Here is a 57671-nt window from a genome sequence, read left to right as displayed (position 1 = left end):
CAAGGTTGAAAATGTTGGAAAGTTACAAAGTTGAAATGTTGTTTAATAACTTCAACTTATAATACAAAATAGCATTTAGCAATTTTTTAAACAAAAGCGCCATGAGTATAAAAACTTATGGCGCTTTTGTTTGTTTAATTATTTACATTTAGGTGCATAATTTAACAACATTATTTGATTGGTTTTTACAAGAAATTAATCCAATATTCGTTTACAACTACAGTGTTTAATCATATTGCTTAGAAAAATATAAAACAATGAGTTTATTGGTCCAAAAAGTAAATCATCCAGAAGATTTAGAGAAAGTATTTGCTATTCGTAAAGTTGTTTTTGTAGAGGAGCAGGCCTGTCCGCCCGAGTTGGAATGGGAACATGAAGATGAATCTGTCCATTTTTTAGCAACCATTTCTGGCAAACCCTGTGGTGCGTGCCGTTGGCGTAAAACAGAAGATGGCTACAAGATGGAGCGTTTTGCTGTGCTGAAAGAATTTCGCGGTCAAGGCGTTGGTAGGGCATTAATCGCCGAGGCTTTATCTGATATACCGGAAGATGCTCATTATATTTACCTTAACTCGCAATTAAATGCCGTTAGCTTATATGCTAAATTTGGCTTTAATGTAGTGGGCGAGCAGTTCGAAGAAGCTGGCATTCAACACTATAAAATGGTTAAGAAAATTTAGCTTTTACGGCGCTATTTTACAAAATTTGTTATGTAGCGCTTGTCGAAATACTTAAGAGATTTTCAACAAGCGCTACATAACTATTTAGCTGTGCAAAAAGGCTATTAAATTTAATTAATGGCTTGGGCCATCTGCATTAACGCGTTTTATTTGTGCACCCAAAGCACGTAAACGTGTATCAATATCTTGGTAACCACGTTCTATTTGCTCAATGTTGTAAATGGTCGATTTGCCTTCGGCAGATAGCGCTGCAATTAACAATGAAACGCCAGCTCTAATATCGGGCGAAGTCATGCTAATTCCACGTAACTTATATTTCTTATCAATTCCGTTTACAGTTGCACGATGTGGATCGCAAAGTATAATTTGTGCACCCATATCAATTAGTTTATCCACAAAGAACAAACGGCTTTCAAACATCTTTTGATGAATTAACAAATTGCCTTTTGCTTGGGTAGCCACAACTAAAACAATACTTAACAAATCGGGTGTAAAGCCAGGCCATGGAGAATCAGAAATGGTTAAAATTGATCCATCGATAAAAGTATCAATTTCATAATGTTTTTGAGCAGGAATATAAATATCGTCGCCTCGGCGTTCTAATTTTATCCCCAGTTTTTTAAAAACTTCAGGAATTACGCCAAGTTCGTCATAACAAACATCTTTAATCGTAATTTCAGATTCTGTCATGGCAGCTAAGCCAATAAATGATCCAATTTCAATCATATCGGGCAACATTCTATGTGCTGTACCGCCTAAAACTTTAACGCCTTCTATCGTTAATAAATTAGAGCCAATACCAGAAATTTTTGCACCCATACGGTTCAACATCTTACAAAGCTGTTGTAAATAAGGTTCGCAAGCGGCGTTGTAAATTGTAGTAATCCCTTTGGCTAAAACAGCAGCCATAACAATATTTGCTGTTCCCGTAACCGATGCTTCATCTAATAAAATATATGCACCTTTCAAATCGGTAGCATCTACATTAAAAAATGCCTTTTTACTGTCATAAACAAACTTTGCACCAAGTTTCTCAAACCCAATAAAGTGCGTATCTAATCTTCTACGGCCAATTTTATCGCCACCTGGTTTTGGTATTGCTGCTTTACCGAAACGCGCTAACAAGGGCCCAACAATCATAATCGAGCCACGTAAACCACCACCTTTTGCTTTAAAAGTATCAGATTCGAAAAAGGTTAAATCTATGTTTTTAGCTTCAAAAGAATAAGTGTCTTTATTTATTCTTTCTACAATAACACCTAAATCGCCAAGCAATTCAATAAGCTTATTTACATCCTTAATATCAGGAATATTGCTAATTGTTATTTTTTGATCGGTAAGTAAAACAGCCGATAAAATTTGCAAAGCTTCGTTTTTTGCGCCCTGAGGGGTTATTTCGCCTTTTAATTTTATGCCACCTGTTATTTCAAATGCATTCATATATGTTAGTATTTAATCCCAAAGGGGATGCCTTTGGCATATTGAGTAATTAGATTGGGTATTGCTGTTTTAACTTTATGCCTTTTACCTTTAACCTTTAATATTTCGGTTTATTGTTGTTATTACTTCTACCACGATTATTACTGTTGCTATTGTTGTTGTTTTGGCGATTTTTTCCGTTGTTGTTGTTTGTATTGCTTCTACCGCGATTGTTGTTGTTATTTTGACGTGGATTTTGTGCTCTAAACTCAACTTTAGCTAAATTTACACCTTCATCAAGAGATAGCAAACCGCCAGACAGATATTTTAAATCTTTAATAATGGTATCATCGCTTACATTGTCTTTATTCCAAGTAACGTACGACATTTTCATGAAGTTAGCAATGCTTTGCACCATCGCCTTTTTCTGCTCTTGATTTTCTTCAAGCATGGCTTTTTCGATAAGCGTTTCAACCGTTTTACCGTAATGTTTATACGTTATTCTTTGTTGTGGATAGGCTAGAGGCTGTGGTTTAACATAGGCATTCTCAATCAAAGGTTTTGGGTACGGACTGTCAACATCTATCTGATAACCAGAAATGATGTGTAAATGGTCCCAAAGTTTATGCTTAAAATCAGCAACATCTCTTAAGTGTGGTTGCAAAAACCCCATAAGGTCTATCACTGCTTGTGCATATTTATTACGTTCTTCTATGGTTGGTAATTCGCAAATATACTTTACCATATTTTGAACATTGCGGCCATATTCTGATAAAATTAAATGGCTACGCGTAGTATTATAATCAAAATTCATTGTGTACAGATAAATTAATGGATAAATCACCTGGCGATACGAATTATGAAATAACCAGAGGAGATTAGGTTATGAATTCATCGAAATGTCTATTGCCAGCTTTCGTTTTGTATCCAAAGGTAATAAAGAAAACGCTAATCTTACAATAAAATTGAAGATTAGCGTGTATTAAATATTTATCGAAATGATCTTAAACGCATTTACGAAATTAGATACGATGAGAAATAGCTATTTCAAGGCAAACGCTTTTAAAATTCTCTTATTTTGGTGTGTTGTTGAATTTTTGGCTAAAGCCTGTTTCAAATTCTATTTAATCCCTTGGCTGAAGCAAAGGGCTATAAGTTTTTTTTATTACGATCGGTTTTAAGGCCGAATTTATGTTAAAAATATTGGTGGCTTTAGCCAAAATATTTGAAAACGTTCGCCCTGACAACTATTTACTGTATTTAATTTTTATTACATTGAATGAATAAGGCTTTAACGTGTAATTTAAATTTTTCCCTTTAAGACTTTTTGTTGTTTCAACAGGGCTAACCGCCTTTGGTTTTTCCATCGAATTTGATTCAATTAAATTTCCATTCGCAATTTCTTGAATTTGAGCTGTTTTTTTAAATTTCTTATTTCCAGCAATTTCAAAATCTGCCTGTTGAGTTTTGTTTGAACTGTTTACAATTTTAATAATCAGTTCTTTTTTAGTTTCATCCAATACGGAAGAAGCATATAGTCCATCCTGACCAACAATTTTCTCGTTGTTTAATGTTATTGGCGTTACATCTGTTCCTTTATTTATCGAAAATAATTTTTGAACGTAAAAATCTGGCGAGCCATAGATATTCAAATTATCTACCCAAATTAAATCTGGTGACCATTGAAAAGCATTAATATGTGCAAATAAAGGCGCGTAAGATGCCATTTCAACCACATCTGCATTTCTTTCCAAGCCCGTCATAAAAGCTGCGGCTGCTAAAGCACTTTGCCAATTGTTTCTTTTAACGCCCGAAGCTTCTGCACCAGAATGTACGGCATATTCACCTGCAAAAACTTTTGAGCCAGTCCGTGGATAATTGTCATATCTGCCTGCATTTTTCAAAAACCATTCTGCAGAACGATAATAATGTTCGTCAATAAATGCAGGATCAATTGCTCTAAGTTCTTTGTTCAAATAATCAAATTGTCGTCCGTCAGCATCCGTTCCCGCACTGCTTATAACTTTAATATTTGGATATTTTTTACCGATTGCAGCTGTAAACATTTTTAGGCGTTCTACATACTGTGGGCCGAAGTTTTCATTACCAATGCCCAACATTTTTAAGTTGAATGGTTTTGGATGCCCCATTTCTGCACGTTTTTTACCCCAAGTTGTTTCTACAGCTCCATTGGCAAATTCTATTAAATCTAACGCATCTTGTACGTAAGGGCCTAATTCGCTAAGCGAAACTACTTCCGCTGTATTGTACTGGCATGCCATACCCGCATTCAAAATAGGAAGTGGTTCTGCACCAATATCTTCAGACAGTTGAAAATATTCGAAAAATCCTAAACCAAATGTTTGAAAATAATCGGGTGTTTGGCGATTTGGAACTTCGAGATTCCAGCGGTTTAATAGCAGTTTCCTGTCTTCTATTGGGCCGATTGTGTTTTTCCATTGGTAACGATTTGCCATGTCCCTTCCTTCAACAATACATCCACCGGGAAAGCGAATAAAACCAGGCTTCATATCCTCTAAAGTTTTAACCATATCGGCACGCAATCCATTTGGTCTATTTTTCCAAGTATCGCCCGGAAATAAAGAAATCATATCTAAATCTATTTGTCCGCTGCCTTTAAATACGATCGACAGTTTACCTTTCATCGAAGTTTCGGTGGCAACAAAACTTAATTTTTCTTTCAGCCAATCTTTTGATGATGGTTTGGGTGTAAAATCTGTTTTGCCAATTTCTTTACCAGCTTCATCAAGTAAGCTGATTACCATCGTTATGCCTGGCTGTTGGAGTCTGTATGATAAAGAAAAGTCGTAACGTAAACCTTTTTTTATGCCCATTCCTCTGAAACCTTTATTAATCAATTGAACATCATCATTTTCTTTTGTTATTTGTAAATAACGCGGATTTGAAGGGTTTTTCTCATATTGATTTAGAACGAGGATTTCTCCGTCTTTTTGTTTTTTAGTATTTACATCCCAACCCATTAATGGCTCTGGAAATTCAAATGATCTATTTTTTACCAATTCGGCATAAATGCCTCCATCAGCTCCAAAATTTATATCTTCAAAAAAAACGCCCCACATGTTTGGTTGAACTTTGGCAAGTGTTTTATCTGCATTAATTTTGATGATTTTTGTGGTTTGAGCAGTTACTGTAAAAACAGAAAACAGCAAAATTAATGAAGTAGTAATATAACCTATCGGTGAAATTTTTACATTTAAATTTAATGTCATAATAGAGATTTTTGATTTTTATGATCTCAAACATAATAATTTATAATTAAATAAACGTTAATTTAACGATTAATTTTTATTTCATAAATAACATTAAAATAATTGGAATTTTAGGTTAATAAAATGATTAATCTCAGTTCGATAGTTGAATGATTGGAATAGATTTACTTTTTTATACAGCGCTGTGGTTAAGGGAAACGATTTTAGGTATTTTGGCTAAAGCCAATAATATTCTCACAATAGTAGAGCCAATAGAAACCCGATAGCTATAGTTAAGGGAAACGATTTTAGTTATTTTGGCTAAAGCCAACAATATTCTCAATTAAATATTCGTTGGTTAAAACCGAGGGCGATAGTAAATTTGACAGGAAGCTGTCTCAAAAGCGGTTAAGTAAAAGCTAATTCAACTTTAAAAAGAGAATATCATTATTTAGATTGCAGGATTACTCTTACTGATTCATTTTTTACTCTAACTTTTATCCACTTTTCTAAGCGTACTTTTTCTTTTGATAACATCTTTTTTTGTACTTCTGCCGTAAACAAAGTTATCGTATCTTTTTTAGTGCTATCCAACCTGTTTACAATCACATTATTAAGACTAAAAGTATTAATCAACGGGAATAAAATATTTAATTCTGAAGAAACATCGGGCAGAACGCGTTGGAGTTTATTGGGTTTTAGCGAATCAATTTTTACGGTATCTCTTTTAAAAACGTCTTCCATTATACTGGCTTTGATTTGAGAGAAATCAATTTCCTGTTTGGCATTTAATCCTTGTCTAATCTTAAGTTTTGTTCCTAAAAGCTTGTAGTTTTTCAGTTTTTTTTCTATCCTTTTTATGGTGCTATCTGTAAGCTCAACGCCAATAAGTAATAGATCAATTTCTTTCAATTCTGAGCTGTATTTGAAGTTTTTATTTATAACTTGAGTATTTTGGAAAGCGAAATTCTCTTTCACGAATTTTTGTGCGTTATTTTCAAAAATACTTTTTTCTACTATGCCGTAAGCCAAGTAAATGCTTGGTATAATGGTAATTAAAACCAAGATGAGTATATATTTAGAAACTCTTTTCTCTGTGTTACGATCTGCAAAACGCTTCTTATTAAAATTTAAAAACCTAACGATTAAATAGGTAGATATGCATATAAAAAGACTATTTATAAAGTATAGATAAATTGCACCCAAGAAAAAATACCAATTACCCATTGCAATTCCATAGCCAGCTGTACAAAGCGGTGGCATTAAGGCGGTGGCAATGGCAACACCAGGGATTACATTGCCTTTTTCTCTGCTTGTAACGGCAATAATGCCTGCAAGTCCGCCAGCAAATGCAATAAAAACATCCCAAATTGATGGCGTTGTTCTGGCAAGTAACTCGCTTTGCGCATCGTGTAAAGGCGTAATGTAGAAGTATAAAGTAGATGTTGCAATACCAATAATGGTGGCAACGAGTAAATTTCGTCCACCTTTTTTTACCAATTCGAAATCGTTGGTTCCAATTCCTAAACCTATACCCATAATCGGGCCCATTAGGGGAGAGATAAGCATTGCACCAATTACTACAGCTGTAGAATTTACATTTAGGCCGATGGAAGCAATTATGATTGCAAATATGAGGATCCAGAGTTTATCTCTAACAAATACCGAATTGTTTAAAATAGAGGATACAACTTCTATCTCATCTGATTTAACTAAATGTAGGCTAAACCGCCTGCGCAAAAATATTGTTAATGGCTCTAATAAACCTCTCTTTTTAATAATCATCTACCTTTCATTAAATGCAACTGTTCTTAAAACATAAATACAGCCAATACAAATATGATAATTTATAAGCAATAGCATTATAAAATATCAATGTACAATTTTTGAGGAGTAATAAATAGCGAAATTTAAGGTCTAATTATCTCAACTTGCAAATTATTTAGGTTTTCATCAATTTGGAGTTGACAAGATAAGCGGAAACCATCTTCGAGTATGCCATGTTTTTTTAATGTAGTTTGTTCGTTTCTGTCGAAAGTTGTGAGTGGATGATGTTGATTTTTAATTTGTACCAAACAGGTGGCGCATTTTCCCATACCTAAACAATCTCCAAAATCATCTGGCGAAATTCTATCGAAAATTAAGGCCATTAAACTTCGATATTCATTAGGAAAGGTTTCCACCTCGTGTAAAAAGCCTTCATAATCTATTTTAATTTTAACGACGTCTGTTCTTTTCATTTTTTTTATCCAAAATTGATTGGGGAATCAACGTTCAAAATTTTTAATTTGCTAACGCGATTTATACCTTGTGTTTGGGTCATAAATTCTGCACAAGCGAAGCCAAATTTTACGACAAAAAAAATATAATGGGGTGTAATGCCTCACTCAAATATAGTTTTTAGCCTTATCGCATAATTAGCCTTTTCCATCGTAGGATGAGTTTACTTCGGAAGGAAACACGTTTAGCCTTCAAAACAATTTTTAAAACCATTTAATTATACAATTACTCGTGATGAGCCACCTCGCATCGCTTTGAGTTTACTTAGAAACATAAGCGCCATAGTTTCTGCTCTTTTTTTAGTATTAACCGCCATTTCGCCTTCAAAATTTTCATCAATAGTGGCATAGAAGAGCGAAATCCAGCGTTCAAAATGTTCTTCGCTGATGGGTAACGGTGCATGTTTGGCAAAAGGGTTTCCAACAAAACCAGCCACACCAAATAATACTGCATTCCAAAAACTGTACATCTTTTCTAAATGTGGTGTCCAATCAAGTATTACATTATTAAAAATTTCGCCAATTAAATCATCTTTTTGCACTTTACCGTAAAATTGATTTACAAATAGCATAATATCATCCAGCCCTTCAATATCTTTCTTTCTCGCCATATTATTTAATTGTTATTTTGTAAAAAGTTCTACAGCTGATGAGGTAAAGAAAAAGTACGCACTCCACGCCACGAATAGTATTAACAATATAAATATCCAAAATGGGATACTTTGTGGCGTTTCGCTACCTTCTATCAAGAAATTTTTCGAATCTCCTTTTCCGTAGGCGTTAACCATTAGTGGTATTATACCATCTACAACTGCATTTTCTTTTATGCCTTCGATAGATATGGCTGGACCATTACGCACCTCGAACGGCACATGCCTAACACCTTCTTTCCCGGTAGGATCTTTACTCACAATTTTAAGCGTATGCTTACCATCAATCAGTTTTGTGGTATCTAATTCGAAATTTACAGGTGCAACAAGTTCTGCAATAGGTTGGGTATCTTCATCAATAAAGATGTATATTTTACTTCGAGCTTCCATTTTAATCTATATTAAGAATAAATTGCTTAATGTGGTTTTGTCTTTTTTCGCCTGGATTAATTAACCATTTAATTGAGAAGAAGAGGGTAATAATTACGATTAAAACAGTTATCCCAATAATAATATAGTCGGTAAAACCATCTGGTCCACCACCGTGCGTAAGTCCTTGAAATAGTTTAGGCTGCTGTTTTTCGCAAGCCGGACAACCGAATGCAGAAATGATAAAAAAGCACATCGAAATGGTTGTTGCTATAAATACTTTAATTTTCATAATTTCTTATTTAGCTTTTACTTTAACTTTTTCCATTAATTTTTTAACCTCATCAACCGTTACTTTTTTAGCACTATTGCCCCAACTTGTACGTTCATGGTTCATAATTGCAGAAATTTCTTCGGCTTTTAATCGGTTATTTGTACCAATTGGAGGCATTGCAGGATAGCCCTCTTTCTCTCTTCCGGTGTAGCCATTCATGATGATGTTAACAAGTAATTCTGGATCTTCGGCAGTTACTACTTTGCTACCTTTTAGCGGCGGAAATGCACCTTTTAAACCTTCGCCATTTTGTTGGTGGCAACTTTGGCAGTTATTTGTGTATAACATTCCGCCGTTAAGTTCTTTGGTTGCACCCGGTTTAGCATCACTTTCTTCGCCAACTTTACCGTAAAGAAAAGCAGGTTGAGGAGATGCACTTGGCAACTTAGTTTGTTTTAACGACTGTAAATAGGCCAATAATTCTAGCGCCTCTGCTTTCGCGATTACTTTTCCTTTTCTACCACCTAAATACTCTTCGGGGATATTTACTACTACATCGCCCGGTTGGGCTTTATCTTTTATCTCAAACATCCATGGATAAGCAGGCATAATGGATTCTTTGATCAAAATACGTGGATTAAATAAATGTGGCAATTGCCATTCTTTACTAGGTTGGCGTGTACCAATACTGGTTAAATCTGGTCCTGTACGTTCGGTACCCATTAACGTTGCCGTATTTCGCCAAAAATCGGTACGGTGTATATCTGCATAATCCGCAGCAATGCTCGGGCGCTCGCCCCAAACTTTATCCATATCTACATTTCTTACCTGCTGGGTATGGCAACCCACGCAACCATTTGCAATAAAAACACCTTTTCCTTTAATTGCCATATCGCTAAGCGGTACTGCCATTGGTAAGGGTGCATTGTTGCTTTGATTGTTAAGTGCAGGGATTATACAAACCAAAAGTGTTAATCCTGCGAAAAGCAGAAAGGCAGTAATAAATAATTTGGTGTGGTTATTAAAAAATTCCATGTTAATTTAATTGAAATTATAAACTGTTTTCTGAATGTGCAGTGTTTTCATTAAGCTTTTGTATAGCAACTTCACTTGCATTAATAGTTGTAGTACCGGTAAGCATTTTATAAAAATTATAGGCAAAAAAGATGTGAGATAACCACATTAAACTTCCGCCAATTGCTCTCCATAGCCAATAAGGCGCCATAAATACAACGGTATCAATAAAAGGTTTTTTATCAACCCACATCATTCCTCTAAGTGTGCTGCCGTACATTAATGGTACCGTATAAATCAACAAACCAATCAGGGCGAGCCAAAAATGTGCGCCAACGGTAATTTGCGGTGCTTCCTTTCCGGTTAACCTCGGTACTACCGCATAAATTCCTGCCCAAAGGAAAAAACAAATAATGCCATACATGGTTAAATGGGAGTGGGCAACCGTAAAATCGGTAAAGTGCCAAATTAAATTGGTCGATCTAAAAGCTTCTGCTGTGCCTTGTAAAGAGCCAGTAAAATAAAATATAATCCCGATTATAAAAAATGGCAACGTATAACTTGATGGGATTTTGTACCAAGAACCTTTAAAGGTGAGCAAGAAATTTGTTGTACCTGCTGCAACCGGAATTACCATACCCATACTGCCCACAATAGCTGTAGTTTGCAACCACCAAGGTATAGAACTGAATACGAAATGGTGCGTACCAATTACGGTGTAGAATAAAATCTGCGTCCAAAAGGCTAAAATGCCTAAACTGTAGGAATAAATAGGTTTGTTAAGTTGTTGAGGTAAGAAATAATAAACCACACCCAACATAAACAACATAAACCACATTCCTACGCCTTGGTGCATGTAATAACCTTGTATAATGGTTTCGCCCAATCCATCCTGCCAAGTTGGAATATAAGCCACAAAAGAAATTACAATGGCAAAAATTACCGATGCTACGATATACCAATTGGAAATGTAAATTTCTTTGGTTGTTCTTTGCGCAATGGTGCCGATAAAGTTAATTAACGTAAGTATTAAGCCAATACCGAACATTAGCATAACTGGCCAAATGTATTCTCGGTATTCGCCACCACCATTATTAATGCCAGACATTAAACAGATTGTACCGAGCACTACGGTAATATTAATAAGGATGAGCGTATACCATCCCATTTTTATACTTTTAAGCGGTGCGTTGCTTACGCGAGGAACCACGTAATAGCCTAAACCCAACATCCCTAAAGATGCCCAACCCCAAAATACGGCATTGGTGTGTACTGGCCTTAACCTACCGAAACTTAAAAAGCTTAATTGATCTACATCTGGCGCAACGAACTTAATGCCCAAATATTCGCCAACTGTTGTTCCAAAAATGAGCCAAAAGGCTGCTGTGCCGATAAACCATAAAATAAGTTTTGCAAGGGCAGGATCAATCGGCGGACGTTTTATTGCTCGCTTTTTTAACGAAACAACTGGTAAATCTGCCTCAATATCCACTTGTTGTAACAAACCTTTGGTATCTTCTGCAGTAATATTGCCAGATAATTCACGGTGACTTAACTTGTAATCTAATGCTTCCTGTCTTTTCTTTAATGATTTTTTAAGTTCATCTTTATCTTCATTGTCAATGATATCGATAAGCTCATCAGCGTCTTCCGAGGCTTGCTTAAGTTGATATTGTTTAAACAGATTATTGGTTTTGCTAATCATTAACCAAATGCCAACAATTACTGGGATAAGGAGCAACACTAATGTTATAATTATGCCACCTTCTGTCCATATTCCTCCTGTTGATGCTGTTGTTTGAGAAAAACTCTGTTCACCAGAAAACATCAGAAATAGAAAAGCTGTTAACCCCAAAATACCAGTTTTATTGATTTTAGATTTTTCCTCGTCTTTATTACCAAGATAATTTAGGAAAACCTCTATTTGGTTGGAATTAAGGGTGTTAATATATTCCTTTAAATCTGGATGATTTTTTTTAAGGGCTGTTTGCCTCGCTAGCTTCTGTGTGTTCATTATTTTTCGATAAAGTGATAAAGCAATAACTAACACGGATAAGATGACCAAAAATGCAACAATGAGCAACAGCGAAGTTATGCCTGATGGCGCAACGAGTAGGTGCGATTGGGGTGCCATAAATAAATAAGCGTTTACCATAATGTATATTTATTTCTTTTTAAATTTTTATTATTCCGACTGCTAATAGTCGTTATTTTTGATGATGAGGTTTATATTGGTGTTTATTTAAGCGAAATTTAGCACTTTTAACTAACCAAAAACATTCTTAATTCAACTATCGTTAAATATAATAAAATGATGATATTGAATTAAGAAGTGTATCATATTTGTTTTTACTTCTATTTTATTGATGATCTATTTCTTTAAACTGGTAATGCCAAGGTTTAAATTTTCGTTAAAATTTTCGATTGACGTTTCTTCCAGCATTTTTGTTATTTTTTCTCTAATTATTTTAAAATCGTTGTGCAGCGGACAAGGATTTATTTCGGAGCAATAACTTAGGCCTAAACCACAGCCAGTAAATATTTTTCTACCATCAATGGCTTTAACTACATCTGCCAAAGGCCGTTTTAAGTTTGCCTCATCCATGTAAAAACCACCATTTGGCCCCTTTGCCGATTTTACAATATCTTGTTTGCTAAGGCTTTGCAGTATTTTGGCTAAAAAATGTTCTGGAGAGTCGATGCCTAACGAGATTTCTTTAATTCCAACTTTTTTTCCATCTGAAGTTCGGTGCGCGATGAAGAACACCGACCGCATTGCGTACTCACATGTTTTTGAAAAAATTCCCATTGTTGCACAAAGTTAAAACATAGTTATCAATAATAAAAGATAAAAATATCTTTTATTATTTAAGCAATTGTTTTTGGTTGATTATTTGGGTTTTAACTTATATTTTTATTGTTTATTTCTGGTTTTAAAAATTGTGACTGTTAGGAGTAATTTCTCAGATTTTTGGAGGAAAGCAATGTGATAGGCGGGTAATGAAAATTTGTTTTTCGGGAGATGAGTTAAGAGTACTTTTACAAAAGTTTGTTAATTACCAAACTGCATATCTAAATCTTCCATCTTCGGCATCAATTGATAATAACAGTAAATAGATTAAGAGTAAATACCACAGAGAAATTAGAATAACTGCTTTGCTTTTTCCAAGCCGGTGAAATAAAAAATTATACATAGATTTTAGTTTTTGATGAAAAACAAAATTTTATAAGTTTCCAATGCATTACTTAAAGTCTCTTCTCTGATGATTACAAAACTGAGCATAACGAAATTTAGAGTTATAAAAATTCCAATTCCCGCTTGAATTTTAGGAAAATGGTTTAATTTTTTTTGAAAATTGGTTCCTTCGTATTGATGCCAAATATTGATTGCTATGGCATGTAAAATTCCCCAAATAATATATCGAATTGAAATTTCGTGCCAAAGACCTAAAATTAACATGGTGATAATGACACTTACTTTACCATTTCGGGTTATGCTTAAGAACGGATAAAAAATATAGTCTCGGCACCATTCTGAAAGGGAAATATGCCATCGTTTCCAAAAATCTGCAATATTTTTAGCTAAAAATGGATAGTTGAAATTTTCAATAATGTTAAACCCAAATAACAAAGACAAACCAATAGCAACATCAGAATAACCGGCAAATTGGACGTACGAATTTGCAGCGAATTTAAACATTTGAAGATATTGCGCAAACCATAAATGATCATGAACTAAAGAGTTTGAAAAACTATCTAACTTTATGCTTAATAAATAATTACCTATCAACGAGATTTTCACGAATCCATACAATATTCGTTCAAGTCCGCTCGAAAATAACGTACTGTTCCATCTTCGTTTCTGTAAATCTTTAAGAAAAGGCTGGAAACGATTAATTGGTCCTACAAAAAATGTAGGCAAGAAGAATAAATAGCTCAAATAATCTATAAAATGATGTTTTGGAAGTTTCTTTTTATAGCTTTCTATTGCGTAATGGATTTGACGGAACGAATAATAAGATAACCCAAAAGGTAAAATCCTATTTCCTAAAAGTTTAAAATGATGACCATATTCTAATTTAAAGAACAAAAAAATTGATGCTAATGAAACAATTATTGTTAATACAACTGTTGTAGAAGTAGGGTATCGCTTTAAAACAAAATAACTGCAAATACTTGTTGTTGATAAAATTACCAATGAAACAGGAGAAATTAACCCAATAAAAACTGCTGTAGCAACAATGATTGCCGCAACTTGCCCTTTACCTGGAAGTAACCAAGCTAAAAAAAGTATTGGAATACTTAAACTGATTATGTTGACCAATAATTCCATTACTTAATCTCTTTAATAATTTTTTCTTTAAGCCAATTTGTATATATCCTGCGGCCTTTTTCATTCATGTGTCCGCCATCTTTGAAATCTTTATAATATAACGGTTGCCCTGTGTATGGCCAATAATCCATATCGAATTTTCGTTTGTAGAGGTTCAAAATTCCTTTCAATTCTGTACTAAATTCTTTTGTGTAAATTTCATCTTCTACTTTTTTAGGTCTTGGTAGGTCGAGAATTACCACTTTTATACCAGCATTTCGAAGTTCTTTTAAATCATTAAAGGCAAATTCGATATCACTAATTTTCTTAGCTGTTCTAATTGCTGGTGTATAATTAATCGTATCATAACTTTTTGAAAAGACATCCGATTTTAAGTTGAATTTGTTATATTTTTTTTTGTAAATATTTAAGTAATTTAAAATGGAGTAGATTCTTAATTTGTTATGATAAGAGTAATCCGTTAAATTGCTAAGTAAATAATTAAATTCATCTTTTTTGAATATATCGACTGCAACCAATTCTGATTGAATGCAAATTAAATCTGGGTGAATTTCCTTCAGGATTTTAAGCAGTTTATCTTTTTTAACAAATTCAACATAAGGGTTTCCAATTTTCCATATTTTTGTGAGTTTAATTAAATGATTCGTTTTTGTAGATAGCGAAACAGTATTTTGACCTCTGACTCCTATTCCATAACTAACTAAAGATGAACCGATTACAGCTATTTTTTTTGATTCTATTGTAGAGTCAGGTTGTTTTAAATCATTTATTGATTCATATATTTCATTATTTGGTAATATCAAAGACTGGCTACCTATTTTTTTACCGAAAAAAGAAACGATAGACTGAATCCCAATAAAAATAAAAATAATATATACCCAAATTTTCAATGGGGTTTCAATTTTTCTCATTGATTACTTTGAATTTATCTTTTTTAGCAATACTCTCTTTGCTTCAGCTAAACTATTTATAGTTATCATCTCGGCTGTGGAAAATGTTACATTGAATCTTTTTTCCAAATCGGTTATAAAAACAAGGTGTCCCATAGAGTCCCAACCTTCTAAAGTATTTGAATTATCTGAAATCAAAATCTCTGTAATACTTACACCAAATGATTCTGAAGCAACTTTTATTATAGTTTCATCAAAAGAATTAATATGGCTGTCTGAATTTTCTTGTTTTTGATCGTTGATCAAGTCTTTAACTTCGTTGATTTGTATTTTCCCTGAAAGTCCTTTTGGCAGCTCTTCAAAAATGAAAAAATCTTTAGGAATTTGATTTTGTTCTAATAAAGGTCTTAAAAAACTTATTAATGTTAATTTATCCAGTGCACTAGTGGGCTTAACCACATAGGCACAAACTAATTTTTCGCCAAAAGTTTCATCATCAATACCAACACAAATACTTTCTAAAATATCAGGATGTGTGTTTACCATTTCGGTAACTTGTTCTGGATAAATATTTACACCTCCTGAATTAACCGTATTTTTGCTTCTTCCTGTAATGTTATAAAAACCTTCCTCATCTTTAAATGCAATATCTCCGGTGTTTAGCCAACTGTTTTTAAGTACTTTTTCGGTTGCTTCTAAGTCGTTAAAATAACCAGCAAACAAATGTTTCCCTTTTAAATGCAAATTGCCTAGTTCATTAATACATGCTTCATTGCCATCTTCTTTAATTATCTTTGCTTCACAATCAACAGGTATCCCTTCAGTGCCTAACTTTCTAGTTTCTTTAGTAATTCCAGCAAACATAGAGCCTGCAACGGTCTCTGTTAATCCATAAACATTTAAAATTTTGGTGTTAAATTTCGCTTCAAAATCAAACCAAAGCTTGCGTTCTAATTTTGAAGCACAGGATATTATAAATTTAAAATCATCTGTTTGAAAACTATCTTCATAACCTTCAGAAAATTTATCCATGAAGGACAGCAGTGTAGGAACGGCTACAAAATGAGAAATTCTATATTTATAAATACTATTGAAAAGCATATCAATTTTTGATAAATCGAAACTAAACGGGCGTATCCAACTTGCTTTATTGTAAGCAGTTAATAGCGGACCTTGTATGCAACCATCGGCGTGGTATAGCATTAATATATTGAGCAATCTACTATCTTTGTTCAAGCCATAAACTTTAGTCAGTGTATTTAAGTGAACAAAAAGATTTTCGTGCGTTATCATTACGCCCTTCGGTTCAGAAGTGGTACCAGACGTAAATATGATATAGGCCAGGTCCGTATTATTTACAGGCTTTAAATCCTTTAAATTATTATTTATTGTCTCAATTATTGCTGGAAAATTAGCTTCTTCTATTTCGGGAGAATCCTTTTTATTCCCCAATAATTTTTTAAAGAGCGATCCCTTTTTTTGCTTTGATTTTTTAATTTTTAATTGATAAAGAGGAGATTTTTGATTGTTATGTCTTTCCGAGAACAACTCTTCATCCATTATTAATCCTTTAGGTTCCGCCTTAAGAATAATAGCCATACCTCTTTGCACAGGTACATCTGGATCTAAAAAAACTGTAACTAAACCATAGCGTAAAAAGGCTAAGAAAAATAGAGAAGTATAATAATCATCTTTGGTTGATAGTATAATTCTGTCTCCTTTTATTAAGCCATTTTTTTCAAACAGAACAAACAATTTATTAATATCTGCCGTTAATTCTCCATAACTGATTTTTTTGCCATCAATTTCGCTGAAGATGCGCTTTGAAAGCGAATTATTGGATAATTCATCTAAAAGATGATTTATGTTATTTGAGTCCATTAATTAGTTGTTTTTTTGATAATTTACCATTCTCGGTATAAGGAAGTTCTGATAAAAACTGTATTTGACTTGGGATATTTTTTTTGCCTAAATTTTTCAAAATTAGAGCGCTAATTTCATTTTTTAACGCTGAAGTAGTTAATAAAAAATCCTTTTTTAACACTAGGAATGCAGCAATTTTTTCAGAATCATCCCTAATATACGAACATACAAAAGCATCTGATATAAATTCTATTTTGCTAATAAATCGTTGTATTTCATCAAGATAAATAAACTCTTCTCTAGCTGTTTTTATCACTTCTTCTTTTCTTCCCAAAAGTTGAAGGTTACCGTTTTCCGTGTACTTCGCAATATCTTTTGAGTAAAACCAATTGTTTTTAATGGTGTTTTGGGTTAGTTCTTGCTGTTTGTAATAACCGAGCATTAGGTTCTCACTAAAAATTCTTAACTCTCCTTGTTCTCCTTTTTTAACTAAGCTTCCGAAATCATCTACAATTTGTGCAATACATCCAACAGGTTTTCCAATTGTTTCTTCTTCTAAATAATTATCTGTTGCGCGTTGAGAAATACAAATTCCGGTAGTCTCAGTTAACCCATAGTAGTTCAATATTGACAAATTGTAGGCTTCTTTGATGTCATTTCGGAGCGAGTTTGTTAAATTGTTTCCTGTACACATTAAACGCTTAATACTGTCTAAATTTCCCCTAATTTTATCTTTATATTTTACCAATTGTCTAAGAAAAGCAGGATTACTACCCAGAATTGTAGCTTTGCTTTCATCAATAGAATCCGTAGTAGCAAACAAATTATTGGTATTGTTTTCTTTAGGGATAATTATGCTAGCACCTATATGAAGAGGAGCTATAGCTGCATTTCTTAAACCACTCATGCTTTCTAATCCTCCAAGAACAAAAAAGCGGTCTTCAATTTTCCAATGAAAAGTATCCGTTATTAATTGTCCACTTCTAAACAAATTACCGTGGGATAGGCAAACTCCTTTTGGTATTCCGGTGGAGCCAGATGTAAATAATAAAACTGCAATATCCTCGGTTAGTATAGTCTTTGTTTGAAAAGAATCTGTATTTAATCGATCAAAATTCAACCAATCAGAAAAATATTTTTCATCAAATTCTTGTTCTTCTGCGTCAAAGAGAATCGTTTTAATATTTTTAATAATTGATTTGTTTTCTTGGAAATAAGATTGGCTACTGAAAAAGATCTTTGCTTCAGTAAGTTCAATAATATATGTTACATTATCTGCTGGTAAATGTGTTCCTATGGGAACAATAATTATTCCCATACGTAGGCAGGCCCATGTTAAAAGAACGGATTCAGTGTTTATTCTACTGCAAATTATAATTTTATCACCAGGTTTTAAATCGCTATTATTGAGCGCTGTGATGATATTGTTTGTGATTTCGTTACAGTCCTCATAGGTAAATTCACTTTCATCTTGTAAAGAGATTATGGCCGTTCTTTTGGAAAAATTTGCTAATGCTTTTTGCCATAAATCTTGAATATTTTGTTCGCATTTTGGAATTAAATATTCTTGAGACATAATATGATATTGCAAGCGAATACCGTTATATGAAATAGGAAGCACTTGCAACAATCCTAAATTTTCTAGCTTTTCTAATTCAGACAAGAGACTGTTTTGCGATACATTTAACTTACTGCAAATCTCATTTATTGTGTATCCAAGCTTTGATAGATAGATGGTTTTAGTCGCTAAATCAGATAATTGATAATTATCAAGTAGTTTAATTCGTTCAACATAGATAGGATGTCTTTCAAACAAATGTCCAACTGCACCTTCGAATTGATTATAATCTATTGTAACTGTTTGCTGATTTAAATCAATATTAAGCAATAGATTTACTAGAATTCTTGCTTCCCCAACATTTCTAACATCGTTTATGGAGAAAGAAGACAGCGCTTGGTTAGACCATGATTTAGGTAATAGTGCTACCAATGCATTATAATCTAAAGTGCTTGGTTCTGACTTTAAAACAAATTCAGTTGATTTATTAATGTCATTCTCTACAAACAAATTTGGTTCTGAAAAAACATAACCGTCCCAGTTCGAAACCTTTGATAACCGACTAAAAACAGCCTCGTAATCGCTACCATGAATTTGTTTACAACCTCTTTCGAAAAAAGGCTCAGGTTCAGCGTTTGATAAATGCACATGTGGAAATAAAATGGCTCCGTTATCGCTAACTACTCTCGTTAATTCTTCTAATAATAAGGACTGATCAAAACGATGAAAAGCATCAATGCCAATAGAAAATGCAATACTATTATCTTTAAAAGGCAACGGAGCATTCAAATCACAGAAAATAATATTTAGGTTTTTAATGTCTTTCATCCAATAATGAAATCCCTTATAGCCTAATATATCCTTATTGCCTTCCCATGTGGTTACAATTTGTTGTTCAGGAAATATGCCTAAAAGAAGTGTGGTTAGCCAACCGCTTCTATCCCATAAGTTTAAAATAACATCATCTTTTTTAACATCACCCTGAAGCTTTTTTAAAAAAGGATATACCGCTTTTATGGCCTCATTAAACGGATGAAAACATGCATAAATATCGTGATTTGGGCGACGTATTTTTTGTTTTAAAAAAAGCTCATACTGATTTTTATTTTCTAAAATAGTTGTTATTGCATTTTTCTTCGCTTCTATTTCCCGATCTAAGAGTAAGTCTTTTTCATTAAAAAAATAAAGGTTATCAATAGTAGGTACTAAACGAATTGAATTCGTTTTTAAATAATCATTGTAGTTCTTCTTCATCAAGATTTTATTAACTTCAAATTTGTTATGAAATCAATAAGAAATCAAAGATAATATCCTTTTAGTTAAAGATTGCAAACCTTCGCCACTTTTTAAGTTTTCTTTTATTCCAATCGAGATGAATTTTTCTAATTTTTCCTGATAGTTAAAAAAAATAATGCGATTGGGAAGTTGATTTAAGTTTTTATTTCCTAAATGCTAAGATTGAAAATTATTTTATTTTATTTTTTAAAAGTTTATACATTGTGGGAATAAATTAATGACTGTGCTCAATTGCAACTATGAAAAGAATAATTTTAACATTTACATTAGGAGTACTAGTTTTAACTGCAAACGGACAAACGAGGGAACAATTAACTGAGCAAGCGAAAATATATTCAGCATCAGGAGATAATGTTAACGGTGAAAAGGTGTTAAAGCTAATTATAGGTTTGGATTCGAATTACGTAAGCAATTATTGGTATTGGTCTAATTTAGGGGTTTTTCAAATAAATTTAGGAAAACAACCGGAAGCATTAAATTCTTTTAATACAGCAATAAAACTAAATCCAAAATTTGTATTGGCCTACACAAATAGGGCAAAATTATATAGGAGTTTGAACGAAAGAGAAAAAGCCTTAAAGGATTATAATACCGCACTTGAAATAGATCCTTATAATCAACCTGCGCTGAATGATTTAGGTTTAATGTGCGTAAACTCAAAGGATTTTGCAACTGCAAGGTCGTACTTTGAAAAGTTGCTTTCAAGATTTCCAGATGATTACTTAGTTGCTTCTAACCTAGCGAACGTAAAGAAATCACAAGGTGACTATTTAGGCGCTTTAGCAGAATTTAGTAAATTGATTGAAGATCATCCAAATGATGCATCACTTTATAATAATAGGGCAGACTTGTTTTTGAAAACTAAAAAATATGATAAAGCAATGATAGATGTAAATAAATCGTTAGAGATATCTCCTGAATATGTTGTAGCCTTAATTACTAAAGGAGAAATTTATTACGAAAATGGAGATTTTGAAAATGCTTGTAAATATTTTAATCTTGGTCTTAGTAAAGGCTTTCAAAGAGATAGGATAGAAGGTTATTTGAGTAAATGTAAATAAAAATGCTTTTCATAACAGCGAAGGATTTTTGAAGGTCTTTAAAATCAGAAAAGTATCGAGTTTCAAAAATAGGCTATTTTATCGCTATCTAACATCGACTCTAAATTGGCTAGTTTTGTGTTAATAAAAATGTTTTTAGAAGAATTTAGGTTAACGATAAAGCCCACGTGTAAATTAAACCATTTAATTTTATGAATTAGAGTTAATTACGCAAGGTCTAACTTATAAAACATAAACCTCCAAATCTTAATTCTTTAAAACCAATACTAAAATAACACAACCCTTAATTGTACCTTAGCCACAAATACAACCACGTTAACAATGAGTGAAGAATATAAAAAGATATTAGAAGCCCAACTTTGGAATATAGCCAATACACTAAGAGGTAAAATGAATGCCGACGAGTTTCGGGATTACATTTTGGGGTTTATCTTCTATAAGTATCTGAGTGAGAAGATGGATATCTTCGCTAATGAGATATTAAAACAAGACAATATTAAGTTTAGGGATATAACGGCTAAAACCGTAGATGGCAACGAATTTATTGAAGCCATTAAAGAAGAAGCCCTGGAGAAATTAGGTTACTTTTTAAAGCCTGAAGAATTGTTTAGCGAGGTTGCTAAACGTGGAATGGGCGATAACGAAGATGATGTAGAGAAATTTGACGAAAGCAAAACCAACTTCATTCTGGAGGATCTACAAAAGATCCTAATCAATATCCAGTTGAGTACAATGGGTACGGATAGCGAGGAAGATTTTGATAACCTCTTTGAGGACATGGAATTGAACAGCTCCAAATTAGGTAAAACACCCGAAGCAAGAAATGCCATTATTGCAAAGGTGCTCACACACCTTGATAAAATTGATTTCAAGCTGGAGCATACCGAATTAGATGTTTTGGGCGATGCTTACGAGTACCTTATAGGACAGTTTGCAAGTGGTGCAGGAAAAAAAGCAGGTGAATTTTATACACCGCAAGAGGTATCTAAAATACTTGCCAAAATAGTAACCACAGGTAAAAGCAAACTCAAATCTGTTTACGACCCTACTTGTGGCTCGGGTTCTTTGTTGCTTCGCGTTGCCAAAGAGGTTGAAGACGTAAGCGACTTTTATGGACAAGAAATGAACCGTACTACCTACAATCTTGCACGAATGAATATGATTTTGCACGGTGTGCATTACCGCAAGTTTGATATTAAACAAGATGATACATTAGAGCATCCACAGCATATTGATAAGCAGTTTGAAGCCATTGTAGCGAACCCCCCATTTTCGGCTCAGTGGAGTGCAAATCCTTTATTTACAAGCGATGACCGTTTTAGTCAATATGGTAAACTTGCACCAAGTAGCAAGGCTGACTTTGCTTTTGTGCAACACATGATCTATCATTTAGCAGATAATGGAACGATGGCAATTGTATTGCCTCATGGTGCATTGTTTAGAGGTGGTGCAGAGCAACACATCCGTAGGTATTTAATAGAGAACAAAAATTTTTTAGATGCTGTAATTGGCTTGCCTGCTAATATATTTTATGGTACAAGCATTCCAACTTGCATTTTGGTGTTTAAAAAATGTAGGGAACACCCTGATGACATTTTGTTTATAGATGCAAGCGCACACTTTGATAAAGTGAAAACTCAAAATGTATTAAGAGAACAGCATATTAACTTAATTATTGATACCTACCGGAACAGAACAGAAACATTAAAGTATAGTAAAAAAGCGACCCTTGTGGAGATAGCTACAAACGATTATAACCTTAATATACCAAGGTATGTAGATACGTTTGAAGCAGAAGAAAACATAGACATTGAAGTGATTGCAAATGAAATTAAGGCACTCGATGAAAGCATCACGGCAACTGATAAAACAATAGCAGACTTTTGTGCTGAATTAAATATCTCTACACCTTTTTAAGAATGGAAAAGCAAATGAACATACCACAGTTGCGATTTCCTGAATTTGAAGGGCAGTGGGAAAAAAAAAAGTTGGGAAAGATCCTGAAAATTGGAAGTGGTAGAGATTATAAGCATTTATCTAGTGGGGACGTTCCTGTTTTTGGTACTGGGGGATTAATGACTATGGTTGACCAATATTTATATGAAGGAGAGACTGTTTGCATTGGTAGAAAAGGTACAATTGACAAACCGATGTATTTCATTGGTAAAATCTGGACTGTTGACACGTTGTTTTATACTCATTCTTTTATAGACGCAATACCTAAATTTGTATACGCTTTATTTCAAAGAGTCAACTGGAAACAGCATAATGAAGCAGGTGGAGTTCCAAGTCTATCAAAAAGTACTATTGAACAAATAGTATTAAATCTCCCAACCGTATCCGAACAAACTAAAATCGCCAGCTTCCTCACAGCGGTAGATGAAAAAATACAATCCCTAAAAAAGAAAAAAAGCCTTTTAGAAGATTATAAAAAGGGAATAAGTCAAAAACTATTTTCGCAAGAGCTGAGGTTCAAAGATGAGGAGGGAAAAGATTTTCCAGATTGGGAAGTAAAGAAGTTAGGGGAGCTGGGAGAAACCTATGGTGGCTTATCCGGTAAAACTAAGGATGATTTTGGGAAAGGAAAACCTTACGTGCAGTACAAGCAAATTTTTGACGATAGTAAGATTGATATTTCTAGGTTTGAGTTAGTAGATATTAGTGTAAAGGAGAAGCAAAATAAAGCGAAATTTGGTGATGTCTTTTTTACTGTATCCTCTGAGACGCCAAATGAAATAGGAATGAGTTCTGTGCTTTTGGATTACATTGATGAATTGTATTTGAATAGTTTTTGCTTTGGGTATAGAGCAAACTCGCTAGAGATATTAAGTCCATATTTCTCTAAATATCTTTTTAGGAGCGAGATTTTCAGAAATGAAATAATTAAGTTGGCGCAAGGAAGCACAAGATATAATATGTCGAAGCTTCAATTGATGAAAATAGCAATCAACTTACCCTATCTTCCTGAGCAGACCAAAATAGCCAACTTCCTATCAGCTGTAGACGATAAAATAAAATATACCGATGTTCAGATTAAAAAAATGGAGGTTTGGAAAAAGGGCTTGTTACAAAAAATGTTCGTGTAAATATGGCTAAGCAATCCGAACAAATAGAGAAAGATAATTTTAAAATGATTATTCAATTCAAAAAAAAATATACATTTGTACCAACAGTACCTGTGATGCTTCTCGTTAGATCAGCCCATGGGTCTTTCTTTTTAGACAATAATTTTAATAACGATAATACACCTCCCATGCCTCTCTATGAAGCACACTTGGGGGGTTTTCTCTTTTTATAGGCGTTATGAGTAAAATTTACAACAAAAAGCCACTTAGCTTTGATGATCAAATTGCTAAGCTAAAAAGTAGAGGTTTATTAATAGAAGACAATTCCAAAGCGCTATCTTATTTACATGAAATAAGTTATTACAGGCTAAGTGCCTATTTTTTGCCTTAAATTTGAAAGCAATAAGAAATAATGGCTAAGCAATCAGAACAAATATTAGAAGAGCAACTCATCATCCAGTTACAAAAACTGGGTTATAAGCATGTCGCTATAAATAGCGAAGGAGATATGTTGCTCAACCTAAAAGCTCAGTTGGAGAAACACAATCTTTCAGCATTAACCAAAACAGGCAGTGAGCAGTTTACACAAACTGAATTTGAAAGGGTTTTAAATTTACTGAGCAAGGGTTCAGTGTTTGAAAAGGGTAAAACGTTAAGACAAAAACAGCACATCGTTAGAGATAATGGAGACAACCTTTATTTTGAATTCTTAAACATTGAGCACTGGTGCCAAAATCAATATCAAGTTACCAACCAAGTCAGCCAAGAAGGAAAATATAAAAATCGTTATGATGTAACCATACTGATTAATGGTTTGCCACTGGTTCAGATAGAACTCAAACGGAGAGGTTTAGAACTTAAAGAAGCGTTCAATCAGATTAACCGCTATCACAGGCATTCCTTTGGTGCAAATTCTGCCCTGTTCCAGTACGTCCAAATCTTCATTATCAGTAATGGCGTAAACACTAAATATTACGCCAACAACAAAAACCAAAGTTTCAAGCAGACTTTCTATTGGACAGATGTAGAAAATAAAAGATTGTCTAACATCTTAAATGGTTTTACCGATTCGTTTTTAGAGCCTTGCCATTTGAGCAAAATGATATGTAAGTACATTGTGTTGAATGAAGCCTATAAAACACCGATGTTGCTTCGTCCTTATCAATTTTATGCAGTTGAAGCACTAATAGAAAGAGTTAAGAACTCCAGTAAAAACGGCTATATATGGCATACCACAGGCTCTGGTAAAACCTTAACAAGTTTTAAAGCCAGTCAAATTTTAATGGCTTTACCCCAGGTACATAAAGTTGTTTTTGTGGTAGATAGAAAAGATCTGGATTATCAAACCACTAAAGAATTCAATAGTTTTCAAGAGGGATGTATTGATGGAACTGACAATACGCAAAATTTGGTTAAGCAGTTTATAGGCACTTATGTAGATAAGAAAGGCGAAGCTAAAAACTCTAAACTTATTGTAACTACAATTCAAAAGCTAAATACAGCAATTACCAAGTTGAAGTACGAGGCTAAAATGGCTGAACTGAAAGATAAACGTATCATTTTCATTTTTGATGAATGCCACCGCAGTCAGTTTGGAGACACCCACAAACGCATCAATCAGTTTTTTAACCACGCACAGCTATTTGGTTTCACAGGGACACCAATTTTTGCAGATAATGCTTCCAAAAATGAACATGGTAAACGTACTACTAAAGATTTATTTGAAGACTGTTTACATAAATATGTAATTACCGATGCCATAAAAGATGAAAACGTATTAAAGTTTTCAGTTGAGTATGTGGGCAGATACAAGCACAAAGACGGAAGAGAAACCAATATCGATATTGAGGTAGAAGACATCGACACAAAAGAGTTGATGGAAGATGGAACCCGTTTAGAAAAGATAACAGATTACATCATTGCGCATCACAATCGCAAAACCCACAGCCGAGAATTTACGGCAATGTTCTGCATTAACAATGTAGCTACGCTGATTAAGTACGTTGATCTATTTAAAAAGAAAAAAGCTGAGGGACTGCACAACTTGAACATTGCCACCATATTTAGTTATGGCGTAAATGAAAATGATGCAGATGCAAACGGCTATCTAAATTTCGAAGAAGATTTTGACAACGTAGATTTAAACATGGTTGCAGAACCGCCTGCCGACTATAAAATAAATGTGCACAGCCGAGATAAGTTGGAAGAGTTTATAGGTGATTATAACAAGCTGTTTGGCGATAATTTTACCACAAAAGACAGCCAAAGCTTTTACAACTACTATAACGACATCTCTAAGAAGGTAAAAGACCGCAAAATTGATATTTTGTTAGTTGTAAATATGTTTTTAACAGGATTTGACAGCCCTACATTAAACACAATGTACGTTGATAAAAACCTAAAACATCACGGCTTAATACAAGCCTATAGTAGAACGAATAGGATACTAAATGAACAGAAGAGTCAAGGGAATATTGTAGCCTTTAGAAACCTTAAAAACCGCACAGACGAAGCGATAACTTTGTTTAGCAACAAGGAAGCCATTGAGGTGATCATCATGAAACCTTATGAAGATTATACTGCAAAGTTTGATGAAGCTTTTGATCACTTAATCAGTTTAACGCCAACTGTAGATAGCGTAAATGAGTTAGAAACAGAGGATGATGAACTGGCGTTTGTCCAGGCGTTTAGGGATTTAATGAGAATAAAAAATGTACTCAGTGCATTCTCTGACTTCAAGTGGGCTGATTTAGAAATGACCGAACAGCTATTTGAAGATTACAAAAGTAAATACCTTGACCTCTATGATAAAGTAAAAGGCGAACACCAAAAAGAGAAGGTTTCAATTTTAGAGGATGTTGATTTTGAACTGGAGTTAATCCACCGCGATGAAATAAATGTTGCGTACATCATTCAGCTTTTAATAAAACTAAAATCTAAAAATCAAAAAGACACTACAAAGGCAGAGCAAGAAATCTTCAACCTGTTAGGTACAGAAACAACGCTACGTAGCAAGCGAGAGCTGATTGAGAAATTCATTTCGGAGAACTTACCTGTAATCGATGATACAGACAATATTCAACCAGAGTTTGATAAGTATTGGAATCAGGAACAGCAAAAGGAATTTACCAAGCTGGTAGGGGAAGAAAATCTATCAGCAGAAAAGACAGAGAAGCTGATTGAAAACTACTTGTTTGCCGAGCGACAACCTTTGAGAGATGAAGTGTTAGAACTGATTGAAGGAGAGAAACCTAGTTTATTACAGCGTAAAAAACTAGGCGATAGGATATTAAAACGAATTATGGATTTTGTAGAAACGTTTATTAATGGAATGGCAGGATAGGTTATTAACTAAAAAAATTATTTTCACGAATTAGTCGTCACAAAAATGAGTTACACGTACACAGATATCAATGAAGATGCGGTTTATGCACTAAAAAAAGACAACCTAGGCAATTTTTATACGGAATATATTCCTATAGAGAAAGCATTGTTGAACGAGATAGATGTTGAGAGTTTTTATCAAACCTTAGATGACAAAACATATGGAGAACTTAATGCAAGAGATAGAGTTGAAAAACAACAGCAATCTATTATAGAGTTTTATTCTAAAATATCTCTTAATTATAGTTATTTATACCGAAATAGGAGTTATTGTCTATATCTAAGTAGCCAATATGGAGGTTTCTTTAATATTACAGTAAACACTCAAATAACACTTTATCAAAATCACACTAATTATAATTTCCCCATATTAGTAGAATTACCCCGAGATGCTAATGGGGCAAGCAGGGTTTATGGTGCTAAAAATTTTAAAAACTACACAGAAACTTTTTTACAGTCGTATTTTCTCCAAACGACCTATGAGAAATTTATACATGAAGCTGAAATAAAGGTTATTTCCCATAGGTTTAACGGATGGAAGAACTTTTGGTACACTCTTGATGATACTTTATCTGTGGAAATAGCGACCAATTTTGGGTTTGGTTCAGCATCATACTTTACTGTAACGCTCATTTTTAAAGGTATCAAAATAATACCTTATTCGCGACTAGTAATATACAGAAACGCTGATTTTTTGCAAATTCTACGGAATACTCGAGAGTACGCCTGTGAAAATGAAAGTTGGGCTTTGGCATTGGATTTTATCAGAGACGCTTCTAATGGCTTCCAAGAGGGCGGTAATGACGAATTTATTAAAAAATACGTGATTAATGAATGTGAAAATCTGGTAAACTCTTTAGAAAGGTGTCTATATGATAACATGATTGAAGAGTCAGATAATTTATTTGGATATTTTATCTCATTCAAACCAGAAAAGCTTCATGAGATTCACCTTGAAGGGTTTTTACAAATGGTTGTAAAAGCAGAAAAAATTTCAGGTGCCACTAACTTCATCGATAGTATTTATAGTTGGTGTGATTTTGTGCCCACGCAAGAATATATTGACCGTATCGACAATTGCTGTTTAGTGGTATATCCCGAGCTATTAGAGTGCATCGATGAAATCAATATTTTTTTAAGCCTTAAGCAAATCGAATTAGAAAACTCATGTAAAAAAAGAGACCAAATAAAGGTAGAAGTTGATGACTTGCTTGAAAAAACAAATTTTTATCAAAACACGCTACCTTCGATTAGAATAGAGATTTACAATAATTATGTAGAAGCTAAAAAACTACATACTATTAGTAATGAAGATTTAGACAACTTGGCTCTTAAAGAAATAAAGCAGAGGTATCCAAAACTTACTGGTATAGAAGAGAAATTCGAGAAGATGTTGATTAAACTTGAAGAATCTCGCGAGAAATGTGATAATTTAAATCAAAACTTATCTACTCATCAAGATTATCTGAGCAGTATGACTCTCAGTAAACAGTCAATTGAAAATTATCTCAAAATATACGGTTAGAAGTTATTTTGGCTTTTGAGCAATTATCGTTTCACTAAAGGGGGGTTAAACCCCAGTTGGTAAAACAATAAACTCTATAAATATTGGCGTAGATTGCCCGTATAGCTGTTAGTTAGCTATGAATCGAACTGTTTTAACTTTTAAAACATAAAGGTTGATCTACCTCTAAAATCTGGTAGTTAACTAATATCCAAAAAATAAACCTACCCCTTAATAGTAAGAAATAGATTGAAATCTGGATATTGAAAAGAGTGAGAGAGTAGAGTATCTATCAATCATTACACAAATTTAACCTTGTCCACCCAATACGCTTAAAGGAACTACGGCATAAACGCTCACGTAGCCCTCACACACCCTATTTATTCCGTTCCTCCTTTGCTTAATTGGTTTGAAAGGTGGATTGAGTACCATAATTAATAAATACTATGGTACAGATAGAAAACAGTTTAAAAGTATGTGAGGTACAGGTAACCTACACACCAGACTACAAAATTAGTGAGCGCCCTAAGATTAAAATAGAGTGTAAGCTCTATTTTCAAATGAGTACCTTTAAAAAATAGTAGCAGTTGCCTACTTACCTAAAAGTGAGCTTTAAAGTCTGTAAACAGTGGTTTTCGCATAAAAAAACCCCAACTTTCGTTGAGGTTTTTTTGTGGGCCCACCTGGGCTCGAACCAGGGACCAAAAGATTATGAGTCTTCTACTCTAACCAGCTGAGCTATAGGCCCGGCAAAATCGTTTGATTTTGAGTTGCAATGTTACAAATTTGTGTTCAAATTCGGAAAATTTTTTAACGAAAAGTATCAAAAATTTTTTAATGACGCTTCAAATCACTGTTTATCAGTTTGTTTAAAACAGACTAAAAATTTAAAATCATCTTTTTCACAGCATTATTGTAACTTAAACGCTTTTAAAACCGATATTAAAGCTAAAAATAATCCAATAAAATGATGAAATGGTTATCATTGTAAACCGAAATGTTTACAGTTGTAAACTGTTTAATTATCTTAAACAGACTTTAAGCTGTAAAACTAATTTGAATTAATAATGTTGTTAGCTCAGATAAAAGCAATTTGTACTGATGAAATATTCCGAGATTCAAAATGAAGCCAAACAATACGTAAGCAATTATTTTGAAACCCATAAAGATGTTAGGTTGGCGTATCATAATGCGCAACACACTGCTGAAGTTATCCGGGCAACCGAGCAAATTGCAAATCATTATCAGTTAAATGAGCGCGATTATTTTATTGTTGTTTTGGCGGCTACTTTTCATGATGTGGGTTATTTTGAAGATGCAAAAAACCACGAGCAAAAAGGTGCCGAAATTGCTGATGTTTATTTGAAAAATAAAGGGATTCCACAAGATATTAGAACGGAAATCTCCAATACGATTTTAAGCACCAAAATACCTCAAAATCCAGCCAATCTGTTGGAAAATATTTTATGCGATGCCGATTTATTTCATTTAGGAACAGAAGAATTTCGTGATAGAGCAAAATTAATGCACAAAGAGGTTGAACTTATTTGTGAGCGGAATATTAGCAAAAGCGACTGGCGTAAAAAAGATTTAGACTTTTTAGAAAAACATCATTACCATACCGATTATTGTCAGTTGTTGCTGAACGACCAAAAACAAAAGAATTTAGATAAGATAAAAAGCAAATTAAAAGTAGAAGAGCCTCAAATAAAACCCGAGGCTGTAGTTATAGAATTAAAACCAGTAGAACCAGAAACGAAAAACGAGAAAAAAAACAAGCGAGAGCGGCCCGAGAAGGGAATAGAAACCATGTTTAGGATTACATCTGCCAACAATCAGCGGTTAAGCGATATGGCCGATAATAAAGCTCACATTCTCATTACCGTTAACTCAATCATTTTATCGTTAATTGTAAGTTTACTGCTCCGCAGACTCGAAAACAACAGTTTTTTGATGGTGCCAACTTTTATGTTACTCATTGTAAGTCTGGCTTGTGTAGTGGTATCTATTTTATCTACGCGTCCATCCATTCCTTCGGGTGTTTTTAACGATGAAGATTTAAAAAACAAGCGTGTTAACTTATTATTCTTCGGTAATTTTTACAAAATGCCACTCGATAATTATGCCAATGGTATGCGCCAGGTTATGGGCGATAAAGAGTTTTTATATGGTACTTTAATTAGAGATGTGTATTCTCAGGGCGTCGTGCTCGGTCGGAAATATAAGCTGATTAGGTTGGCCTACAATATTTTTATGTTCGGTATTGTTTTATCTGTGCTGTCGTTTATGGTAGCTTATTTGTGGTTTGGGAAAGATTAGTAAAATGACAGAAATTGGTGGTAAGCAAACGTATTTTAACCGCGACATAAGTTGGTTATATTTTAACGATCGGGTATTGGCAGAAGCAGAGCGAGAAAATGTTCCAGTTTTGGAAAGAATAAAATTCTTATCTATTTTCTCTTCAAATTTGGATGAGTTTTATCGCGTTAGGATGCCAGTTTTATTGGCTTTAGAAAAGCTGAGTAATAAAGTGGGCAATGCGATTGAGGTTCATGAAGATTTATTACTATCTGCATCTAATTTAATTACCAAACAGCAAATTAGATATGGAAAAACACTAACGCAGTGTATCATTCCGGTTTTAAAAGCAAATAAAATTCATTTAGTTTATAATGAAGCTTTTCCTCAACAAATTTTAAAAACTGCCGAGCATTACTTTTTAACGCAAATCCTTGCATTTCTTCAACCCATAAAGCTAAATGCAACAAGTAATTTCTTCCCAAATAATAACGAATTATATTTTTTAATTACCATTAAAACCGGGGCGGATGAAATCATCTACGTTTTAAATATTCCTTCAGCTACGCTAAAAAGATTTTTTAAAATAAAGGTTGATGAAATTACGTTCGTCGCTTTTTTGGACGATATTGTACGAAATAATTTACATCATGTATTTCCCTGCCAAGTAATTACGGGCTGTTACAGTTTTAAAGTTACACGCGATGCAGAGATTGATTTAAAAGACGAATATCCAGGAAGTTTATCAGATCAAATTGAAGCGCAATTGCAAAAACGCGATTTTGGTTTCGCTACCCGTTTTCTTCATCAACCGGGCATACCCGAAAATACTTTAAAGCGAGTAAAGAAAATTTTCAGCCTAAAAAAAGCGGGTATAGTGGAAGGTGGAAATTATCATAATTTAAAAGACTTTTTCGATTTTCCCATTCACGACGAAGTTTTAAGTTTTCAGCCTTGGCCAAAAATTAATCGGTTAAAAGAGGCTGAAGGTACTATTTATGAAAATATACAGCATCAAGATTTAATTGTACACACGCCATACCAAGCCTACGATAGCGTTTTAAGGTTCTTTAATGAGGCTGCAATAGATGCAAACACCAAAGAGATTTACGTAACACTTTACCGCGTAGCGAGCGATTCTAAAATTGTAAATGCACTAATCAGCGCCGCTAAAAATGGTAAAAAGGTTTTTGTTTTGGTGGAGCTAAAAGCCAGGTTTGATGAGGCCAACAACATTAAATGGGCGAAAAAAATGACTGCTGCAGGCGTAGAAATTGTTCACAGCGTTACCGCACTTAAAGTGCACGCCAAAATTGCGTTGGTTAAAAGAGAAATTAATGGTCGGATGCATTATTCGGGGCTTTTAGCAACCGGTAATTTTAACGAAACAACAGCTTCTTTTTACACCGATCATATTTTATTTACCACCCATGCTGGTTTATTGAGAGAGGTTGAATTGTTGTTCATCTTCTTAGCTAAAAGAACCAAACCAACGTCAAAAAATTTAATTCAATTTCAGCATTTATTGGTGGCGCAGTTTAATCTGCAAGATCGGTTTTTGGCGCTTATACAACGAGAAATCGAGTTCGCCAAAGCTGGTAAAGAGGCTTCGATAACGATTAAATTAAATAATTTAGAAGAGAAAGTCCTTATTGATAAACTTTATGAAGCTTCGCAGGCGGGCGTAAAAATTACGTTGCTGGTTAGAAGTATTTGTTGCTTAATCCCGCAGGTTGTAGGGCAAAGCGAAAATATTAAAGTAATTAGAATTGTTGATCGATATTTAGAGCATGGCCGCATTTTTGCATTTAATAATTTGGGCAAGGTAGATGTGTTTTTAGGATCGGCCGATTGGATGAACAGAAATATTTACCGTAGGATAGAAGTGTGTTTTCCAATTTACGATGCCAAAATTAAACTTGAAATATTGGATATTTTAAATTTGTCGGTAACAGATAATGTGCAGGCCGTTTTTATCGATGAACATTTAAACAATATTCCTGTTGTTAATAGTAGTTTGCCAAATCAATCTCAATTAAGTATTTATAAGTTGTTAAGTAAAATGTAGTTCTATGTTAAATCACACAAATAATAGCGCTTTAAAATTAATAGTTGCCTTCGGTATTTTTACAGCAATTTCTTGCGTTGAAGCTAAAACCGAAGCAACTTTGCCGGGCTACGATTTATCAAAGCCTATAAAATATAATATGCCTCAACGGTTGTTCGAAATTTCGGGTATCGCATTTGTTAACGGCGACCCATCCAAAGTTTACGCCATACAAGATGAAGAGGGTTACTTGTTCAGTTTAGGGTTAAAAGATAAAGAAGCAAAGCTTTCTAAATTTGCTGGCAAAGGCGATTACGAAGATTTGAGCATTTCCAATAACCAAGTAATCATCTTAAAAAGCAATGGCGAACTGCATACCATGCCACTAAGCGGTACCAATGGCGATGAGGCAACGAATGTTCAGGCGTTTAAAGGCTTGGTGCCAAAAGCTGAGTATGAGGGTTTATATGCCGATGAACAAGCGAATACTATTTATGTGCTTAATAAGCAAAGTAAGGCGAGTAAAGACACACCTATTTTTAAACTAAAATTGGCTGCGGATGGCGTTTTAACACCTGCAGGAGAATCGTTAATTGCCCACAGCGATATTGTTAAATTTACGGGCGATAAAAAATTCAAATTCCACCCATCTGCGTTGGCAAAAAATAAGGCAACTAACGAGTGGTTTATATTATCATCGGTAAATAAAATGATCGTGGTAACGGATGAAAATTTTAAAATCAAGGCCGTTTATCCGTTAAAAGGCGGTTATTTTAATCAGCCCGAAGGGATTGCTTTTGATAAAGATCAAAATCTATACATTTCAAATGAAGGTGGAACCCTACAAGCAGGTAATATTTTAATGTTTAAACACCTACAGAAATAATTGCGCTACAATAGTATCAAATAAAAAAAAATGCTCAAAAAAATTACGTTTATAGTTGCTTTTATTTTAACTCACATTGTTGTTTCCGCACAAACCGACAGCATAAAATATAGGGTAATTTTAATCGGCGATGCCGGAGAAATGAACACCTTGCAAATGCAGGATTTAAAAAATGCCGCCCAACAGGTTATTCCGAATAAAACTGCCGTGTTTTTTTTGGGCGATAACATATATCCAACTGGTATGGGTTTGTCTGGTACTGCGAGCGAAGCGGAAGGGCAGAAAATTTTACAATCTCAGTTTCAACCCATGCGGGCGATGGGCGCTTCGGTATATTTTATCCCCGGTAACCACGATTGGGACAAATCTGGCCCTGATGGATTAGCGAAAATTAAAGCACAAGGTGATTATTTACGTGCGCAAAACGATCCGCTTTTAAAAATGATTCCAGAAGATGGTTGCCCTGATCCGGTTGCCATTAAATTAACCGATAAACTTACCGTAGTTGCTTATGATAGCGAATGGTGGCTATTTCCGTATAATAAAAATAATCCGATAGCCGATTGCGACTGCCATACCAAAGACGAAATAGTGGTAAAGATGAAAGATTTGCTCGACCAAAATTTGGGTAAAACGATCCTTGTCGCATCACACCATCCAATGCAGAGTTACGGTTCGCACGGTGGTTATTTTACTTGGAAAAATCATTTGTTTCCACTTTTATCACTAAAAGATAATTTATACATTCCTTTACCCGGCATCGGTTCATTATATCCCCTGCTTAGGAGTAGCTTGCTTAGTCCCGAAGATTTGAATCATCCTGCTTACAAAGATTTGATTAAGTCTGTTAACAGTGTTTTTGGTGCTTACCCTAATGCTGCTTTTGTTTCGGGGCACGAGCATGGTTTGCAACTTATTCAAAGTAAGCAACTGCAAATTGTAAGCGGTTCGGGCTCAAAAGCATCGCCCAATAAGTTTGGAAAAAATACCTTATTTCACGAAGAGAAACAAGGTTATGTTATTGCAGATCAGCTTTTAAACAACGATATGCGATATACATACTATATCTATGCAGATAGCGGCGCAAAAAAGGTTTACACCTACATAAAACCTTTTGTAAAGCTTACTCAAAAGGATATCACACCAATTAAACCCATCATTGGCGACAGCATTACCATTAAAATTAATACCGCTTATGACAGTGTGGGCAAGTTTCATCGTTTCTTATTTGGAGAGAATTACCGAAAAGATTATGCGTTAGCAACTAAGGTTCCTGTTTTGCGGATGTCGCAGTTTAAAGGTGGTTTAACAGCAACCAAACTTGGCGGTGGCAATCAGTCAAAATCGTTAAGATTGGTAGATAAGGATGGCAAGGAGTGGGTGTTGAGATCTGTTTTAAAATACCCCGAAGTTTTATTGCCTGCACAATTGCGAGAAACCTTTGCCAAAGATATTATTAGAGACAATGTATCTGCACAGCACCCTTTTTCTGCCTTGGTGGTGCCAGAACTGGCGAAGGCTGCGGGTGTGCCACACAGTAATCCAATTATCGGTTATGTATCTGCTGATCCAGGTTTGGGCGATTTTTCGTCTGTTTTTGCCAATACGTTGTGTTTGCTGGAGGAGAGAGAGCCTACTGGCGAATCGGACAATACCGCCAAAATGATGAAAAAATTGGTCGATGATAATGATAATACTTACGATGGGCCTTTGCAGGTAAAAGCGAGGGCGTTGGATGTTTTAATTGGCGATTGGGATAGACACGACGACCAATGGCGTTGGAAAGAAGAGAAGACAGATAAAGGTTCCAAATATTCGGCTGTTCCCAGAGATCGAGATCAGGTTTTTTATCGTTCGCAAGGTTTAGTACAACGATTTGCCCAGTCTTCTACATTACTGCCGATGATGCAAGGTTACGAACGAAATGTTGAAGATATTAATTGGTTTTTGTGGGAAGGAAGGGAGATAAATACAAAATACTTTTCGGAAATTGATGAAAAACAATGGGATAGTATTGTAGCCGAATTTTGTGCGTCGATAACTGATGAAGTGATGGAGAAAGCATTGCTAAAACTTCCGACAGTGCAGTATGCGTTACGTCATGATCAGTTTTTGGATCAAATGAAAAAAAGGCGCGCCACCTTGCCTAAAATGATGAATGATTATTACCATTTTTTTAATAAAATAGTTGATGTTGAAATGTCTGATAAAAATGAATCAATTCATATTAATGATACACAAGATGGTGGGTTGGCGATAAAAATCAATAAAATATCCAAAGAAGGGGAGCTTAAGAAAGTAATTTATAAACGAATTTTTGATCCTTTAGTAACGAAAGAGATTAGAGTTTACATGCATAATGGAAATGATAGCTTAATTTTAAATAACAAAACATCTAACATAAAATTGAGAATTATTGGAGGCAAAGGTAAAAAGGTTTATAATGTGGCTAATGCCGAAAATAGGGTAATCGTTTATGCGAAAGGGTATAAGGCTCAATTTAATGGAGATGCGGTAAATAAATTATCCACTCGTTTATCAAACGATACGGCAAATGTTGGTTACGCCCCGAAAGATATTTACAAAAGATCATCGTTAAATTTAAACGCTGGTTTTAATACAGACGATGGCTTGCTGGCGGGTTTAACGTATCGGATAACTAATCCAGGATTTCGAAAACATCCGTATGGAAATTCTCAAACAGTTTCTTTTTTACATTCGTTCGCTACCACAGCCTTTAAATTTCATTATACTGGCGAGTGGTTAAAAGCTTTGGGTAAAGGTGATTTGATTGTTAAGGCAGATGCCTACGCGCCAGACAATACACAAAACTTTTTTGGTTATGGAAACGAATCAAAATTCGACGAGCATGGCGACGACATTACTTATTACAGGGCACGTTTTAATATTTACCAAATAACACCACTAATTCGCTACCGCAGACCAAAATCATCGTTTAGTTTTGGTCCAACATTTCAATATTATAAGTTTGATAAGAGCGATAATTTTGGCAGATTTATAAACAATAGCAATGAATTACATTCGTACGATAGTTTAACTATTACAAATGATAAGATTTTTGCAGGTGCTGTTGTAAATTTTTCAAACAATACGCGAGATAATGATTTGTTACCTACGTTAGGTAGTTTCGTTAATTTTAAACTGATTTTGAATAAAGGTTTAAATAAATATGCTAACGATTATGCACAGCTAAATGCCGATATCGCCATCTATAAAAACCTGGATGGGCGCGCAAATTTAATTTTGGCCGATCGATTTGGCGGTGGCATTACCATCGGGAAGCCTGCTTTTTACCAAGCCCAATTTTTGGGCGGTCAAGGTAATCTTTTAGGGTTTAGGCAATTTCGCTTCGCGGGGCAAAATAGTTTTTATAATAATTTAGAATTGCGCTATAAATTGGGCGATTTTGTGAGTTACGTTTTGCCTGGCCAAGTTGGATTATTAGGCTTTTATGATGTTGGTCGTGTTTGGGCAAGCAATGAACAGTCTGATCGTTGGCACCAAGGTATTGGCGGAGGTGTATATTTTGCGCCCGCTTCGTTAGCCGTATTGCAGTTTGTTATGGGCCACTCTAGCGATGGATGGTATCCTTATGTTTCAATTGGGTTTAGATTTTAAAAGTTTATCCTTTTCACATTTATCAGCAATAAGCAACGCATAAATTGCCAATTTTTAAGGCGATTTTTCCTGAATAAATATTGACAAGTGCAGCGTAATAATTATATATTTTTGCAGAAAAACATTACAATGAATACCAAGGTAATTCGGCTGAACGATAAAGAGAGTGTTCATTGCCAAATTGATTCTAGTTTGTCTTTTAGGCCTTTAGTGGCGCATTTAAAAGGAAGATTAAAAACTGAACAATCTTTAAAATCAGAATTTTATAGGTTTTTATTAGACAAGATAGAACGAGAGGATGAACTGTTGGTTAGCAACATCAATCCCGAAGAACTTACAGCATACAGCGACACACTAGAACTTATTTTTACTATTTTAACGCCATTAATGGCCAATAGCGAAGATTTATATTGGGCTTTGAGCACACCCATTCCCGATAAAATTTTCTTTAGCACAGATACATTTTACAATTTTTTTCAAGATAGAAATCCTAAAAGTAAAATCAATAAAAAAGAAGAATCTTTAGATCGGCAACAACTGCGATTTATTTATCGCATTATTTTAGAACGTTTTTACAAGTTTAGTTCTGTTTTAAAAAATGAGATTATTTATGCTCACTCGCACCCCGAAACCAATTTAACACAGTATTACAATATCCACACCGACACGCAGTTTGTTGATATTAAGTATGTGGGTTCATTGCCCGAAATCAATTACGAAAAACTTGGTTATCATTTTCAAGAGGGAGATGAACTTGAATTTTTAGAGAAAACGTTGCCTCTTAACAATTTTAGTTTTGAAGGTTTTACAGTTATTTCGTTAAGCGATATTACCGTAGAACATGCCTTACTTGGGATTAGAAATGTGCTAGTCGACCATAATTATCAGAAAGAAACATTTAACCAAATTAGCCAGGCACTTAAAACAATTGGCGGTAATAGTAAAATTGATTTTGGTTTAATGCCTTTCTTAACCGTAAATGGTAAATTGGTATTTGATAACCAAGAGTTTTCTGACAGTAAGCTAATTAATGCGACAAGAGAATTTGCCCTTGCGGAAGATGTTTTTTTTGCACAAGTAGATGCTTACAAAGAAAATCCTCGTTCTATTTTCGTTAAACGTATAACGGAAGATTTGGCGTTGAAAGATCCATTTTTAAAGGTGCTTAAGCAAGCAGGTATTTCGTCTTATTCGGTTTTGCCGGTTTTTAACAATAACGAATTGGCAGGTATTATGGAAGTATATTCTAAAAGCGAGTATGCTGTAGATGATAATTTACGCTCCAAACTGCAACCCGCCATGCCTCTAATCGGTCAGTTTTTTCAATATAGTATTGATGAATTTGGTACAAAAATGGACGCAATACTAAAGGATAAATTCACTGCTTTACAACCTTCAGTGCAATGGAAATTTAACGAAGCAGTTTGGAGATACATTAAAAACAATAGAAATAAAAGAAAAACACGAGAGATAGAAACGGTTTCTTTTAAAAATATGTATCCTCTTTTTGGGGCGATAGATATTAAAGATTCTACTGTTGAACGTAATTTAGCATTAAAAGAAGATCTTCAATTACAGCTTAATAAGCTTTTAGAAACGCTAAAGAAAATCAAATCGTTGGTTCATTTAGAGCTTACCGATAAAATACTCTTCGATTGCAATGAGTGGCTAACCCGGATTAATAGCCTAACCTCTACCAACGAAGAAAATTTATTGATTGAGTTTTTAGAAACACAAGTTTATCCATTTTTATTGTTGATAAAAACCAGTCATCCTTCAAAAACAAAGGTTGTGGATTTATACTTCGAAAGCATAGAAAAAGAACGCGGTTTATCCTTTAAAAATAGAAGAAAATTGGAGGTATCTATGCAAATGATTAACTCGGAAATTAACCAGTTTTTGGAGCAGGCACAAGCAAACCTTCAGGCTTCTTATCCTTGTTATTTCGGTAAATTTAGAACTGATGGCGTGGAGTATGATATTTATATCGGCCAGGAACTTGCACCAGATAAATCCTTCGATACACTTTATTTAAAAAATATTAGGTTATGGCAACTTACTTCTATGGTAGAGATCGCACGGATTACCAAAGGTTTAGTAAATGAAATGCCTCGACCGTTACTTACCACCCAACTTATTTTTATCCACTCCAATGCTATAGATATTAGTTTTAGAAATGATGAACGTAGGTTTGACGTAGAGGGTGCATATAATATTAGATATGAGGTAGTTAAAAAGCGTATTGATAAGGTATTGATTAAAAATACGGCAGAGCGATTAACGCAGCCCGATAAAATAGCAATGGTTTATTTCAATGCTGATGAAGCCAAAGAATACGCCGATTACATTAAGTTTTTGCAAGATCAAGATCTGTTGAACGATGATTTGGAATTTCTGGAGTTGGATGAGCTGCAGGGTGTTGCAGGTTTAAAAGCGATAAGAGTAGGGGTTAAGTATGTGAGCGGAAATGATTAAAAGGTATGCTAGCCTGCCTTTGATAATCGCACAATTAACAGGATGACTTCGCAACTTTAAATATGCCACCACCTTCGGGGGTTTTTATTCCGCGTTTATTAATGCAACAATAATTTCATCCCTTCGGGATTTTTTATAAATGATATTTATGATTTTAGTTGTAAATTTTATTGGCATTAAATAACTTTCGGTCTAGTTGAGAATAATCAAGTCCGTAGAACTGATATTATTATAGAATCTATAAATTATTAAGCGGATTGAACCCGTAATAGTTGGTATTTTTTCATTCGCAACTTTAAATATGCCACCACCTTCGGGGTTTTTATTCCGCGTTTATTAATGCAAAAATAATTTCATCCCTTCGGGATTTTTTATGATTTTTATTTGAATTTGTAAATTTTATTGGCATTAAATAACTTTCGGTCTAGTTGAGAATAATAAAGTCCGTAGGACTGATATTATTGTAGAATCGATAAATTGTTAAGCGGATTGAACCCCGTAGTGGGTGATATCTTTTTTTATTTGCAACTTTAAATATGCCACCACCTTCGGGATTTTTAGTGCGCGTTTATTAATGCAACAATAATTTCATCCCTTCGGGATTTTTTATAAATGAAGGCCGTTCAAAACATCATCCCATATAAAAAATATAAAAACTAAACATCAATACTTCAAATCCCCATTCTTAAACAAATCATAAGCTGTTTGATACTGTGCAATGCCTTCATCAATTAAAGATTTAGGAAATTTAGCCTGTATCTGTTCATTTTTAGTTTTATTGTAAATGTAAGTTTCAACCTTTCTCTGCGGACTTAAAATTACTAAGCTATCCGATTTCATATACACCAGTTTTTGGTAGGTCCCTAAAACTACTCTCGGTTGGTAAGAAGCATCTAGAACGTTTTTGCCATAAAAATTACTCGTGTAGCTCCAACCCATCAAGCTCCATAAAGTAGGAAAAAGATCTAGTTGAGATGACATTTTTTTAATGTTCATTGGTGCAATATTTTTCATATTCAAAACCAAACAAGGAATTTGATATTTAGATATATCGATTTCATTTTTACCGGCGCTACTTGCACAATGATCGGCCACAATAATCACAATAGTATTTTCAAACCAAGGTTTACTTTTAATATTCTTTAAAAACTCACCAATGGCAAAATCTGTGTATCTAACAGCGCCCTCTCTACTGCCTTCGGGTATGGCAATTTTACCTGCAGGATAAGTAAACGGCCTATGGTTGGATGTCGTCATGATGAAATTGTTAAACAATTTATGTTCTTTAAACTTTTGATCGGCATCTTTTATCGCAACATTAAATATGTCTTCATCGCAAATGCCCCAAGCATTCTCAAACTTCACTTCACCATCGGTAATAAGCGTTCGGGTACCATCAAAACTTTCATTCAATAATTTTCTGCCTCTATCTACAATATTGTATCCATTGTTTCCGAAATAGTGGTTCATGTTATCAAAATAACCATCACCGCCATAAAAAAAAGTATCGGTGTAGCCTGCTTGTTTAAAAACGTGCCCAGTGGTAAATAAATGTTCGTTATTATCTCGGCGCACAATACTACTGCCTGGAGTAGGCGGTATGGCTAAAGTTAAAGCTTCCATTCCTCTAACTGTACGGGTTCCTGTTGCGTACATGTTGCTAAAGAAGATACTTTTATCGGCTAAAGAATCCAGTACAGGCGTAAGTTTTTGAGTGTTGCCATAATGTGCTAAAAAATCGGCGCTTAAACTCTCCACCGTAATCATCATTATGTTTGGTTTATAATTAGAATTATTCCCTTTAATGGTTCTTTTTATAGAGAAATCATTTTTATCAAATGTAGTATTAGAATCGATTAACTGTTTCCTAACCAATTGATAAGCTTCTTTCTCATCTATTAGCCTATAGAAATTGTGGTAATTTAATTCGTTGTTTCTAAAGGCCGCAAAAAACGAATAAATCCCATCCTTGCTCAATTCATTATCATATCTGTTTGGACTGTTATCTGCCCACGAATTTTTCACAAAAAGTAAAAACAACACTGCAATAGCGATAAAGCTGCCCGAAATAATAATACGTTGCCTAAAAGGAGTTTTGCTGTTGATACTTTGTTCGAAAACGCCTAATCTTTTAAATAAGTAAGTGATGGCAACTGCCAGAATTAGCATCCCAGAAATTAAAAGCGGCAGCGGATAAGATTCATTAATGTTGTTAATTACCTCGTAGGTATAAATTAAATAATCTACGGCAATAAAATTGAAACGACTTTCAAACTCTTGCCAGAAAGTTAATTCAGCAAAAAACGAAAATAAAGTAATCATCACCAAAAGAAAAAATATACCGATGGTTAATAGCTTACTCCATTTCTTTTGATAAAAACGGTTTGGCATTAACAAAAGATAAACCGCATAGAAAGTGAGTATTATCAAGCCAGTGCCTAAATCGAAAAATAAACCTGTAAAATATATTTTTAGTATGGATAACAACCCAAAGCTCGTCGTTTTTAAAGATGCAATTAGTAAAATTGTTCTAACGATGAATGATGCAATCGTAAAATAACTTAAAAACGCAAAAAATGCGCCATATCTTGATTTAAATATTTGCATAGTGATTTAATTTTAAGACTTTAATTGTCTTAATTATTTTATTGTGAAAATTATTAATTAGTCTCCGTTTTGCAATTATAGTGAAAATGAAACAAAAAAAGCGTTTCAACTTAAAGTTGAAACGCTTTTAAAAAGTTTATAATGTGGAAGTTTTACTTCGTCTCCGCTAAAAACTCATCAGGGCTATTTTGTACCGTTGTAGCATAAAATTTATCTATAGTTAATTTTGATGTTTTAGTTTTCGCTAAGATATAGTTGTCTGTCACACCATCTAATTTTAGGTTAGCATTATCATTTAAAACAGTGTATAAACCTGTTGTTTTAGAATTGATTTCTGCGGTGGCATTATCTTTTAAAAAGATTTGAAGATAGTTTAAGTTTAGTTCTCCATAATTTTTAACCTTTGCATTTCCTGAAGCGTCTATTCTGTAAAAATCGTTTACATATAAGATCAGTTTTGCAGTTTCTGTACCAGATGATGTAATGGTAAGGATATTGCCTTCTTTTACAACTTTTGCTTTCCCTAAGTTTGATTCATCGTAAACCAAACCCTCTATTTTATTTTGTACAATTAATAACTCAACATCGCCACTTACTAAAATTCGTTTAAAACCATTATCTAAAATAATTGCTCTAGGCGCTTTTACTTTTACCGCTGCGGTACTTGTGAAAGCCAGACCTGATAATGAAAAAATAGTTAATCCTGTAAGAATGATGTTTTTAAGTTGAGTTTTCATGATTTTTGATTTTAAGTTTTAAATAATTGATTTCTTTATGTTTTGTAGTTAAGAGCAAATTCTGGCGAATTAGTTTCAAGAGAGATAGCGATTTTATACAAGAATGAAATAACAATCGACCAACAGCGATTATTCTTATACGAAAATTTGTAATTTTTATATGTAGAAAGCTAAACAGCTATTGTTTTGGAATGTTGATATATTACTTTTGTATATAAATGATCTTTATTTATATTTAAATAAAATTTTGAAGCCCTAGTTATGAAGAAGAAGGTTATTCTGGTACAGGATAATGAGGATATTTTGAATATCATGGAAAATGTACTCGATGAAGAAGGATTTGAAGTAATTCCTGCTTTAACAACGAAGCCAATTGATGATATAGAAAGAATTGATCCTGATGTTGTGGTGATTGATGACCACATTAAAGGGAATGTTAAGGGATCTGAAGTGGTTAAAAACCTTAAATCAGATCCTCAAACGGAAGATTTTCCGGCAATATTAACATCTACATCCAAAGATTTGGAGAAGCAGGCTGCTGCTTGCAATGCCGATGATTATATTGAAAAACCATTTGATCTCGACCACATGGTTGATGTGGTTAAAAAAAACGCTTAAACTTAAACCAAAACCTTTGGTTTGTAAGTATCGGTTTTTACAACTGCATTTAATTCGTGCAAAATTGTATATAAACCGAAGTTCGTTCTGTTTACATAAATAAAATGCTTAACCCCACGGGCTTGCTTAAATTCGGGCATTTTAGATATTTTCTCGCCGTATTCATATAATTTGGTAAAAAATTCGGGTTTACCAAAATCGAAAGAATTACTGGTGTAAGGCTTCGCAAAAAGCTCAATCATTTCTTTATACGATTTATAGTAAAACTCAACTTGCTGTGCAGTGTCATCGGCATGAATCATGTCTAGTTTTCTAAATGCATCTATAGTTTTAGCTTTATCCTTAATTACATCGCTAGAAATAAGAGAGAAAAATGGGTAATAAAAATCATCTGGTAATTCTTTAATGCATCCAAAATCAATTACGCCTAAGTTTTCATCAGGTGTGATCAAAAAGTTTCCGGGATGTGGATCTGCGTGAACTGCCCTTAATTCGTGTTGCTGAAAATTATAAAAATCCCAAAGTGCCTGACCAATTTTATTTTTTAATTCTTGAGAGGGATTTGTATTTAAAAACTCTTTTAAATGTTGCCCTTCAATCCAATCCATTGTAATAATCCGCTTAGCAGAAAATTCTGGATAATAACTTGGGAAAACGATATTTGGTAAATTTTTGCAGGCTTCTGTAAATTCAATCGATCGTTTTACTTCCAATTCGTAATCTGTCTCCTCTAAAAGTCGTTCTTCTACTTCTTTAATGTAGATCGCTAATTCTCGTTCATCCATTCCCAAAAGCCTAAAAGCAAATGGTTTTACCAAATTCAAATCCGATGAAATACTATCGCCAACACCTGGGTATTGAATTTTAACGGCTAACTTCTTTCCGTTTAAGCTGGCTTGGTGTACTTGCCCAATCGATGCTGCGTTTGTAGAATTGATGTTAAAGGTATCAAAAATTTCTTGCGGCGTTTTGCCGAAATTTCTAGTAAATGTTCTCACAATTAATGGGCCAGAAAGGGGAGGAGCATTGTATTGCGATTGCGTAAATTTATCTACATACGATTTTGGAAGTATGTTTTTATCCATACTTAACATTTGCGCAATTTTTAATGCACTGCCTTTGAGCTCACTTAATGATTGATAAATGTCGGTTGCGTTATCTTCATTTAATTGCGATCGATCTAAATCAGGATTAAATAACTTTTTAGAATAATGTTTTATGTAGTTGCCACCAATTTGAAAGCCTGTTTTAACAAACTTTGCCGAGCGTTCTACTTTTGTTGTAGGAATACTTTTTTGTGTCTTCATTATATGCTAAATCCCATCCGTTCTTTAAGGTTTCCATTTCTGCTCAAAAACTTGCCATATTCTAATAAGTTATCAATTGGAGAATGTTGAAACAAATCGAACGTTACGTTAATTCCTTTTTCAATGGCCTCATCAGTTTTTTCAAATTCAACGCTATCATCATTTATCCAAAAATTAAGAATAAACGCATATTGTAACCAAACTGCATCTTTGTAGCGCTTACTCAAAAAACGGCGTTCGGCCAGTTCGCCACTTTCCAAACCATCGTTAATTATTTCATCGGCAAAATTTTGAAAAATAGATTTTGCACCACTTAAAACAGCAGGCGTGGTAAATTTATCTTTGTGGCTTTTTAAACTATAAATGATAAAACTTCTATCGCTTTTCATCCGTTCTACGTAGCTGTAAAAAAAGGCTAGTATTTTCTCTCGAGCGGAATATTGAGGCCAAACTTCTTGCGCTTTAAGGGCACTTATTGTTTCTGATGTTAACTCAAACCAAATGGTTTTCTCAATACTTTCAAAAGAGGTATAAAATTGATAGAAATCTGCCTCAGGAATTTTAAGCTTTTTTACAAAACTATAAACCGATTTGGGTTGCTCATTATTGGTTAAAACATAATCGATATAAGCTGATCTAATTTGTTGAACGGTAGCCATATTTTTGAAGTTTTTTATGCTAAAAAATTGTTTTTTTGCTGTACTATAAAGATAACGTTTAAGCGATAATTTAATTAAACTGATTCAATAATTTACATCTAAAACAGAATCTTCGTGCGTATATACGAATAGGGCATAGCAAAGGTTTTTTAGCTTAATAATTTAGTGGATTAAAATATTTTAAAAGCGTAAATTGAAAATAAAAAGAAAAACGCTTCGTAAAATCGATTCCTGTTAATAAAACGTATATTGTAACAAAACAGAAAAGAAATGGAAATTATATTAATCATAGTTGTGGTTGTTTTGCTATTTGGAAGCAAAAAACTTCCAGAGCTTTTAAGAGGAATCGGAAAATCGAAAAAAGAATTTGAATCTGGTAAAAATGAAACGCCGGCAGAGTAGTATTTGAAACAAATGTTTTAGATGAGTGTTTAAATTTTAAATTATTATCATGGAAGATCCAAAAAACCAACCTCAAGAAAGCCAAAATCCAATTATCGAAAGCAATGAATCTGAACAATCTGGTTTGGATAAGTGGAATGAACGATTGGATGAAAATTTAGAGACTGAAGACCATAACGATGAACTTGCAGACGAAAATGCAAAAAATTTCTCTGAGAAATTTGGAAGCGCCGATCAATCTGCTGACTAACAATTTTAGAATTTTTTACCAGTTTGTATTTTTTATGATACAAGAATTGATATTTTTGGTTAATTTCTGGTAACGATGTGCTTGTTCTTTCGCATTAATGTTATATTGCATTCTATTTATATACTAATGCCAAATATTACCAAGCTTAACTAATGTTGATGAAAAGATCGTGGTTGCTAGTTACGCTCCTCTTATGTATTCTTTCATTCACCAAAACAGTTGCCCAAAATATTTCTAACGAGGGTACTGATTTTTGGAGTGTCTTTCCTACGCACGAACCTAGTGTGGATAGAGATAATGTAGTATATCTTGGTCAAATTGCAATTTTTGTTACCGCCAAACAAACTTCTGAAGTAACGGTGAGCGCCGGTTCATTTTCCTCAACCAAAACTATTCCGGCAAATACGGCCGTGCAGTTTGATGTGCCCCGTACCAATGCTTATGTAAATAAAAACGAGGCAAACCAAAACATTATCAATAGGGGTATTCATATTAAAGTAACTGATGGAAAGCCAAAAGTTTCTGCATATACCCACATTTATGGTAAGGCCAGATCTGCCGCATCGTTAATTTTGCCTTTCGAAACATTGGGGCAAACCTATTACTCCATGAATTTTACCCAAACCCCAGGCGGGAGTAATTACTTAACGTTGGTTGGTGTAGAGCCGAATACTACTGTTAATATACACGAAAAAAGTGGAAACATCATTAAAGTAAATTTAGCTAATCCTGGCGATGTTTATGAGTATTTACCACGTGGTACACCAGATATTACAGGCGTTTATGTAGAAACAGATGCTGCTACATCCTCGTGTAAAAGGTTTGCTGCATTTTCTGGTTCATCGGTAATTGGCATTGTTTGCACCGGTTCACAAGATCCAATATTTCAACAACTTTACCCAACGGTTAGCTGGGGCAAAACCTATGGTATAGTTCCTTTTTTCGGCAGGCGTTGCATTGTAAGAATTATGGCGCAAGAAGATAACACCAGTGTTACTTTTAATGGCTCAACGCAGGTTATAAATAAAGGTGCTTTTATCGAAAGTGGCCAGTTAACTTCATCTACTTACATTACCGCCGATAAATTAATTAGTGTTGCTCAATATTCGTTAACCCAGGCTTGCTCTTCGGCAAGTGGTGGCAGTGCAGAAGGCGATCCGGAAATGGTAATCCTGAATCCAATAGAGTTTAATATTAGCAATGTAACGGTTTTCTCCTCAAATTTAGAAAATATCACAGCCAAGTACATTAACGTATTAATTAGGGCCAATAAAACAGCTAGCTTTAAAATTAACGGAACTGCGCCATCTACAACTTGGTCGCCGTTGGCCGGCAATGCTAACTATTCCTATACGCAAATTCCAGTAACTGCTACCAGTTTAACACTTTCTGCTGATGATGGATTTAACGCCATTGCGTATGGTTTTGGTAGTGTAGAATCTTACGGCTATTCTGCAGGGACAAACTTAGCCGCCAACAATTTTTTAACTGTAGTAAATGATTCGAAAAACGAAGAAAACCAAAACGGCTGTGTAGGTACTAAATTGGATCTTAAAGTAAATTTGACTTATCAACCTGATAAAATTGTTTGGACTTTGGATGGTGAAGCACCCGAAGAAATTTTGAATCCGACACCAGAAGTTAAAGTAATTAATGGACAGACGCTTTACGTTTATCGGTATAATGTAGGCAAAACTTACAACGTAGTAGGCGAACATCATTTAAAGGTTGATGCGCATGTGCCTACAAATGCTTCTACCTGCGTAAGTGGAGATTTAACAACAAATTATGTTTTTATTGTTTATAGTTTACCAATCGCTAAGTTTGATGTAGCGGATTCTGGTTGTGAGCAAGCTGCGATTTCTTTTACCGATCAAAGTACTACCGATGAACCAAATGCGAGCGTTATCGGTTGGCTTTGGGATTTTAAAGATGGTACTACCTCTACAGATCAAAATCCGAAACACCAGTTTGCACAGCCGGGCGTTTACGAGGTTTCGCTTATTGCAAAATCTACCTTAGGCTGTTATGCTGATGCTGTTTCTAAAAGTATAACGATCAATCCTGTTCCAGTTTCAAGTTTTCTTGCTTTCGATAAAACATGTGTCAATACTGATCTTGTAATTACGGATCAATCTTCAATTCGCACGGCAGAAATTCCTACAGCATTAATTAAAACATGGCACTGGGTTTTCGGTGATGGAACCAACGAAGATAGAACAGATGCACTTCCTTTTGTACACAAATACACAGCAACAGGAACTTACACTATTACCTTAACCACAACATCCGAAACGGGCTGTGAAAGTAATGTATTTTCAAAGTCTGTTGAAGTGACTGAGCTACCGTCGGCTAACTTTACAATGCCCAATATCTGCTTAAATGATGGAACTGCTAAATTTATAAATACCTCCACAGATGTTGATGGCACTAACACTGGATTTACTTATTTGTGGGATTTCGGTGATACACAATCGCCAGGAAATGGTGTTAATACTTCGACTGATAAAGATGGGACGCACACTTATACAAAAGCGGATATTTATAATGTTACCTTAACTATTACCAATGCCAGTGGTTGTATTTCAGTAAAAACGCAAAGTTTTACCGTTAATGGATCAAATCCAATGGCTAATTTTGATATTTTAGATCAGTCTATAAATTCTTTGTGTGGCAATAACCCTATCGTTATCAAAAATACATCGACAGTAGATTTCGGAAGCATTACTAGGATAGAAGTTTATAAAGATTTTGATAATGACCCAACCAACTTCGAAACTTTCACTGCGCCAATTCCACCAGAAATTCTTTTAAACTACCAATCGTTCGGCACGCCAAGTACAAAAACTTTTAATGTTGCTTTAAAAGCATTTTCTGGCACTGTATGTTCGAGCTTTATTAGTAAAGCCGTAGCATTAAAAGCATCGCCAATTTTAAGTTTTTCTGCTATCAATCCAATTTGCGAAAACGATGGTCAGGTAATGATCACTCAATCCACGGAAACCTCGGGGATACCTGGTGATGGCACTTACTCAAGTGATGCAAATGGGATGAGTATCGATGGAAAATTTAATCCAAAATTAGCAGGCGTTGGCACACATAATATTACATATCTTTTTAATGCCGATAATGGTTGTTCATCATCAATAACACAAAGCATTACCGTTAATGCATCACCAACTGCAGATGCTGGCGAAACACTTTATATTCTTGCTGGTGGAGAAATTCCAATACCGGCTGTTGCAAGTGGAAATAATCTTGTATTTTCGTGGTTACCGGTAGAGGGGTTGAATAATCCGAATGTTTTAAATCCAATTGCCTCGCCCGAACAAGATACCCAATATACATTAACGGCAACCACCGATTTAGGTTGTACAGCTACCAGTAAGGTAACTGTAAAAGTGTTAGAAGGGGTAACACCGCCCAATACTTTTACGCCTAACGGCGATGGCATAAATGATGTTTGGAACATTAAATATTTAGAAACTTACCCTAATGCCACAGTAGAAGTATTTAACAGAGATGGCGTGAGGGTGTTTTTTAGTAAAGGTTATTCCGTTCCCTTTGATGGAAATTATATGGGCTCGGCGTTACCTGTTGGCGTTTACTACTTTTTAATAAGCCCAAAAAATGGGAGAAAAAATATTTCGGGCCCACTAACCATAATAAGATAATTGAAAAAATTAGCCACCATATTCATTTTGTTTTTTAGTGCGCAAGCTTACGCACAGCAAAAACCACAATATACGCAGTATATATTTAATCAATATTTGCTAAATCCAGCGCTATCGGGTATAGATAATTATGTAGATTTTAAAGGTGGTTTTCGTAAACAGTGGGCAGGTATAAATGGCTCACCTCAAACGTCATTTGCATCAGTAAGTTGGGCGCTCGGCGATCAACAATTATGGAGCAATGCGCTGACATCTTTTCCAGAACAAACAGGAAACCCGATGGATAGAAATTACACGCAAAATTATACATCGTCGCCAGCACACCATGGTGTGGGCGTTACAGCTGTTGTAGATAAGGCGGGCCCAATTTCTACCACGGATGTTAACTTAACTTATGCCTATCATTTGCAATTAAGTAATAATTTTAATTTATCTGTGGGTGTTGCAGGTGGTATTTCAAATATTTCGTTAAATGTGAATGCACTGAGTTTTGAATACGCAAATGATCCAGCAATTTCTAGAACTATTGTAAACCAAACTAAGCCAGATTTAAGTTTGGGCGTATGGTTGTACGGCGCTAGACTTTTTGCTGGCGTTTCGGCACAACAAATTCTACCTCAAAAATTAAGTTTTACAAGCACAAGTGATTACAATACTGGCAAAGAAGTGCCTCATTATTTTGCCACTGTTGGTTATAAATTTTTTATTGATAATGAAATTGCTGCAATCCCGTCAGTGTTGGTGAAATACGTTCAGCCGGCGCCAGTTTCGTTCGATTTAAATATGAAAGTGGCTTTTAAAGATCGCTTTTGGTTAGGTGGAAGTTATCGTAAAGATGATTCTTTTGCCGGAATGATTGGGTTTAATATCGGGAAAATGGTCAATTTAACGTATTCTTATGATTTCACCACTTCAGATCTTAATCAAGTAAGTAACGGAAGTCATGAAATTGTTTTGGGTTTGCTACTCAACAATATTTATAAAGTACCGTCTTATATTAAAATGTGGTAGCTTTTAGTTTTTTTGGTTTTTTGTTGTTTGGATTAGGGTATAACCAACCACCTAGCCAACTAACCACCTAACCAACTAATTAAAGTTCTTTCCTAAGTCTAGCCACCGGTATATTCATTTGTTCGCGGTATTTAGCAACCGTTCGTCTGGCAATGTTATATCCTTTTTCTTTCAAAATATCGGTTAGTTTTTCATCGGCTAAAGGTTTGCGTTTATCTTCGTTGCCAATACAATCTTCAAGAATTTTTTTAACTTCTTTGTTAGAAACCTCTTCGCCGTTTTCGGTTTGAATGGCTTCAGAGAAAAAAGATTTTAGTAAAAAAGTACCAAACTCTGTCTGTACATATTTAGAATTTGCAACTCTCGATACGGTAGAAATATCCATATCGATTTTATCGGCAATATCTTTCAAAATCATTGGTCGCATTTTGCGTTCATCAGCAGTTAAAAAATATTCGTACTGATAATGCATAATTGCATTCATGGTTTTTAGCAAAGTTTGTTGGCGTTGCTTTATTGCATCAATAAACCATCGGGCAGAATCGAGCTTCATTTTTACAAATTGAACCGCTTCTTTAAGTTTTTTGTCTTTCGCCGAAGATTTATCATAGTGCTCGAACATTTCTTGATACGAACGACTTACCTTTAACTCCGGTGCATTTTTTGAGTTGAGGGTTAACGTTAGTACATTTTCATTATTGCTGATGTGAAAATCGGGAATAATCTGCATCTGCTTGGTAGTAACCTGATTAGCATCACCGGGTTTCGGGTTTAAACGTAAAATCTCGTTTACAACTTCTTTCAGTTCCTCACTGTCTAAACCTAAACTTTTCTCTAATTTATCGTAATGTTTGCGTGTAAATTCATCCAAATAATTTTCAACAATATTCATTGCCTTTACAATTATTGGGTTATTGGCATCCTTTCTTTTAAGCTGTATTAACAAACATTCTTTTAAATCGCGCGCGCCTATCCCCGGAGGGTCAAAACTTTGTATTAAACGTAATATTTCCAAAACATCAGCTTCCTCAACCATTACATTTTGAGAGAAAGCCAAATCATCAATCATCGAAGTTAGCGGGCGGCGTAGATAGCCATCATCATCTAAACTGCCAATAATTTGCTTTCCAATAATAAAATCTTCATCCGATAGGGGTGTTAAATCCAACTGTTCTTGTAAACTTTCGAAAAAAGTGATTTCAATAGCAATTGGCGTTTCTTTCTTCTCCTCATCGTCGTCGCTATTGTTATAATTGGTGCTATAATCGTTGGTATTGTCGTCTTGTAGGTAGTCATCTACATTAAACTCATCAGTGCTGCTGGTTTCATTTGCCGAGCTGTCATAATCATCAGATGTGTCGTTTAAATCATCGTACTCGCCTTTCGGTTCTTCGGCAGTCATTAAACTTGGGTCTTCTAAAGCCGGGTTTTCTTCCAGCTCTTCTTTAATTCGAGTATCTAAAGCAACCGTTGGCACCTGCAAAAGTTTAATAAACTGTATTTGCTGCGGTGATAACTTTTGTAATAATTTTTGTTGTAGGTGTTGCTTTAACATATTTTAAAAAAAAAATAAGGAATTGAGACAAAAATAAACAAATCATTTCAAATTTTCTTTGCAATGCTTCATTTGGCTGAATGATAAACGTGTAATTTTACTAGAATATTTGAATATAGTTGAATCTTTACTACATTTATGATAAATAAACTAAATTTTAATTAACTATGGGTTTTGTAAAGGAATTTAAAGAGTTTGCCATTAAAGGCAATGTAATGGATTTGGCTATCGGTGTAATCATCGGTGGTGCATTTGGTAAAATTATAGATAGCGTGGTAAACGATTTAGTTATGCCTCTTGTTGCTGCAATAATTGGAAAACCAGATTTTAGCAACATGTATGTGGTTTTAAGAGGTGCTGTGCCACAAGGTGCTGCATTAGTTGATGCACGAAAAGTGGATGGTGCTGCAATTTTTGCTTATGGTAATTTTATTACTGTAGCCATTAACTTCATCTTACTTGCTTTGGTTATTTTTATGATGGTTAAAGCAATTAATTCTATGAAGCGTAAAGAAGAAGCTGTTGCTGCAGCTGCGCCACCTGTACCAACATCAGAAGAAGTTTTGTTAACTGAAATCAGAGATTTGCTTAAAGTTAAATCTTAATATTTCTAACTAAAATGCCGATTAATCCTTTCAATCGGCATTTTTTTTACTTTTGCATGCTAAAGTTACCCCTGTTTCTGAATTATCTTGGGTAATATGCCTCATAAGGCTAAGATATTTTTGCGCCTCAAATATCCCCATCTAAAATAACACCTATATCTGGCAAAAGCTGATGCCTCTAAATTTCATTCACCGATCAAAATTGGGGTTTTACCGATAAATACCTCATTTTAGGCGTTACACTATATGCTATTTCTTGCGCTATGGATACTTTTGGTGTATAATAAAAAGAAAGACAATGGAAAATATTCAAAATAACAATAAGCGCCAAGTACTTAGAGGACTAATCATTTTAATTGTAGGTCTGGTGTTTTTATTACCAGCAATAGGTATAAATGTTCCGAACTGGGTTTTCGGTTGGTACACATTTCTACTATGTTTGGGTTTTTATATCGGTGTTAAAAGAAATTTTAGAGGTGGTGCGTGGTTGGCATTAATTATTATTGGTGCTTTATTTACAATTGATGCAATACCTGGATTTGATTTTGATGCTTCGAAATATGGCGTGGGTTTAGGTTTGGTGGCGTTGGGCGCATTCGTGATTTTTAAATCTAAAGACGGCACAAGAAATAGATTTAAAGATCGAATTAACCAAAAATTTGGTTCTGCTGGAGCGAATTACAATACGAACGGAAACGCTGATGCAGGTATTAATGATAATGCGGTGATTGATGTTGTTGCGGTTTTTGGAGGATCTCAACAAACGGTTTATAGCAAACAATTTAACGGAGGCAGTATCATAGCGGTATTTGGCGGAGCCGATATCAACTTTACCCAATCGGATTTTGCAGACACTGTTTGTTTGGATGTAACTGCAATTTTTGGCGGCATTAAATTAATTGTACCTCCAGGATGGGCAATAAAATCTAATGTAACTGCAGTTTTTGGTAGTGTAGAAGATAAAAGAGGGCACAACATGCCAAATAGTGATGTTCCTTTAAAAACTTTGGTTTTGGCTGGATCTGCATTTTTTGGTGGCATAGAAGTGAAAAGTTTTTAAACTCATCCTTTAAATATCAACTTTTTTTGGCCATCAATTCAAATACAACCTTTATAAAATTAAGGTAGTGTTAGAAAAAGCCGCTCCGTCAAATTAATCCAATATAAATCTTTTATGGTAAGACCTCTATCTATCCCGAAAATACAAAAAGCAACCTTGGCAACTGCTTTGGTTTTTACCGCAATAAGTTTGCTCACACTTCATTATGTTGTGCATTTCAATTGGCTTGTTTCCGTAGTCGATGGCATGGTTAATAACATATTTTTGCTGTTGGCTTGTATTGGCCTTAGCAACATGATGGGGTATTATCAGCCCAAAAAAGAAAGAGTAATGTATGTGCTGAGTATAACTTTAGCGCTTACATTGATTATCATTTTTTTGGCGAAATATTTATTGTTGTATTTCTTTTCTAGTGCCGATAATTACCGCAGTTTTTACGATTTTTCATTGGCTTTTAGAGGTGTGCTATGTTTCGTATTCCTCGCTTGGTGCGCAATGGCTAATATTCTTTGGTATCGTTTAGGTGAAGAATCTGAAATGAGAGAACGTTTATTTACAGCTCAAAAATTAGCCAAAGAAGCAGAATTGAATAAATTAAGGCATCAATTGCAACCACACTTTTTGTTTAACAGTTTAAATTCGGTTTTCGCTTTAACGATGATTAACCCAAGTGAGGCTGGTGTAATGATTACCAAACTTGCTTCTTTTTTGCGAGGTACGCTTAAACGAGATGATGATATTTGGGTAAATGTTGCCGAAGAAATGGAATATATTCAACTATATTTAGATATTGAAAAAGTAAGGTTTAGCCATCGATTAAATCTTGATATTAATATTGATGAAGACACCCTAAATCTTTCGTTACCAGGAACATTACTGCAGCCTATTGTAGAAAATGCAATTAAATTTGGCTTGTACAATACATCAGCCAAAGTAACGATCAAGATTGATGTAGTTTCCATTCCTAATTTTTTGCAAATTACAGTGCAAAACCCTTTCGATGCGGAGATGAAAGCAACTGGCGGTACAGGTTTTGGGTTAACTTCTATAAAAAGACGCTTATATTTACTTTTTGCAGATCAAAATTTGCTGCAAACCCAAGCGGTCGATAATAATTTATATATTACAATCTTAAAAATCCCTCAAAAAAATGATCAGAGCAGTATTGATTGATGATGAGCCACTGGCTCGAGATATTGTTAAACATTATATTGCCGATTACCCTGAAATTCAAATTGTGGGTGAGTGTGCCGATGGATATGAGGGGTTGAAAGCGATAAGTTTGCTTAAGCCTGATTTAATTTTTTTGGATATTCAGATGCCCAAAATAAACGGTTTCGAAATGTTAGAATTGGTGGATGAAAAACCCGCTGTAATTTTTGCTACGGCTTATGATGAATTCGCCATTAAAGCTTTCGAAGTTAACGCAGTAGATTATTTACTTAAGCCGATAGATAAACAGCGGTTTGATTTGGCTATTAAAAAATTACCGCTAAGGCTTGCTCAGCTTGATCGAACTGAAGCAGTTTTGGATGCCGCTGCGCTAAATCCAATGCAAAAAACTAGGGTAGTGGTTAAAAAAGATGGGGTAATTAAAATTATCCCAATTGCCGATATCCATTACTTTGAAGCCGATGATGATTACGTGAAACTAAATACAGTTTCGGGGAATTATTATAAAAATAAAACCATGGCGTTTTTCGAGCAAACTTTGGATAGTAGTCAATTTATCCGCATCCACCGTTCGTATATCATCAATGTTGCGCAAATAACTAAAATAGAATTAAAAGAAAAAGATAGTTATGTAGTGTTATTAAAATCAGATATTTGGTTGCCCGTAAGTAAAACAGGCTACGCAAAACTTAAAGTTTTACTAGGGCTGTAAAAGGTTGTTAAATTGCACAACGCTAAATTAGGGCACAATTTACAAAGTCTAATTCCGAAAGAAATGCTACATTTGCCAACAAGGGTTGCGATTTAGAAACTTTAAAAAAATAAAATGGTTTGCGCTTGCATTTGTAGAGAAATCGCTATATATTTGCACCTCTTAATTTTGAAATTATAATAAGATAATATACAGTCATGAAAAGAACATACCAACCTTCGCAAAGAAAGAGAAGAAACAAACACGGCTTCCGCGAAAGAATGGCAACAGCTAACGGCAGACGAGTATTAGCATCACGTCGTGCTAAAGGAAGAAGTAGATTAACAGTTTCAGACGAGCGCAAGCATAAAGCTTAATTTTTGATTGCTTTCCGTTAATTCGGAATTGGCAGGTCAAATCTGCATTTTACAATCAAAAATATATGTACTCATTTAAGAAAGAAGAACGGTTATGCAGCAGGAAACATTTAGACCTGTTGTTTAAAAGCGGTTCTTCTTTTTTATTATATCCATTTCGTATTTCGTATCTTTTTGTTGATGCTACAGCTGATTTTCCAGTTCAAGTTGTAATCAATGTTCCAAAAAAAAGGTATAAAAGAGCCGTAGATCGCAATTTGCTAAAACGCAGAATTAGAGAAGCCTACCGCTTAAGTAAACAAGACTATTTTTATTCAAAAATACCGACAGATAAAGGATTACTTCTTTTTTCTTTACATTTTGTGGGCAAAGAGAAATATGAATATGATTTTTTAGCCAAGAAAATGTTGGCAACATTTAAACGTTTTTTTAGTTTAATTGCGCCAAATGAAATTAATTAATAAATTATTTGGATGGTTTTTTCTTTTACTTATTAAGATTTACCAATTCGCAATTTCGCCAATGCTCGGTGGCAATTGTAGGTTTACGCCAACCTGCTCGCAATATGGCGTAGAAGCTATAAAAAAGCATGGGCCGTTTAAGGGTGGTTGGTTAACTTTAAAAAGAATAGGGCGTTGCCATCCTTGGGGTAAACATGGGCACGACCCAGTTCCATAGTATAATTGCTATCTCAAATCTAACTTCTCACATCTAACTTCTCACATCTAATT

General features: G+C 34.4%; 46 protein-coding genes and 1 tRNA gene. 26 read left to right on the top strand and 21 right to left on the bottom strand.

From position 1 onward, the window contains the following. The first annotated feature begins 257 nt into the window (after positions 1 to 257). On the top strand, positions 258 to 680 hold the full coding sequence (locus tag EZJ43_RS11155) for a GNAT family N-acetyltransferase (RefSeq protein ID WP_133262798.1): 423 nt from the start codon (positions 258 to 260) through the stop codon (positions 678 to 680). Positions 681 to 794: 114 nt separating this feature from the next. Here the strand turns inward: EZJ43_RS11155 and murA are convergent, their stop codons facing one another. The 15 genes from murA to EZJ43_RS11080 form a co-directional block, all read right to left on the bottom strand. Next, positions 795 to 2120, bottom strand: coding sequence for a UDP-N-acetylglucosamine 1-carboxyvinyltransferase (gene murA / locus EZJ43_RS11150; protein ID WP_133262797.1), 1326 nt, complete (start codon positions 2118 to 2120; stop codon positions 795 to 797). Positions 2121 to 2217: 97 nt separating this feature from the next. Then, positions 2218 to 2913, bottom strand: a complete 696-nt coding sequence (locus tag EZJ43_RS11145; protein WP_133262796.1) for a DUF4290 domain-containing protein — start codon at positions 2911 to 2913, stop codon at positions 2218 to 2220. 433 nt (positions 2914 to 3346) lie between these two features. Then, a complete protein-coding gene (locus EZJ43_RS11140; RefSeq protein WP_133262795.1) occupies positions 3347 to 5350 on the bottom strand; it encodes an alpha-L-arabinofuranosidase C-terminal domain-containing protein in 2004 nt (667 codons plus the stop codon). A 426-nt stretch (positions 5351 to 5776) separates the two neighbouring features. Next, the gene (locus EZJ43_RS11135; RefSeq protein ID WP_133262794.1) at positions 5777 to 7114 is read right to left on the bottom strand and encodes a TIGR00341 family protein; all 1338 of its coding nucleotides are present in this window, start codon (positions 7112 to 7114) and stop codon (positions 5777 to 5779) included. Positions 7115 to 7239: 125 nt separating this feature from the next. Next, entirely contained in the window at positions 7240 to 7569 is a 330-nt protein-coding gene (locus EZJ43_RS11130; RefSeq protein ID WP_133262793.1) for a 2Fe-2S iron-sulfur cluster-binding protein, read from the bottom strand. Positions 7570 to 7826: 257 nt separating this feature from the next. Beyond that, positions 7827 to 8219 carry a group III truncated hemoglobin gene (locus EZJ43_RS11125; protein ID WP_133262792.1) on the bottom strand — a complete coding sequence of 131 codons (393 nt, stop codon included), beginning with the start codon at positions 8217 to 8219 and terminating at the stop codon, positions 7827 to 7829. A 12-nt stretch (positions 8220 to 8231) separates the two neighbouring features. Next, positions 8232 to 8648: a cytochrome C gene (locus EZJ43_RS11120; protein ID WP_133262791.1), complete on the bottom strand. Its 417-nt coding sequence runs from the start codon at positions 8646 to 8648 to the stop codon at positions 8232 to 8234. Position 8649: 1 nt separating this feature from the next. After that, positions 8650 to 8919, bottom strand: a complete 270-nt coding sequence (locus EZJ43_RS11115; protein ID WP_133262790.1) for a hypothetical protein — start codon at positions 8917 to 8919, stop codon at positions 8650 to 8652. 6 nt (positions 8920 to 8925) lie between these two features. Next, on the bottom strand, positions 8926 to 9936 hold the full coding sequence (locus tag EZJ43_RS11110) for a cbb3-type cytochrome c oxidase subunit II (protein ID WP_133262789.1): 1011 nt from the start codon (positions 9934 to 9936) through the stop codon (positions 8926 to 8928). A gap of 16 nt (positions 9937 to 9952) precedes the next feature. Further along, positions 9953 to 12070 carry a cbb3-type cytochrome c oxidase subunit I gene (locus EZJ43_RS11105; protein ID WP_133262788.1) on the bottom strand — a complete coding sequence of 706 codons (2118 nt, stop codon included), beginning with the start codon at positions 12068 to 12070 and terminating at the stop codon, positions 9953 to 9955. Positions 12071 to 12286: 216 nt separating this feature from the next. After that, positions 12287 to 12724, bottom strand: a complete 438-nt coding sequence (locus tag EZJ43_RS11100; protein ID WP_133262787.1) for an RrF2 family transcriptional regulator — start codon at positions 12722 to 12724, stop codon at positions 12287 to 12289. A gap of 390 nt (positions 12725 to 13114) precedes the next feature. Beyond that, on the bottom strand, positions 13115 to 14248 hold the full coding sequence (locus tag EZJ43_RS11095; RefSeq protein WP_133262786.1) for an MBOAT family O-acyltransferase: 1134 nt from the start codon (positions 14246 to 14248) through the stop codon (positions 13115 to 13117). Further along, positions 14248 to 15159 (bottom strand): hypothetical protein, encoded by a 912-nt coding sequence (locus EZJ43_RS11090; protein ID WP_133262785.1) that lies wholly within the window; start codon positions 15157 to 15159, stop codon positions 14248 to 14250. The genes EZJ43_RS11095 and EZJ43_RS11090 overlap by 1 nt, the downstream gene beginning before the upstream one ends. A 3-nt stretch (positions 15160 to 15162) precedes the next feature. Then, the gene (locus tag EZJ43_RS11085) at positions 15163 to 17019 is read right to left on the bottom strand and encodes an AMP-binding protein (RefSeq protein ID WP_133262784.1); all 1857 of its coding nucleotides are present in this window, start codon (positions 17017 to 17019) and stop codon (positions 15163 to 15165) included. After that, the gene (locus EZJ43_RS11080) at positions 17006 to 19813 is read right to left on the bottom strand and encodes an AMP-binding protein (RefSeq protein WP_133262783.1); all 2808 of its coding nucleotides are present in this window, start codon (positions 19811 to 19813) and stop codon (positions 17006 to 17008) included. Before EZJ43_RS11080 ends, EZJ43_RS11085 begins: the two co-directional genes overlap by 14 nt. A gap of 281 nt (positions 19814 to 20094) precedes the next feature. Between EZJ43_RS11080 and EZJ43_RS11075 the strand changes: the two genes are divergently transcribed. From EZJ43_RS11075 to EZJ43_RS17550, 8 genes are all read left to right on the top strand, one after another. Beyond that, positions 20095 to 20916: a tetratricopeptide repeat protein gene (locus EZJ43_RS11075; protein WP_133262782.1), complete on the top strand. Its 822-nt coding sequence runs from the start codon at positions 20095 to 20097 to the stop codon at positions 20914 to 20916. A 321-nt stretch (positions 20917 to 21237) separates the two neighbouring features. After that, positions 21238 to 22833, top strand: a complete 1596-nt coding sequence (locus EZJ43_RS11070; protein WP_133262781.1) for a type I restriction-modification system subunit M — start codon at positions 21238 to 21240, stop codon at positions 22831 to 22833. Between the two features lie 2 nt (positions 22834 to 22835). Continuing rightward, the gene (locus EZJ43_RS11065; protein ID WP_133262780.1) at positions 22836 to 24002 is read left to right on the top strand and encodes a restriction endonuclease subunit S; all 1167 of its coding nucleotides are present in this window, start codon (positions 22836 to 22838) and stop codon (positions 24000 to 24002) included. Then, positions 23966 to 24214: a hypothetical protein gene (locus EZJ43_RS11060; RefSeq protein ID WP_133262779.1), complete on the top strand. Its 249-nt coding sequence runs from the start codon at positions 23966 to 23968 to the stop codon at positions 24212 to 24214. The genes EZJ43_RS11065 and EZJ43_RS11060 overlap by 37 nt, the downstream gene beginning before the upstream one ends. A 5-nt stretch (positions 24215 to 24219) precedes the next feature. Next, complete coding sequence (locus tag EZJ43_RS11055) at positions 24220 to 24372, top strand: hypothetical protein (RefSeq protein WP_207924615.1); 153 nt, start codon at positions 24220 to 24222, stop codon at positions 24370 to 24372. 21 nt (positions 24373 to 24393) lie between these two features. Beyond that, complete coding sequence (locus tag EZJ43_RS11050) at positions 24394 to 27324, top strand: type I restriction endonuclease subunit R (protein ID WP_133262778.1); 2931 nt, start codon at positions 24394 to 24396, stop codon at positions 27322 to 27324. A 45-nt stretch (positions 27325 to 27369) separates the two neighbouring features. After that, positions 27370 to 28890 carry a hypothetical protein gene (locus EZJ43_RS11045; RefSeq protein WP_133262777.1) on the top strand — a complete coding sequence of 507 codons (1521 nt, stop codon included), beginning with the start codon at positions 27370 to 27372 and terminating at the stop codon, positions 28888 to 28890. Between the two features lie 425 nt (positions 28891 to 29315). Next, positions 29316 to 29450, top strand: coding sequence for a hypothetical protein (locus EZJ43_RS17550; protein WP_262708861.1), 135 nt, complete (start codon positions 29316 to 29318; stop codon positions 29448 to 29450). A 93-nt stretch (positions 29451 to 29543) separates the two neighbouring features. Here EZJ43_RS17550 and EZJ43_RS11040 read toward each other — a convergent pair. After that, positions 29544 to 29617, bottom strand: a tRNA-Ile gene (locus EZJ43_RS11040). Between the two features lie 353 nt (positions 29618 to 29970). Here EZJ43_RS11040 and EZJ43_RS11035 point away from each other — a divergent pair. The 5 genes from EZJ43_RS11035 to EZJ43_RS11015 all read left to right on the top strand — a co-directional run bounded on the left by EZJ43_RS11035 (position 29971) and on the right by EZJ43_RS11015 (position 40214). Then, positions 29971 to 31188, top strand: a complete 1218-nt coding sequence (locus tag EZJ43_RS11035; protein WP_133262776.1) for a Pycsar system effector family protein — start codon at positions 29971 to 29973, stop codon at positions 31186 to 31188. A gap of 4 nt (positions 31189 to 31192) precedes the next feature. Then, complete coding sequence (gene ppk1, locus EZJ43_RS11030; protein WP_133262775.1) at positions 31193 to 33235, top strand: polyphosphate kinase 1; 2043 nt, start codon at positions 31193 to 31195, stop codon at positions 33233 to 33235. A 4-nt stretch (positions 33236 to 33239) separates the two neighbouring features. After that, on the top strand, positions 33240 to 34100 hold the full coding sequence (locus EZJ43_RS11025; RefSeq protein WP_133262774.1) for an SdiA-regulated domain-containing protein: 861 nt from the start codon (positions 33240 to 33242) through the stop codon (positions 34098 to 34100). A gap of 30 nt (positions 34101 to 34130) precedes the next feature. Then, positions 34131 to 37739: a BamA/TamA family outer membrane protein gene (locus EZJ43_RS11020; protein WP_133262773.1), complete on the top strand. Its 3609-nt coding sequence runs from the start codon at positions 34131 to 34133 to the stop codon at positions 37737 to 37739. A 129-nt stretch (positions 37740 to 37868) separates the two neighbouring features. Further along, entirely contained in the window at positions 37869 to 40214 is a 2346-nt protein-coding gene (locus tag EZJ43_RS11015; RefSeq protein ID WP_133262772.1) for a GAF domain-containing protein, read from the top strand. Between the two features lie 663 nt (positions 40215 to 40877). On the opposite strand, the gene EZJ43_RS11010 is transcribed toward EZJ43_RS11015, so the two are convergent. Continuing rightward, entirely contained in the window at positions 40878 to 42821 is a 1944-nt protein-coding gene (locus EZJ43_RS11010) for an LTA synthase family protein (protein ID WP_133262771.1), read from the bottom strand. 152 nt (positions 42822 to 42973) lie between these two features. Beyond that, positions 42974 to 43558, bottom strand: coding sequence for a hypothetical protein (locus EZJ43_RS11005; RefSeq protein WP_133262770.1), 585 nt, complete (start codon positions 43556 to 43558; stop codon positions 42974 to 42976). A 261-nt stretch (positions 43559 to 43819) separates the two neighbouring features. Between EZJ43_RS11005 and EZJ43_RS11000 the strand changes: the two genes are divergently transcribed. Then, entirely contained in the window at positions 43820 to 44176 is a 357-nt protein-coding gene (locus tag EZJ43_RS11000) for a response regulator (RefSeq protein WP_133262769.1), read from the top strand. Positions 44177 to 44178: 2 nt separating this feature from the next. Here the strand turns inward: EZJ43_RS11000 and EZJ43_RS10995 are convergent, their stop codons facing one another. Together EZJ43_RS10995 and EZJ43_RS10990 are read right to left on the bottom strand one after the other, a co-directional pair. After that, on the bottom strand, positions 44179 to 45483 hold the full coding sequence (locus EZJ43_RS10995) for an ABC1 kinase family protein (protein WP_133262768.1): 1305 nt from the start codon (positions 45481 to 45483) through the stop codon (positions 44179 to 44181). After that, entirely contained in the window at positions 45483 to 46142 is a 660-nt protein-coding gene (locus tag EZJ43_RS10990) for a TetR family transcriptional regulator C-terminal domain-containing protein (RefSeq protein ID WP_133262767.1), read from the bottom strand. Before EZJ43_RS10990 ends, EZJ43_RS10995 begins: the two co-directional genes overlap by 1 nt. Before the next feature lie 270 nt (positions 46143 to 46412). Here EZJ43_RS10990 and EZJ43_RS10985 point away from each other — a divergent pair, with 270 nt between their 5' ends. The 4 genes from EZJ43_RS10985 to EZJ43_RS10970 all read left to right on the top strand — a co-directional run bounded on the left by EZJ43_RS10985 (position 46413) and on the right by EZJ43_RS10970 (position 51479). Next, entirely contained in the window at positions 46413 to 46544 is a 132-nt protein-coding gene (locus tag EZJ43_RS10985; RefSeq protein ID WP_133262766.1) for a twin-arginine translocase TatA/TatE family subunit, read from the top strand. 49 nt (positions 46545 to 46593) lie between these two features. Beyond that, positions 46594 to 46794, top strand: a complete 201-nt coding sequence (locus EZJ43_RS10980) for a hypothetical protein (protein ID WP_133262765.1) — start codon at positions 46594 to 46596, stop codon at positions 46792 to 46794. A 158-nt stretch (positions 46795 to 46952) separates the two neighbouring features. Then, the gene (locus tag EZJ43_RS10975; protein WP_165953147.1) at positions 46953 to 50468 is read left to right on the top strand and encodes a PKD domain-containing protein; all 3516 of its coding nucleotides are present in this window, start codon (positions 46953 to 46955) and stop codon (positions 50466 to 50468) included. Beyond that, a complete protein-coding gene (locus EZJ43_RS10970; RefSeq protein WP_133262763.1) occupies positions 50469 to 51479 on the top strand; it encodes a PorP/SprF family type IX secretion system membrane protein in 1011 nt (336 codons plus the stop codon). It abuts the gene before it with no gap. 79 nt (positions 51480 to 51558) lie between these two features. On the opposite strand, the gene rpoN is transcribed toward EZJ43_RS10970, so the two are convergent. Next, the gene (gene rpoN, locus EZJ43_RS10965; RefSeq protein ID WP_133262762.1) at positions 51559 to 53034 is read right to left on the bottom strand and encodes an RNA polymerase factor sigma-54; all 1476 of its coding nucleotides are present in this window, start codon (positions 53032 to 53034) and stop codon (positions 51559 to 51561) included. A gap of 167 nt (positions 53035 to 53201) precedes the next feature. Here rpoN and mscL point away from each other — a divergent pair, with 167 nt between their 5' ends. The 7 genes from mscL to yidD all read left to right on the top strand — a co-directional run bounded on the left by mscL (position 53202) and on the right by yidD (position 57618). Beyond that, positions 53202 to 53639: a large conductance mechanosensitive channel protein MscL gene (gene mscL, locus EZJ43_RS10960; RefSeq protein ID WP_133262761.1), complete on the top strand. Its 438-nt coding sequence runs from the start codon at positions 53202 to 53204 to the stop codon at positions 53637 to 53639. A gap of 298 nt (positions 53640 to 53937) precedes the next feature. Next, positions 53938 to 54699: a LiaF transmembrane domain-containing protein gene (locus EZJ43_RS10955; protein ID WP_133262760.1), complete on the top strand. Its 762-nt coding sequence runs from the start codon at positions 53938 to 53940 to the stop codon at positions 54697 to 54699. A 114-nt stretch (positions 54700 to 54813) separates the two neighbouring features. Then, entirely contained in the window at positions 54814 to 55872 is a 1059-nt protein-coding gene (locus tag EZJ43_RS10950) for a sensor histidine kinase (protein WP_133262759.1), read from the top strand. Further along, on the top strand, positions 55850 to 56584 hold the full coding sequence (locus EZJ43_RS10945) for a LytR/AlgR family response regulator transcription factor (protein ID WP_133262758.1): 735 nt from the start codon (positions 55850 to 55852) through the stop codon (positions 56582 to 56584). The genes EZJ43_RS10950 and EZJ43_RS10945 overlap by 23 nt, the downstream gene beginning before the upstream one ends. Before the next feature lie 197 nt (positions 56585 to 56781). Beyond that, entirely contained in the window at positions 56782 to 56940 is a 159-nt protein-coding gene (gene rpmH / locus EZJ43_RS10940; RefSeq protein WP_133262757.1) for a 50S ribosomal protein L34, read from the top strand. A 65-nt stretch (positions 56941 to 57005) separates the two neighbouring features. Continuing rightward, complete coding sequence (locus EZJ43_RS10935; RefSeq protein ID WP_133262756.1) at positions 57006 to 57401, top strand: ribonuclease P protein component; 396 nt, start codon at positions 57006 to 57008, stop codon at positions 57399 to 57401. Beyond that, positions 57388 to 57618, top strand: a complete 231-nt coding sequence (gene yidD / locus EZJ43_RS10930; protein WP_133262755.1) for a membrane protein insertion efficiency factor YidD — start codon at positions 57388 to 57390, stop codon at positions 57616 to 57618. Before EZJ43_RS10935 ends, yidD begins: the two co-directional genes overlap by 14 nt. The last annotated feature ends 53 nt before the right edge of the window (positions 57619 to 57671 follow it).

This window comes from Pedobacter changchengzhani (assembly GCF_004354365.1).
In the GTDB taxonomy this organism is placed as follows: Bacteria; Bacteroidota; Bacteroidia; order Sphingobacteriales; family Sphingobacteriaceae; genus Pedobacter; species Pedobacter changchengzhani.
This window is presented reverse-complemented; position numbering and strand designations above follow the sequence as displayed.

Coding starts and splice junctions, on each gene's coding strand:
- EZJ43_RS11155 (WP_133262798.1), top strand. CDS start 258: ATGAGTTTATTGGTCCAAAAAGTAAATCATCCAGAAGATTTAGAGAAA.
- murA (WP_133262797.1), bottom strand. CDS start 2,120: ATGAATGCATTTGAAATAACAGGTGGCATAAAATTAAAAGGCGAAATA.
- EZJ43_RS11145 (WP_133262796.1), bottom strand. CDS start 2,913: ATGAATTTTGATTATAATACTACGCGTAGCCATTTAATTTTATCAGAA.
- EZJ43_RS11140 (WP_133262795.1), bottom strand. CDS start 5,350: ATGACATTAAATTTAAATGTAAAAATTTCACCGATAGGTTATATTACT.
- EZJ43_RS11135 (WP_133262794.1), bottom strand. CDS start 7,114: ATGATTATTAAAAAGAGAGGTTTATTAGAGCCATTAACAATATTTTTG.
- EZJ43_RS11130 (WP_133262793.1), bottom strand. CDS start 7,569: ATGAAAAGAACAGACGTCGTTAAAATTAAAATAGATTATGAAGGCTTT.
- EZJ43_RS11125 (WP_133262792.1), bottom strand. CDS start 8,219: ATGGCGAGAAAGAAAGATATTGAAGGGCTGGATGATATTATGCTATTT.
- EZJ43_RS11120 (WP_133262791.1), bottom strand. CDS start 8,648: ATGGAAGCTCGAAGTAAAATATACATCTTTATTGATGAAGATACCCAA.
- EZJ43_RS11115 (WP_133262790.1), bottom strand. CDS start 8,919: ATGAAAATTAAAGTATTTATAGCAACAACCATTTCGATGTGCTTTTTT.
- EZJ43_RS11110 (WP_133262789.1), bottom strand. CDS start 9,936: ATGGAATTTTTTAATAACCACACCAAATTATTTATTACTGCCTTTCTG.
- EZJ43_RS11105 (WP_133262788.1), bottom strand. CDS start 12,070: ATGGTAAACGCTTATTTATTTATGGCACCCCAATCGCACCTACTCGTT.
- EZJ43_RS11100 (WP_133262787.1), bottom strand. CDS start 12,724: ATGGGAATTTTTTCAAAAACATGTGAGTACGCAATGCGGTCGGTGTTC.
- EZJ43_RS11095 (WP_133262786.1), bottom strand. CDS start 14,248: ATGGAATTATTGGTCAACATAATCAGTTTAAGTATTCCAATACTTTTT.
- EZJ43_RS11090 (WP_133262785.1), bottom strand. CDS start 15,159: ATGAGAAAAATTGAAACCCCATTGAAAATTTGGGTATATATTATTTTT.
- EZJ43_RS11085 (WP_133262784.1), bottom strand. CDS start 17,019: ATGGACTCAAATAACATAAATCATCTTTTAGATGAATTATCCAATAAT.
- EZJ43_RS11080 (WP_133262783.1), bottom strand. CDS start 19,813: ATGAAGAAGAACTACAATGATTATTTAAAAACGAATTCAATTCGTTTA.
- EZJ43_RS11075 (WP_133262782.1), top strand. CDS start 20,095: ATGAAAAGAATAATTTTAACATTTACATTAGGAGTACTAGTTTTAACT.
- EZJ43_RS11070 (WP_133262781.1), top strand. CDS start 21,238: ATGAGTGAAGAATATAAAAAGATATTAGAAGCCCAACTTTGGAATATA.
- EZJ43_RS11065 (WP_133262780.1), top strand. CDS start 22,836: ATGGAAAAGCAAATGAACATACCACAGTTGCGATTTCCTGAATTTGAA.
- EZJ43_RS11055 (WP_207924615.1), top strand. CDS start 24,220: ATGAGTAAAATTTACAACAAAAAGCCACTTAGCTTTGATGATCAAATT.
- EZJ43_RS11050 (WP_133262778.1), top strand. CDS start 24,394: ATGGCTAAGCAATCAGAACAAATATTAGAAGAGCAACTCATCATCCAG.
- EZJ43_RS11045 (WP_133262777.1), top strand. CDS start 27,370: ATGAGTTACACGTACACAGATATCAATGAAGATGCGGTTTATGCACTA.
- EZJ43_RS17550 (WP_262708861.1), top strand. CDS start 29,316: ATGGTACAGATAGAAAACAGTTTAAAAGTATGTGAGGTACAGGTAACC.
- EZJ43_RS11035 (WP_133262776.1), top strand. CDS start 29,971: ATGAAATATTCCGAGATTCAAAATGAAGCCAAACAATACGTAAGCAAT.
- ppk1 (WP_133262775.1), top strand. CDS start 31,193: ATGACAGAAATTGGTGGTAAGCAAACGTATTTTAACCGCGACATAAGT.
- EZJ43_RS11025 (WP_133262774.1), top strand. CDS start 33,240: ATGTTAAATCACACAAATAATAGCGCTTTAAAATTAATAGTTGCCTTC.
- EZJ43_RS11020 (WP_133262773.1), top strand. CDS start 34,131: ATGCTCAAAAAAATTACGTTTATAGTTGCTTTTATTTTAACTCACATT.
- EZJ43_RS11015 (WP_133262772.1), top strand. CDS start 37,869: ATGAATACCAAGGTAATTCGGCTGAACGATAAAGAGAGTGTTCATTGC.
- EZJ43_RS11010 (WP_133262771.1), bottom strand. CDS start 42,821: ATGCAAATATTTAAATCAAGATATGGCGCATTTTTTGCGTTTTTAAGT.
- EZJ43_RS11005 (WP_133262770.1), bottom strand. CDS start 43,558: ATGAAAACTCAACTTAAAAACATCATTCTTACAGGATTAACTATTTTT.
- EZJ43_RS11000 (WP_133262769.1), top strand. CDS start 43,820: ATGAAGAAGAAGGTTATTCTGGTACAGGATAATGAGGATATTTTGAAT.
- EZJ43_RS10995 (WP_133262768.1), bottom strand. CDS start 45,483: ATGAAGACACAAAAAAGTATTCCTACAACAAAAGTAGAACGCTCGGCA.
- EZJ43_RS10990 (WP_133262767.1), bottom strand. CDS start 46,142: ATGGCTACCGTTCAACAAATTAGATCAGCTTATATCGATTATGTTTTA.
- EZJ43_RS10985 (WP_133262766.1), top strand. CDS start 46,413: ATGGAAATTATATTAATCATAGTTGTGGTTGTTTTGCTATTTGGAAGC.
- EZJ43_RS10980 (WP_133262765.1), top strand. CDS start 46,594: ATGGAAGATCCAAAAAACCAACCTCAAGAAAGCCAAAATCCAATTATC.
- EZJ43_RS10975 (WP_165953147.1), top strand. CDS start 46,953: ATGAAAAGATCGTGGTTGCTAGTTACGCTCCTCTTATGTATTCTTTCA.
- rpoN (WP_133262762.1), bottom strand. CDS start 53,034: ATGTTAAAGCAACACCTACAACAAAAATTATTACAAAAGTTATCACCG.
- mscL (WP_133262761.1), top strand. CDS start 53,202: ATGGGTTTTGTAAAGGAATTTAAAGAGTTTGCCATTAAAGGCAATGTA.
- EZJ43_RS10955 (WP_133262760.1), top strand. CDS start 53,938: ATGGAAAATATTCAAAATAACAATAAGCGCCAAGTACTTAGAGGACTA.
- EZJ43_RS10950 (WP_133262759.1), top strand. CDS start 54,814: ATGGTAAGACCTCTATCTATCCCGAAAATACAAAAAGCAACCTTGGCA.
- EZJ43_RS10945 (WP_133262758.1), top strand. CDS start 55,850: ATGATCAGAGCAGTATTGATTGATGATGAGCCACTGGCTCGAGATATT.
- rpmH (WP_133262757.1), top strand. CDS start 56,782: ATGAAAAGAACATACCAACCTTCGCAAAGAAAGAGAAGAAACAAACAC.
- EZJ43_RS10935 (WP_133262756.1), top strand. CDS start 57,006: ATGTACTCATTTAAGAAAGAAGAACGGTTATGCAGCAGGAAACATTTA.
- yidD (WP_133262755.1), top strand. CDS start 57,388: ATGAAATTAATTAATAAATTATTTGGATGGTTTTTTCTTTTACTTATT.